A 55715-nucleotide genomic window follows, 5' to 3' on the forward strand; every position below is an offset into this window, starting at 1 on the left:
CGGGGGGGGGGGGGGGGGGGGCGGGGGGGGCGACCCGCCCCGGATCCTGGGCCGGCCGATCGAGCTCGACGCCCTGGCCAAGGACGGCCGGCTGATCCCGGTCGAGCTGACCATCTGGCGCGCCGACGGGCAGTACGGCACCGGGGTGGAGGCCGGCGGAGGCGAGTTCTACGCCTTCATCCGGGACACCACCGAACGCGCTCGCGCCGCCCGTCAGGCGGCCGCGATCGCCGCGGCCCAGCTGGCCATCGCCGACGTGGAGCTTTCGCCGCAGAAGGTGATGCAGGAGATCTGTGCCCGCGCCCAGGCCCTGACCGGCGCCGAGGCGGCCTGTGTCCAGACCGTCGACGGCGACGACCTGGTGTACCGGGTCGGCAGCGGGGCCGCCCGGGAGCACGAGGGGCTGCGCCTGCCGATCGCCCTGAGCCTGTCCGGCCTGGCCTTCACCACCAGCCAGGCGCTGCTGAGCACCGACACCCACACCGATCCCCGGGCGCACGCCGACACGGTGCTGCGCACCGGCGCCCGCTCGGTGGTGGCGGTCCCGCTGCAGCGCGGGGGTGAGGTGCACGGGGTGGTGAACGTGTACAGCCGCCGTCCGCACGCCTTCGGCGAGCCCGACTGCGTCACCCTCAACCTGCTGGCCGCCCCGTTCGGGGCGGCCCTGGCCAACGCCTGGCACCTGGAGACGACCACCAGCCAGGCCGCCACCGACGTGGTCACCGGTCTGTGGAACCGCGCGTACGCCCTGCGGCAGGTCGATGCCGCCCTGCTGCGCCACGGTCACCGCGCCGAGGGCTACGTGGCCGCCGTGTTCATCGACCTCGACCGCTTCAAACCGGTCAACGACACCCACGGCCACGACGCCGGTGACCAGGTCCTGCGCGATGTGGGCGAGCGCCTGCGGCTGGCGGTGCGCCGCACCGACCTGTGCGCCCGCTACGGCGGGGACGAGTTCCTGGTGCTCTGCCCGAGCCTGCCCGAGGTGAACGACGTGCGTGCCCTGGCCGAGCGTCTGATCGAGCTGGTGGCCGGTGTCTACCACCTGGACAACGGGGCGGACGTGACGATCGGAGCCAGCCTGGGCATCGCCGTGGCCGGCGTGCACACCACCTCGGCCACCCTGCTGCAGGCCGCCGACGAGGCCATGTACGAGGCCAAGCGCACAGGCGGGAACGCCCACGTGATCCGGGTCCTGGACGCGGCCGGCCCGGTTTGAGGACGTCGGTGGGCACCTTCGCCGGGACGCGCACGTTGGTTCGGAGGGACGTGCAGAGAGAGACTGTCCGAGAGAACTGTGGAGAGGGAGGACCGATGCCGGTGCGAGGGACGAGGCTCGCCGGGCGTCTCCTGGAGGGCGCGGTCGACCACCTGCACGAGCGGGCCCCCGACGTGTCCGAGCGGGTCTACCGCACCGTGGCCGGGCCCCTGCTGCTGGCCGATCCGGACGCCGCCGCCCGGGCGGCCGAGAACCGGCTGGACGGTACCCGCCAGAGGGTCACCGAGATGGCGGCCAAGGGCTCGCTGCCCGCCGCCGGGGTGCGGCGGGTGCGGCGCGACCTGGCCCGCACCCGGGCCGACGTCGAGTGCATCGCGCCCCGGCTGCCGGTCGTGCAGGCCCGGCACCTGACCCAGCGCTCAGGCGCCTACACCGACGTGCTGCAGAAGCTCTCGGACCGCTCGCAGCGCTCCGACCCCGCCTGGAACGTCTTCGTCCTGGTCGGGGCCCTGAGCGCCTGGATCGGCCTGCTCCTGTGGCTGACCAGCCCGGTGGTCGCCGGCCTGGTCGGCCTGGCCGGAGGGCTGAGCACGGCCGTGGTGCTCACCGGCGCCCACGCCCGCAAGGTGGGCCGGGAGCGGATCGGCGCGATCGCCCAGGCCCTGGCCCAGGCCGACGCCGGGGTGGCCCCGCTGCCGGTCGCCCGGCTCGACCGCGACCACCGGGCGCTGTCCGCGCGGGCCCGCACCTCCGGGCGGCTCGACGCGCGAGGGCTGGCCGCCCTCGGGTCGATCGACGCGCACCTGGACGATCTGCTGGTGCGGCTGATGGAGGGCGAACTGCAGGGCGAGGGCCTGCACCTGGTGCAGGCCACCGTCGAGCGCTACCTGCCGGACACCCTCGAGCCGTTCCTGGCCCTGCCCGACGGGCAGACCCTGGTGCGGGAGCGCCCGGCCGCCCAGGAGGTGGCCGACCAGCTCCAGACGATCGAGGCCGGGCTGGCCGAGCTCGTGCGGCGCCCGAAACGCAACACCCACGAGCAGCAGCTGCTGCTGCAGGGCGAGTTCCTGCGCTCGAAGTTCGGTTCCGAGCAGGGTCAGCAGCAGGAGTAGCCGGCAGGTCAGATCTTGAGGGCGTGCAGTTCGGCCACGGCCCGGGCCACCTCACCGCTGTGGTCGCCGCAGATCCGGATCTCGACCAGACCGCTGGCCGAGCCCGGCTCGGGCACCATCAGCAGCAGTTCCTCCCGGGCCCGCACCGGGTCGTGCTGCATCCGGTCCTCCAGGCCGCCGATCGGGCCGGTCAGGTGGGCGGCCGAGGCCACGATCACCCGGTGTCGGGGGAAGACCCGCAGCAGCCGGGAGGTGTCGTGCACGTCGGGCTGCACCACCAGGCGGTGCGGGAACGAGATGATCGCCAGGTCGTGTCGTTCCGGGCAGGCGTAGACCGCCGCGTGGTCGGCCCCGCGGCCGGTGCCCTGGCTGGTCCCGACCAGCAGGCACTGCCAGTTCTCGGCCCCGGTGAGCTGCTGCAGGGCCTGCAGGGAGTCCCGCAGGATCAGGTCCAGGCTCTTACGGGCGGATTCGTTCGGCATCAGTGGTCCTCGGGGCGGCAGCGGGCATCTGCTGCCTATGTCGGCCGGAGGCCCGCGGACATGTAGACATCGGCCCGGCGTGATTCAGGCCTGGGCGAGCCGCAGGTCGTTCTCCACCGCGGGATCGAGGAGATTCAGGGTGGCGATCAGGGCCGGCCGGGTGGAGAGCCGCTCCGCGCAGACCGTCTCGTCGTAGTGGCAGCCCTCGGCCGCCCCGGGCCGGAACCCGCTCATCCAGATCTGCCCGGCCCGGTGTTCGCGCGGCTGGTCGACGCCGAACCAGCGTGGAGCCGGATCAACCTGCCGGGGATGCACGGCCCGGTAGACGTCGGTCAGGCCCATCCGGCCCCACGACCAGTAGAAGTCGCACTCCCACGGGGCCAGTTCGGCGCAGCGGGGATCCTCGCCGGGCTCGACCAGGAACAGGTCACCGGCCACGATCAGCGGTCGCTCACCGGCGGCGGCCAGCACCCGGGGCAGCCAGACGCGGCCGGCGTGCCGGAAGTCGCGCTTGTCGCGCAGGCGCCGGGAACGCCCGCCCCGCCCCGGCACGTGCACCCCGGCCAGGACCAGATCGGTTTCGGCCGAGGACGATTCGAGGCGGGTGGCGAGGCAGCGGTGCGGTTGCTCGCGGGGCGGGGGGACGTCGAGCCGGGACGGACGGTGGTGACGGGCCGCCACCACCACGTGCTCGTCACGGTCGGACGCCGACGCGGCCGAGAGGGGGGAGGCCAGGACGTGCAGGCCCTCCTCGGTCAGGGCCTGGAGCAGTTCCCCGTCGGGTGCGTCCACCCCGGTGAGCACCATCAGGTCGTACGGCGACGCGGCCAGCCACTCGGCCTGCCGACGGGCGTGCTTCTGCCGGGCTCCCTCGACGTTCCAGGTGAGCAGGCGCACCGGAGCCCCGGATGCGGATGTGTCGGCCAATCTCGTCCCCCTTCGCAGCAGCGACCCACGAGCGAATTGGCATTTCCCCAAACACTAGCGCTATAACCGTGGCCATGCCGGAAAATCCTGAATCGCTCAGCGTGGCGGCCCTGACCGCCGGGGTGCCAGGCCCTCGGGTGCTGTGGCTGCACGACACCGACCGCTGGTACCTGGGCGACTTCCTGCGCCACGCGGCCTGGCTGGGCTGGCTCGGCGCCCACCTTCCCGGCGCCTCGATGGACCTGGCCAGTCATCCGGCCTACCTGCCGCTCTACCGGGACGACCGGTTCGACGCCCACCTCGATGTGGGTGACCTCGACCCGGCCGCGCTGCAGGGGTACGACCTGGTGGTGGTGCCGTCGTCGTTCCCGCCGGCCGACCGGCCCGATCCCGGGGTGCGGCGGCTGCTGCACACCTGGGACACGGGATGGGCCCTCCACGCCCGGGGCCGCCGCATCGCGGGCGGGACCAAGAATGTCCTCAACTACTTCCGGGCCGCCCACCCCCACGCGCTCGTCGCGCCGGAGAAGGGCGGCGAGTGGGACTGTGAAGGAACCCCTTTCCGGTTCACCCGTCAGGAGCGTCTGCGGGCCGCCGCGGTGCTGTCCGAGCTGGTGCCCGGCGACCGGCCGGTCCTGATCTACAACCCCAGCGCCTCCAACCCCTTCACCCGGCAGACCGACGTCCTCAAGGAGGTCGAGAACTGCCTCGGGCCGCGCCAGCACGCCGCCGTGCTGCGTCAGATCGTCCAGGCGCTGCCCGGTCACGACGTCCTGGTGGCAGCGCCGGTCAAGCCGGGCGACCAGGCCAACGCCGAGAACCTGCTGGCGGTGGCCGCGGCCACGCCGGGGGTGCACTGCCTCCTCGACCTGCCGCAGCTGCCCGAGGGCGGCCGGTGGCAGGAGTCCGACCCCACCACCCTGCGCGGGTTCGCGGCCCTGATGGCCGGATCCCGGATCTGCGGAAGCGTGGGGGTCGGAACCGGTTCCAACGCACATCTGGCCGCCTTGACCGGCACCTGGAGCCTGTCGTTCGAGCGGGCCGCCGACGAGGCGATCCTGGACAACTGGTCGCGACCGGAGACCTTCCAGATGGGCTCGTTCCGCTGGCGCAACCCCTCACCGCTGACCGCGATCCACCTGATGCGCTGGGACCGGCTGGGCGAGGCCGAGTTCGCCCGGGCCGCGCAGGCCGCCCTCACCCACCACCAGGCCTGGCACCTGTCCCGGGACCAGGCCTTCTCGGCGCTCGACCTGACCCCCTCGGCCTGGCTCCACCACACCGACTTCCGCGACGAGATGGCCTACCTACGGCACCTTTCGGCCAGCCGCGGGACCGACGGTGAACACCTGGTGCGCCAGCTGTACCGCGACTCCAACCTGCACAAGCTGGCCCGCCGCACCCAGGTGCTCACCGGCCGGGCCGGTGTGGCGTGAGCGCGGAGGTGGTGCGGCGCAGCCTGGCCGAACTGGGGCTGCGGCCGCGCGGCACCGGAGAGTTCTTGCCGGCCGGGCCGGGGCACCGTCGTCGCACTCTCCACCACGCGCCGGTGACCGATGCGAGCAACGAGCCCGCCGACGTCGTCCTCAAATACGTGCTGTCCCCGACCCCGGCCGAGGAGCAGAACCTGGCCTGGGAGCACCAGGCCACCGTGGCTATGCACGCCATCGCGGTCGAGTACTACGAAAGCGGGCGGATCCCTTACATTCCCGTTCCCGAACCACTGGCCGCGCAGCCGCTGCGTCTGCAGATGGACAACGGCAGCAGCGCAATGGTCGCGGTGCGCAGGTTCGTCCACACCGGGCCCCAGCCCTTCACTACGCGCTCGCTGGGCCGGCTCATCGCCGTCCTGCATCAGCTCGGAACCGACGAAAAAGCGCTTGGAATGCTCACTCTGCGTCCGGCCAATGTTCTGGGCGGAATCGAGGCGGGGTGGTTCGCCCGAACTCTCTCCGCGCCGGGCCATCCGTTCCGCGACCGGCCCGACGTGGTGAGAAAGCTCCTGCGGGAGTTGCCCAACCGGATGAATCGCGCGCTCGAGGCCGACCCCCGCCCACTGCTGATCCATCGTGATCTGCACCCACTGAACTGTGTGGCCGGAACCGGGGGAGTGCTCGCCCTCGACTGGGCCGAGGCCGGATGGGGCACCCGCAGCGACGACTTCGCCTGGCTGCACCTGGCCGTGACCCGCTACGGCGCACCGCCGCGGGTGCTGAACCAGGCTCTGGCCGGCTACCAGGAGATCGATCCCGGTGCTGTGCCCGGCCTCGACCAGGTACGGGCGGCGGGAGAGGTCAAAGAGCTGGTCTGTCTGGCCTTCTCGCTGGCGAATGCCGGTCTCGGCCCGGACCACCGGGCCCAGGCCGAGCGCGAGCTGGCCGTTCTCGAGGATCCCGGGGCCGAGCCCCCGGGCTGGCAGGCGCTGTTCAATCCGGCGATCTTCTCCCACCCGTTGTTCCGGCCGGTCCGGCTGCCCTCGGTGATCTCCCTGCGCGAGCCGTCCGCAATCCCGGCCGAACAAGGCGGGAACGAACATATTGCCCAAAACGGACCCGGTGAGGTTATGGTGCACCCGTGACACCCTGACGGTCATGGCTCGGGAGGTTCGATGGACATCCGCAGAGGCGCAGCCACCGTGGTCGCGGCGACGCTGCTCAGCGTCGCGACCCTGACCGGCGCCCAGCCGGCCCGGGCGGCCGAGACTCCCGAGGGCGTCACGCACGCCGAGAACCCGCGGGTGCCGGAGGGCGCGGTGTGGACGGAGGAGTACTTCCCGTCCGCCGACCGCAGCGGCGTCGAGCTGCACGCCGACGTGCTGCGACCCGCGCATCTGCCCGCCCACGCCAGAACGCCGGTGATCCTGGCGGTCGGGCCCTACTTCAGCCATGCCGGTCAGTCCGGCCCCGAGAACTGGGCCCAGACCGGCCCGTCCAACCGTTTCGAGGACTTCACCACCGGCACCGGTCTTTTCGCCCGGGGCTACACCTACGTCATGGTCGACCTGCGCGGTTTCGGTGGCAGCACCGGCTGCCTGGACTGGATGGGCAAGGGCGAGCAGGCCGATGTGAAGGCCGCGGTGCGGTGGGCGGCCGGGCAGCCCTGGTCCACCGGCAAGGTGGGTATGTACGGCAAGTCGTACGACGCGGTGACCGGTCTGGCCGGCAACAACCTGCGGCTGCCCGCGCTGAGGGCGGTGGTGGCCCAGGAGCCGTTGTGGAACATGTACCCCTACCTGTTCAGCAACGGGGTGCCCCGGCCCAACGTCACCGGCACCCCCAACGCCTACAACGGAATCGCCACGATGGCGCCGCTTCCCGACGACAGTGCGCGCTACCAGGCCAACGCGGCCTACGAGAAGAGCCACCCCGAGTGCCTGTCCGACAACATCACCAACAACAACGAGCCCGATCCGGACTCGAAGTACTGGCGTGAGCGCAATCTCGCGGTCCAGGCCGCGGGCTCGAGCACCCCGCTGTTCGTCACCCAGGGGTTCATCGAGAACAACACCAAACCCGAGCAGATGGAGCAGTACCTGGACAACCACCGCGGCGTCGAGCGAGGCTGGCTGGGGCAGTGGGAACATGTGCGGGGCAACGAGACGAACCAGCAGGGCCAACTGCTGATGGGCCGGGCCGGCTTCTTCGACGAGGTCATGCGCTTCTACGACCAGTACCTCAGGGGCGACCGGCCGCAGGTGAAAGACCCCGCCTACGCCGTCGAGGACAACACCGGCGCCTGGCGTGCACAGGCCACCTGGCCCACGCCCACGGCCACGGTGAAGGCAGACCTGGCCAACGGCGAGTACCTCGACGACGGTGCCAACACCAACCCGGCCGCCCGCTCCGCCCCTGCTCCTGAGCAGTGGGACATGGAACACGCCGCCGATCCGGCCCCCACCACCGACGAGGGCGCAAAGTTGAAGGCCGAGGCGGTGAATCGCTTCTTCACCTGGTCGAAGCCGGTTCCGGCCCGGGTGCGGGTCACCGCCACCCCGCAGATCACCCTGCGCGCCGGCGCCACCGGCAACGTGCTGGTGCAGCTGTGGGACGTGGCTCCCGACGGCACCGCGGTGATGTTCGACGAGAACGTGGCCCTGATCGAGAAGGCCGGCAAGGTCTCGTTCGACCTGAAGTCCACCGACCGGACCCTCGAGGCCGGCCACCAGCTCGGCGTCCAGATCGGCACGATCGGCAGCGGCAACTGGCGAGACACCCCAAGCGGCAACACGATTCAGGTGTCCAAGGCCCGCCTGACCCTGGCCCTGCAGAACCCCGCGGCCGACCGGCCCACCCAGGGCGACCGCTCACCGTTCCTCGACACCTACCTCAAGCAGTACACCCGCAAGCTCACCGGCGTCGGCCCGGGCACTTTCTCGCTGGGCCTGCGCGGTCGGGGCTGAGCCTGAAAGTGCTGTCAGCTCGAGCGGTAGGCGTCGCGACGGTGCCGAATGCGCACCACCTGAACCTCGACGACCGCTTCGGCGATCCGGTAGATGACGCGGAAAGAGCCTCGGCGAGCCGAGCGCAGGCCGTGTAGGTCGTTGACCAGCGGTTTGCCGACGCGTTGGGGATTCTGGGTCAGAGGGCCTTCGATGAACTCGAGAACCGCGGGCAGGACCTTGTCCGGAAGCTTGGCCAGGTCCCGCTGAGCCGACGCGGCCAGGATGACCCGATAGGTCACAGGCCGAGCTCTCTGCGCACCTCGGCGATGGTACGGGTGTCGCCGGCCTCGATGTCGGCAAGCCCTTCCCGGATGGCGGCCACCTCGTCGGGGTCGCTCAAGATCTCGAGAGTCTCTTCCAGGGCTTCCAGGTCGTCGATCGACATCAGAACAGCGTCCACCTCGCCGTTGCGGGTGATCCGGTACCGGGCGTGGGTCGCCTTGACGTTGTCCAGGAGTTCGCGGAAGTTGGCGCGAGCCTGCGCCATGGACACCTGGACATCGTCGATCTCGCCGGCCATGTACATGAGCATGTACATCTCCTTCTCGGTGGTCAAGGCCCGTTCGGGGGAGGTGGTCCAGGCCAAGACTACAACGGAAAAGCCGATGCGGATCCGGATAATCGGATGAAGAGCAAGAATGCCGACCAAACGAAAGGACGTCGGTGGGCACCCAAGGTGCTCACCGACGTCCTCAGTTCGCAACGGCTCCTACAGCTTTGAAGCCGCAGCCTGGTCGAGCAGCCACAGCGTGCGCTCGGTGCCGCGCACGGCTCCGGCGGGCAGGTCGACCTCGCCCAGGGCGCCGGCGACGGCCTCCGCCTTCCCCTCGCCTCCGGCGAGCAACCACACCTGACGCGCAGCCGAAATGGCCCCCAGGGTGAGCGAAATGCGCACCGGCGGCGGCTTCGGCGACTCGCGCACCGCGATGGCCGTACCCGACGTCACCGCGTACCCCGGGTGCCCGGGGAACAGGGAGGCGACGTGACCGTCCGGACCGACGCCGAGCATCAGCACGTCGAAGGCCGGGACCACTTCATCGCCAGGCGCGGCCTCGGCCAGCTCAGCGGCGTACGCGGCCGCCGCAGCGTCCACGTCATCGCCGAACGAGCCGTCCGACGGGGCCATCACGTGGACCCGCTCGGGCTCCAGAGGCAGCGCGTCGAGCAGGTACTCGCGGGCCTGCGTCTCGTTGCGCTCCGGGTCGCCGGCGGGCAGGAAACGCTCGTCTCCCCACCACAGGTCCACCCGGCTCCAGTCGACCGCGTCGCGGGCGGGGGAGGCGGCGACGGCCTTCAGCAGGGCACCGCCGTTCGACCCGCCGGGGAGCACGACGTGAGCCTGGCCACGGGCGGCCTGGGCATCCACCACGACGGTGATCAGCCGGGCGGCCGCGGCGGCGGCCAGCTGCTGACCGTCGGCCAGGACGATCTTCTCGGGGGTGCTCATGCGCCGACCACCGCCCCGACCTTGGGCAGGCCCTTGGTCAGGACGTCGGAGAACAGTTCGTCGGGGTCCAGCCGCCGCAGCTCCTCGGTCAGCGCGTCCACGTCGGTACGCCGGTGCAGCGCCACCCGCCGCACGGGCTGACCCGGCTGCGTCATCGTCGCCACCGTGCCGTCCTCCCGCACGATCGAGACCTCGCCCGAGGCCCGGACCAGGTGCACGCCGACCATGCCGGTGCCGGGCTCGGTGTGCTCCACCCGCACCGGGCAGTCCAGCGCGAAGGCCAGCCAGGCGGCCATCAGCTCGACGCTCGGCTTGTCCGACGCGCCGCGCACCACGGCCTCGGTGACCTCCTCGAACGGAGGCTGGTCGAGGGCGGCCGCCAGGAGCGCGCGCCAGCGGGTCAGCCGGCTCCAGGACAGGTCGGTGGTGCCGGGGGCGACCACCTTGGACAGCTGCTGCAGCGCCGCGGCGGGGTCGGCGGCCTTGGCCGTGTCCACGATCCGGCGGGTGGCCATCGTGCCGATCCGCTCGCTCGTCGGGTCGGCCGGGGGCTCGCCGGCCCACCAGACCACGACCGGCGCGTCCGGCAGCAGCAGCGGCGTGACCAGCGCGGAACCGTGCTCGGCGAGCTCACCGAACAGGCGCAGCACGATCACCTCGCTGGCCCCGGCGTCACCGCCGACCCGGATCTGCGAGTCCAGCCGCGACTCGCCCTCGGTCGAGCCGCGGACGATCACCAGGACCCGGGAGGGGTGCTCGCGGCTGGCGTCGTTGGCGGTGCCGATCGCGTCGTTCGCGCCGGCCTCGTCGGTGACCAGGATCAGCGTGAGCACCCGGCCGAGGGCGACCGCGCCGCTCTCGCCGCGCGCCTCGACCAGCCGCTTGCTGACCTCGTTGGTGGTGGTGTTGGGCAGATCGACGATCACGGGACCCTCCAGCTACGTCCGTCGCGCGCGAGCATGTCGTGGGCCGAGGTCGGGCCCCACTGGCCGGGGTAGTACGCCTCCGGCTGCTTGGCGCTGCTCTCCCAGTGCTTGGTGAACGGGTCGAGGATCTTCCAGGAGAGCTCGACCTCCTCGTGCCGCGGGAACAGCGGCGGGTCGCCGAGCAGGACGTCGAGGATCAGCCGCTCGTAGGCCTCGGGGGAGGACTCGGTGAACGACTCGCCGTAGCTGAAGTCCATGTTCACGTCGCGCACCTCCATCGCCGTCCCGGGCACCTTGGAACCGAAGCGGATGGTCACGCCCTCGTCCGGCTGGACCCGGATGACGATGGCGTTCTGACCCAGCTCACCGGTGGCGGTGTTGTCGAAGGGCAGGAACGGCGCCCGCTTGAACACCACCGCGATCTCGGTGACGCGGCGGCCCAGGCGCTTGCCGGCCCGCAGGTAGAACGGCACCCCGGCCCAGCGGCGGGTGTCGATGTCCAGGCGCAGCGCGGCGAAGGTCTCGGTGATCGAGTCCGGTGCGATGCCGTCCTCCTCGAGGAACCCGGCCACCGCCTCGTTGCCCTGGTAGCCGGCCGAGTACTGGCCGCGGGCGGCCGCGGTGTCCAGGTCGGCGGGCACCCGCACGGCCGAGAGCACCTTCTCCTTCTCGGCCCGCAGGTCCTTGGCGTCGAAGGAGATCGGCTCCTCCATCGCGGTCAGCGCGAGCAGCTGGAGCAGGTGGTTCTGGATCACGTCGCGGGCCGCGCCGATGCCGTCGTAGTAGCCGGCCCGGCCGCCGATGCCGATGTCCTCGGCCATGGTGATCTGCACGTGGTCGACGTAGTGGGAGTTCCAGATCGGCTCCCACAGCTGGTTGGCGAAGCGCAGCGCCAGCAGGTTCTGCACCGTCTCCTTGCCCAGGTAGTGGTCGATCCGGAAGACCGAGTCGGCCGGGAACACCGACTCCACCACCTGGTTCAGCTCCCGCGCGGACTGCAGGTCGTGGCCGAACGGCTTCTCGATCACCACGCGGCGCCAGGAGTCACCGTCCTGCTCCGACAGTCCGGCCCGCGCGAGCTGCTTGGTCACCACCGGGAACGCGCTCGGCGGGATCGACAGGTAGAAGGCGTGGTTGCCGGCCGTGCCGCGGCTGGAGTCGAGCTCGCGCAACACCTCGGCGAGCCGGTCGAACGCGGCGTCGTCGTCGAAGTTGCCGGTGACGAAGCGCAGGCCCTCGGCCAGCTGGTCCCACACCTCGGTGCGGAACGGCGTACGCGCGTAGCGGCTGACCGACGAGCGCACCTGCTCGGCGAACTCGGCGTCCGACCACTCCCGGCGGCCGTAGCCGACCAGGGAGAAGCCCGGCGGCAGCAGGCCGCGGTTGGCCAGGTCATAGATGGCCGGCATCAGCTTCTTGCGGGCCAGGTCGCCGGTGACCCCGAACATCACCAGGCTGGAGGGCCCGGCGATCCTGGGGAGCCTGCGGTCACGGTCGTCGCGCAGCGGGTTCTCGCTGGCAGTCACCCGGGTCGGGCTCACCGATCTTCCTCTCAGAGCTTCCAAAAAATGTTTGAGGACGTCCGTGGGCCTGTTTGCTGCCCGTCCGGCCGGTGGTGGTTGGTCACCGGACCGGGCCCTCTAGATCAGGCAATTCCAGCAGAGCCGGCGGCATTCCCGTCAAGTGCACGCGAAGGGTGGGCCTGCTCGTCAGATGAACGGCAGACCCACCCTCCGTCGGGTTGGTGCGGTACTACCGGCTGAGCACCTGGATCAGCTTGGCCAGGCCGGCCTCACGGTCGGCCAGGTGCAGGCGCAGCACCGGGCGGTCGTGCTCGGCCAGCACCGTGGCGTCGCCGGCGGCCTGCGCCGAGATCAGCTGCCCGAAGGTGAACGGCCGGTCCGGGATCTCCAGGTCCTGCGCGCTGTCCGCGGTGATCTGGAGGTAGACCCCGACCGGGGCGCCACCCTTGTGGAACTGCCCGGTCGAGTGCAGGAACCGCGGCCCCCACCCGAAGGTGACGGGGCGGCCCGTGCGCTTGGCCAGCGCGTCCCGCACCCCGGCCAGCTCGCCCTCGGCGAGCCGGTCGAGGTAGGCCATGACGGCCAGGTAGCCGCGGCCCGGCAGTTCGCCGAGCAGCGCGTCCACGGCCGCCTCGACCGTGGTGGCGCCCTTGAGCAGACCGGCGGTGGCGCGGATCTCGATGCCGCCGTCGACCACGTCGGCCGGCACCGGCGCGGGGGTGGCGTCCAGGAGGCCGCGCGCGGCCACCTTCGCGCTCTCCACGTCGGGCTGGTCGAACGGGTTGATCCCGACCAGGCGCCCGGCCACCGCGGTGGCGTACTCCCAGAGCAGGAACTGCGCACCCAGCGGGCCGTCCACGGTGACCGCGGCGGCCACGGAGCCCTCCGCCGCAGCGGCGGTGGCGTCCGAGCCGATCGGCACCAGCCGCACCACGACGGTGTCGTCGCCGGGGGCGGTGACGTCCGGGGCGGTGGGGGAGGCGACGACCGGCAGCAGGCCGGTGCCCTCCTTACCGGTCGACTCGGCGATCAGCTGCTCGGCCCAGTCGCCGAAACCGTCGATCCCCGAGCCGTGGTCGGCAAAGATGATCTTGTCGCGGAAGCCTCCGCCGGGGGCGGGGGAGCCACCGATCGCCGCGCCGAGCACCAGGGCCGGGTTGGCCTCGGTGTCCTCGGCCAGCTGGTCGGCCACGCCGGCCGCCTCGTCGAGCAGGGCGCCGATGTCGGCCCCGGCCAGACCCGAGGGCACCAGACCGAACGCGGTCAGCGCCGAGTAGCGCCCACCGATCGTCGGGTCGGCCTGGAAGATCGCCCGGTAACCGGCCTCCTGGGAGGCCTTCTCCAGCGGCGAGCCCGGGTCGGTGACGACCACGATGCGGGTCTTCGCGTCGATCCCGGCCGCGGTGAAGGCGGCCTCGAAGACCCGGCGCTGGCTGTCGGTCTCGACCGTGCCGCCGGACTTGCTGGAGACCACGATGACCGTGCGCTCCAGCTCGACCAGGGCCGAGCGGACCTGCGCGGGATCGGTGGTGTCGAGCACCACCAGGTCCACGCCGGCCGTCTTGGTGATCACCTCGGGCGCCAGCGACGAGCCGCCCATGCCGCACAGCACGACCCGGTCGACACCCTCGGCGGCCAGTTCGGCCCGCAGGGTCTCGATCGGCTCGACCAGCGGCCGCGAGGAGTCGGCCAGACCGACCCAGCCCAGTCGCACCGAGGCCTCGGAGACCGCGGCCTCACCCCACAGCGTGGGGTCCTTCTGCGCGATCCGGGAGGCCACCTGGTCGGCGACCAGGGTGGGCAGGTGCTTCTCCAGCGCCTTCAGCGTGTCGGCACCGGCCGGCGTGACGACCACGTCGGCCGCCACGTCGTCGGCCGGCCACACCGATTCGTCAGAGGCCTCGCTCATGCCCGGGCCTTGGCGCGCTCGAGCTCGTCGGTGACGGTGCCGAGCAGCTCGGCCCAGCTCTTCTCGAACTTGTCCAGGCCCTCGACCTCGAGCAGGTTCACCACGTCGTTGTAGTCGACGCCGACGCCGGCCAGGGCGTTCATCGTCTCGGTGGCGGCGGCGTAGGAACCGGTGATCGAGTCACCCTTGATCACGCCGTGGTCGAAGGTGGCCTCGAGGGTGGCGCCCGGCATGGTGTTGACGGTGTCCTTCGCGACCAGCTCGGTCACGTAGAGGGTGTCCGGGAGCTTCGGGTCCTTGACGCCGGTGGAGGCCCACAGCGCGCGCTGCGGGTGGGCGCCGGCCGCGGCCAGCTCGGCCCAGCGGGCGGTCGCGATGGACTCCTCGTAGACCTGGTAGGCGAGCTGCGCGTTGGCGACGCCGGCCTTGCTCTTGAGCGCGAGGGCCTCGTCGGTGCCGATCGCGGTCAGGCGCTTGTCGATCTCGGTGTCCACGCGGGAGACGAAGAACGAGGCGACGGAACGGATCGTGGACAGGTCGATGCCCTTGGCCTTGGCCTGCTCCAGGCCGGCCAGGTAGGCGTCGATGACCGCGCGGTAGCGCTCGAGCGAGAAGATCAGCGTGACGTTGACGCTGATCCCCTCGGCGATCACGGCGGTGATCGCGGGCAGGCCCTCGAGGCTGGCCGGGATCTTGATCATCGCGTTCTTGCGGTCGACGGTCGCCCACAGCTTCTTGGCCGAGTCGATCGTGCCGTCGGTGTCGCGGGCCAGCCGCGGGTCGACCTCGATCGAGACCCGGCCGTCCTGGCCGTCGGTCGCGTCGTACAGCGGCTTGAACACGTCGCACGCGGAACGCACGTCGTCGGTGGTGATCTCGAAGACCGCCAGGTCGACGTCCGCGTTCTTGGCGGCCAGACCGTCCACCTGGGACTGGTAGCGGTCACCCTTGGCCAGGGCGTTGGCGAAGATCGTCGGGTTGGTGGTGACCCCGAGGATGTTGCGCTCGTCGATCAGCTTCTGCAGGTCGCCGCTCTCCAGGAGTTCCCGGGAGAGGTCGTCCAGCCAGACCGAGACGCCGTGGGCGGCAAGGTCCTGTACGGGGTTGGTCATTGAGATGTGCCTCCTGTTGCGGGTGCCGTGCGGCGGCCGCACGGCTCATCGTCGGACCGGGCCGGCCGCCTGTGACAACCTCGGCACAGGCGGCGGACCGGGTGGTGCTGGAACTGCTGGTACCGGCTGTTACTCGGTGCCGCGCAGGCTCTCCTTGGCGGCCTCGTACACCGCGTCCGCGGTCACGCCGTACTCCTTGAAGATGCGCTTGTAGTCGGCGGAGGCGCCGTAGGTCTCGACCGAGACGCTGCGGCCGGCGTCGCCGACGATCTCGCGCCAGCCCAGGGACAGGCCGGCCTCCACCGAGACGCGGGCCTTCACGGTGTGCGGGAAGACGCTGGCCTTGTAGTTGGCGTCCTGCTCGTTGAACCACTCGAAGCAGGGCAACGACACGACCCGGGTCGGGATTCCCTCGGCCTGCAGGCGCTCCCGCGCCTCGACCGCGAGCTGGACCTCGGAACCGGTGCCGACCAGGATCACCTTCGGGTCGCCGCCGTCGGCCTCGGCCAGGACGTAGCCACCCCGGGCCACACCCTCGGCGCCGTTGAAGCCGGGGGCCTCACGGTCGAAGGTGGGCAGGTTCTGGCGCGAGAGGATCAGGCCGACCGGGCCGGAGTTGCGCTCCAGGTTGGTGCGCCACGCCCAGGCCGTCTCGTTGGCGTCGGCCGGGCGCACGATCGACAGGTTCGGGATCGCCCGCAGCGCGGCCAGGTGCTCGACCGGCTGGTGCGTCGGGCCGTCCTCGCCCAGACCGATGGAGTCGTGGGTCCAGACGTAGGTGACCGGGATGTTCATCAGCGACGTGAGCCGGACGGCGCCGCGCATGTAGTCGCTGAACTGCAGGAACGTACCGCCGTAGGGGCGGGTGTTCCCGTGCAGGCGGATCCCGGCCAGGATCGAGCCCATCGCGTGCTCGCGGATACCGAAGTGCAGCGTGCGGCCGTAGGGGTTACCGGTCCACGTGTCGGTCGAGCGGTGCGACGGGACGAACGACGGCTCGCCCTTCATCGTGGTGTTGTTGGACTCGGCCAGGTCGGCCGAGCCGCCCCACAGCTCGGGCAGCACCGGGGCCAGGGCGTCGAGGACGGCGCCGGAGGCCTTACGGGTGGAGACGTCCTTGCCGGCCGGGAAGGTCGGGATGGCCTTCTCCCAGCCCTCGGGCAGCCGGCCCGCGGAGAGGCGCTCGTGCAGGGCGGCCTGCTCGGGGTTCGCGGCCTCCCAGGCCTTGAAGCCCTCCAGCCAGGCGGTCTTCGCCGCGGCGCCGCGGGTGACCGCGCCCCGGACGTGCTCGAAGACCTCGGGCTCGACGTAGAAGTCCTGGTCGGCCGGGAAGCCGAGCAGCTCCTTGGTGGCCTTGATCTCGTCCAGGCCGAGCGCGGAACCGTGCGAGGCACCGGTGCCCTGCTTGGTCGGGGCGGGCCAGGCGATGATCGTGCGCAGCAGGATGATCGACGGCTTGGAGGTCTCGGCCTTGGCCGCCTCGAGCGCGTCGTGCAGGGCCTGCACGTCCTCGACGTACTCGCCGGTGACGGTCCAGTCGACCTTCTGGACGTGCCAGTTGTACGCCTCGTAGCGCTTGGCGACGTCCTCGGTGAAGGCGATGTCGGTGTCGTCCTCGATGGAGATGTGGTTCTGGTCGTAGATCACGACCAGGTTGCCCAGCTCCTGGTGACCGGCGATCGAGGAGGCCTCGGCGGTGACGCCCTCCTGGAGGTCACCGTCGGAGGCGATCACGTAGATGTTGTGGTCGAACGGGCTGGCGCCCGGCGCGGCCTCGGGGTCGAACAGGCCACGCTCACGACGGGCGGCCATCGCCATGCCGACCGCGGAGGCCAGACCCTGGCCCAGCGGGCCGGTGGTGATCTCGACGCCGGCCGTGTGGCCGTACTCCGGGTGACCGGGGGTCAGCGAGCCCCAGGTGCGCAGGGCCTTCAGGTCTTCCAGCTCCAGGCCGTAGCCGGCCAGGAACAGCTGGACGTACTGGGTGATGCTGGAGTGCCCGGCGGACAGGACGAAGCGGTCCCGGCCGACCCAGTTCGGGTCCTGCGGGTCGTGCCGCATGACCTTCTGGTAGAGCATGTAGGCGGCGGGAGCGAGGCTCATGGCCGTACCCGGGTGCCCGTTGCCGACCTTCTGCACCGCGTCCGCGGCGAGCAGGCGCACGGTGTCGACCGCGCGCTTGTCCAGGTCGGTCCACTCGAAGGTGGCGCTAGTTGCCGCGGTGTCTGTCACGACGATCTGGATCCTTCCCTTACATGGTTTTCTCAAGATCGAGCCTAGTCCGCCGTACGGGGTACGTCGGTTCCAGGCGCGCGTGAACTCTGTCAGGCCGACGAGGGCCGCTGATGTCCGGACAGACCAAACGCGGGGTGAGTGCGGTCACGGCCTTCCGGAACACTTCCGGATCCGACTTCGGAACACATCCGGCCCGGCTGAACTGGGACAACGCATGATCCCCGAATCCGCCCAGGTTCAGGGCTGGGGTTACCGCGCGGTTCTGCCGACCTTTGAACAGCGTTACGGGGTGCCGCCGCATTCCGGCCCTGGGGCCCCGCGTAGAGTGACGCCGACCGAACTTGAACATCGAGGGAACTGTGACTGCTGTCGAACCTCGCCCGGCGCCGCCCTCGGGACTGACGGCGCCGCCCAGGCATGTCCCGACCGTGCCCGCGCTGAGGGCCGCCTTCCCGGAACTGGAGGGGGAGAGCGAGCTCTTCCTGGTCCAGGCCCGGCGCTCGCGCAAGCTGCGCCGGACGGTGATGGCGTACATCGCGCTGACCAAGCCCCGGATCATCGAGCTGCTGCTGGTCACCACGGTGCCCGCGATGATGCTGGCCGAGCGCGGCGTGCCCTCGCTCTGGCTGGTCCTGGCCACCCTCTTCGGTGGGTCGCTGGCCGCGGGCAGTGCCAACGCGCTGAACATGTACATCGACCGCGACATCGACGCGGAGATGAAGCGCACGGTCAAGCGCCCGCTGGTGACCGGTGAGGTCAGCCCGCGCGGGGCGCTCACCTTCGGCCTGGCGCTCGGCGCGATCTCCGTGGCCGTGCTGGCCGTGCTGGTCAATCCGCTCTCGGCGGTGCTGGCGCTGGCCGCGATCCTGCTCTACGTGGTCGGCTACACGATGATCCTCAAGCGCCGCACCCCGCAGAACATCGTCTGGGGCGGGGTGGCCGGCTGCCTGCCCACCCTGATCGGCTGGTCGGCCGTCACCAACAGCCTCAGCTGGGCGCCGTTCGTGCTGTTCGGCATCGTGTTCCTCTGGACACCGCCGCACTACTGGCCGCTGTCGATGAAGTACAAGGACGACTACGCCAACGCCGGGGTCCCGATGCTGCCGGTGGTCGCCGACCCGAAGGTCGTGGGCAAGCAGATCGTGGCCTACTCCTGGGCCATGGTGCTCTGGTCGTTCCTGCTGATCCCGGCGGCCGACACCGGCTGGGTGTACCCGGTGGGGGCGGTCCTGTCCGGCGGGTACTTCCTCTACGAGGCCCACCAGCTGAACGGCCGCGCGCAGCGGGAAGAGCGTGAGCTCAAGCCGATGCGCCTGTTCCACGGCTCGATCACCTATCTCACGGTGATCTTCCTCGCAGTCGCGATCGACCCGCTGCTGCGTTTCTGAACCACCGCTCGAAAAGGGGCCCGAGGACGTCCTCAGGCCCCTTTTCGTTTTGTCCCGCACTTGAAGGGGAGCACCCTCCGTTTCGGGTGCGATGCTGGCGGTCATGGACTTCGGACTTCAGGTACCCAACTTCACCTGGGAAGGCGGGCCGGCGCAGCTGGGCCGCACGTTCGGCCGGATCGCGCGGGACGCGGACCAGGCCGGGCTGTCCAGCTTCTGGGTGATGGACCACTTCTTCCAGATCTTCGGCGACCCCGAGCAGGAGATGCTCGAGGGCTACACCGCCCTGGCCTACGCCGCGGCGCTGACCGAGCGGATCACCCTCGGCACCATGGTCACCGGGGTGACGTACCGCCACCCCGGTCTGCTGATCAAGACCGTCACCACGCTCGACGTGCTCTCCGGCGGCCGGGCCTGGCTGGGGATCGGCGCGGCCTGGAACGACGAGGAACACCGGGGCCTCGGCGTTCCCTACCCGCCTACCGCCGAGCGGTTCGAGCGCCTGGAAGAAACTCTTCAGATCGGCCGGCAGATGTGGGCGGGTGACCAGAGTCCCTTCGAGGGGAAGCACTATCAGCTGGAACGCCCGATCAACTCGCCGCAGTCGCTGAGCCGCCCGCACCCGCGCATCCTGGTCGGGGGCAGTGGCGAGAAGAAGACACTGCGCCTGGTGGCCCAGTACGCCGACGCCTGCAATCTCTTCGACGCCGGCCCGGAGGTCCTGGCCCGCAAGATCGAAGTGCTCAAGGGCCACTGCGAGGACGTCGGGCGCGACTATGCGGACCTTCACAAGTCGGTGCTGAGCACCTTGTTCCTCAGCCGCGACGGAGCGGGCGACAGCGAGACGCCGGCCCAGGCGGTCGAGCGGCTGGCCCGGCTCGGCGAACTGGGGGTCGACGAGGTCATGGTGAACTCGCGGGTGGTCGCCGAACCCGGCATCTTCGACCTCTTCGCCGAAGTCGCTGAGGAACTGGGCCGAGTGGTCCCGCAGGGACGCTGAGTTCCCGGGCGCTGCTCCGGGCGGGTGAACACGCCCGCCGCGGCGCAGATCCGGTCACCCTCAGTGCTTGATTGCTCAATGACCGTGCCGACGGGACGGTCATGAAAGACACGGCGAGCCCTGCGGCCCGACAGATCAGGCTCGCCGTCCCGCTCCTGGTGTACCTGGCGCTGGCCCTGCTGGCGGTGTTCACGCCCCTGCAGCCGTACCTGTGGCTGATCGGGGCCTGGCTGGCGGTGGCCGCCACGGTGCTGGGGGTCAGACGGTACCGGCCGGCCGAGCGGATCAGCTGGTTCCTGGTGGCGGGGTTGCTGGCCAGCTGGGGCGGGTGGGGTCTGATCAGCGCAGTAGCCCCGGACGCGATGGGGTTGGCCTCGGCCGTCGGGCTGTTCGGCCAGGTGTGCTGTGCCGGGCTGGTTCTGCGGTTGCTGTGGATCCGGCGTTCGGCGAACCGGACGGACGTGAAGAAGGCGCGTTCCGGCTGGTTCCCCGGTGCGGTCGAGGAGTTCAGCCGCCCCTACGACCGGTTCCTGCGTTTTGCCGACGTGCTGCTGCTCGCCGGGGTCTGCGGGCTGATCGTGGCTCAGGTGCTGACCACCGCCCGGCACCAGCCCACCGGTGTCTCCGCCGTCACCGCGATCCTGCCGGCCGGCAAGGTCGTGCTGGCCGGGGTGCTCGTGCACCTGCTGGTCAGCCGCGACCGGCTGCCCCGGGCCACCGTGCTGGGGGTGACCGCCGCGCTCCTGAGCGTGGTGCAGGACCTGGTGCTCGGCAGCGGCACGGAGGCCCCGTTCCAGCAGTACGTGGGCGAACTGGCCACCCTGGCGGTGCTCTGGATCTTCGTCTGGATCCCGCTGGAACCCTCGATGACCAAGGTGTTCGCACCGGCCGAGGGCAAGCTGCGTTCGGAGTCCTCCCGTCTGCTCTCACTGATGCCGGTGATCACCGTCCCGGTCCTGCTCTACGTGATCGGCCGCGACGACGCCGGCCGGCTGCCGAGCCTGGTCTACGTCCTGGCCGCCGTCCTGGCCGGGGCGGTCGCCCTGGCCCGGGCCGCGGCCGCGGTCCTGGACAACGAGCGGCTGGCCGTGCGCGACTGGTACACCGGCCTGCTGAACCGCCGGGGCCTGGCGCTGGCCTTCCGCGCCACGGCTCCCCAGGTCCGCGAGCCGTGGCTGATGACGCTGATCGACGTGGACGACTTCAAGCAGGTCAACGACACGTTCGGGCACCACGCCGGGGACGAGCTGCTGGTCCAGGTGGCCCGCCGGCTCCGCCAGAGCGTCGGCGCCGAGGCGGTCATCAGCCGCACCGGTGGCGACGAGTTCGTGCTGCTCCTGCCGCCCGGGCACGCCTCGGTAGAGACCACCGTGAGCCAGGTGTTCTCGGCCCCGTTCACCGTGGCCGGGCACAGCATGCCGGTGCGGGCCAGCGCCGGGGTGACCCGGTTCGACGGGGGCGCCGACGAGGCCGAGGTGTTCACCGAGGTCGACATCGCGCTGTACGCGGCCAAGGCGGCCGGCAAGAACGCGGTCCTGCCCTACGACCCGAAGCACCGCGAGCAGGTGCTCGGCCGGCAGAAACTGATCGACGACCTGCGCCGCACCCTGGACGGCGACACCTCGGCGGGCACCTTCGAGGTGGACTACCAGCCGCTGGTCGAGCTGGGCACCGGGCTGATCACCGGGTGCGAGGCGCTGATCCGCTGGCGTCACCGCCGGCGCGGGCTGGTCCGCCCCGACGAGTTCTTCGCCCTGGCCGAGACCTCCGGGATGGCCGGTGACCTGGACCGCTGGGTGCTCCTGGAGGCGCTGCACCAGGTGGCGGCCTGGGAGGCCGAGGGGATCGGCTCGATCTACGTCAGCGTGAACCTGGGACGTACCAGCATGCTCGACCCGCAGCTGGCCGACGTCACCCTGGAGAGCCTGCGCCACACCGGGGTGCGGCCGCAGCAGCTGCACCTGGAGATCACCGAGCACGACGAGCTGCCGCCCGAGGCCGGCGCCCTCACCCTGGCCCTGCTCACCGAGGCCGGGGTCCGGGTCAGCCTGGACGACTTCGGGATCGGCTACACGTCGCTGAACTACCTGCACCGCTACCCGGTGCGCCAGCTCAAGCTGGACCGCTCGATCACCAGCAACCTGCAGACCTCGCCCTCCTCCCCGTTGCTCGAGGGGATCGTCGCGCTGGCCCGGTCGCTGCAGGTCGACGTGGTGGCCGAGGGGATCGAGACCGAGCCGCAGCGCGAGCGGCTGGCCGACCTGGGCATCGCCTACGGCCAGGGTTACCACCTGTGCCGGCCGCAGCCGGCCGCGGCGATGACCGCCCTGCTGCGTGAGGCCGGCCCGGCCAAGCGCATCGCCTTCCCGCGCGAGCCCGTGGCCGTTGACCTGCCCGCCTGACGCCTGACTGATGGCCCGTGGTCAGACGCGTTCGGGCACCCGGGCCGGCAGCACGGTGGCCAGGAAGCGATGGGGCGTGTTCTGATACTGACGGCGCAGGTGGTAGCCGTGTTCGCTGTTGTCCAGGCCCACCGTGAGGTACTTCGCCAGGGGTGAGGCGGAGCTGGTGCCGCCGTGCACCTTGGCGAACCAGAACTCGCTGCCCGGGTGCAGGTGGTCCTTGCGCAGGGCATCCACGATCTCGGCCATCGGGAAGTGCCCGGCCTCGTCGGTGAAGGCCTCGCCGACCTCCGCCGGGAAGTCGTCCTCGCAGGTCAGGAAGCCGGCCGAGGAACCGAAGATGTTCCGGATGTCCTGCTCGGCGGTACCCGCGTACGTGGTGTCGTCGCTGGCGTAGAACGACATCTTGCCGGTCATGGTGCCTCCCGGGTTCGGCTGCTTCAGGGAGTTCTCGGCACCTGCCGACGCCGGGCTGACCCGTTCCCGCCGCAATCCGTCGAACTGCGGACTTGAGGCGCGCGGACCGGACGTGCCTTGCCAGGCCCGCACCCCGCGTCCACTGTTGTAAGTGAGTACTCACTCACTACTTCAGGAGACAGTCATGATCTTCCACACCATCCGGTTCTCGATCCGCCTCGGTGTCACGCCCGAGCAGGTCGAGGAGGCGCTGGCCAGCCTGCGGCGCCAGGGAGCCGGCATCGCCGCGGTGAAGTCGTACGTCGTCGGCCCCCACGTGGGCGAGGGCTTCGACTACGGCGCCACCTTCGTGATCGAAGACCTGGCCGGGTACGAGGAGTACATGCTCTCCCCGCTGCACCGGCACACCGACGAGATCGGCCTGCCCCTGGTCGACGACATGGTCTCGTTCGACATCCTCGACGACCCGGACCCGGAGGCCGGGGCGAAGATCACCAGGATTCACCAGGACCGCTTCGCCAACGACCCGGGCCTGACCGAGCTCATCCAGAACCTGGGCTCGTACTCCGCAGGTACGCACAGCCACCAGGGGTGAAGCGGATGACCGTCACTGTTGAGGAGACCGCTCCGGCGGGCACCGTGTCGGCGGTGCTCGGGCTGCTCGTCGGTCTGGCGATCAGTGGATCCTCCGCTGTCGCGGTGGTTCTGCCGGCGGCCGCAGCAGACCCGGGCCTGGATATGTCAGGAGCAGTCTCGGCCTGGGTGCTGAGCGGCTACGCCCTGATGCTGGCGGTGTTCACCCCGGTCTTCGGGCGGCTGGCTGATCTGCTCGGCCTACGTCGGCCGATCGTGGCCGGGGTCAGCGTGATGGCCCTGGGCGCCGCCGGATCCGCGCTGGCCGCTAACGGCTCGCTGTTGATCGCGGCCCGGCTGGTGCAGGGCGTCGGCGCAGCGTCGGTCACCGTGCTGGGAGCGGCTCTGATCAGCCGGCTCTTCGACGGACCCGCCCGGGCCACCGTGCTCGGGCGGGTCGCCGGCCTCGGCGCTGCGATCAGTGCGCTCGCGCCGCTGCTGGCCGGTCTGCTGGAGGGCGCCGTGGGCTGGCGCCCGGTCGTTGCCCTGCCCGCGATCGCCCTGTTCCTGCTGCCTCTGCTGCTGCGCCTCACCCCGGCTGAGCGTGGGGTGCCCGGACGGTTCGACCTGCCCGGCGCCACCTACCTGATCGCCACCGCCGCCGGCGCGATCCTGCTGATCCAGGCCCCTTCGAACGGCGCTGCGGTCGGCTTCGCCGGTGGGCTGGCACTCGTGCTCGGGCTCCCGTTGCTGGTTCGGCATGTCCGGGCCGGCGGGCAGTTCCTTCCCCGAGCGGTGGTCACCAGCCGCGCAGTGATCCTGGGCGCCACTGCGGCCGCCGGCATCCCCGCGGCCTGGTTCGCCCTGCTCGTGGCCGTGCCGGGCAGCCTGGCCGACCAGAACTGGAGTGCCCGGCAGATCGGGTTCGCCCTGCTGCCCGCCGCTCTCGCCGCTCTGACCGCGATCTGGACCTCGCGGCCGGTGATCGCCCGCCTGGGCACCGATCTCACCCTGCTGAGCGCCGCGGGCCTCGCCGCCGTTGCGCTCGGCATTGCGGCCCTGGGGGAGTGGTCCTCGTCTCCCGCGCTGCTCATGCTCTCCGTGGCCCTGGTCGCCCTGGCCTTCGGTCACGGACAGCCCGCGATGATGGCCCATGTCGGCGCCGTCACCCCGGGCGAACTTCGAGGAGCAGCGCTAGGAATCGCCACCCTCGTTTTCCTCACCGGCGGCAGCCTCGGATCTGCGCTCGCCGGTGGGCTGGACGGGGTAGCGGCCGACTGGCTCACCCCTGCGCTCACCGCTCTGTTGCCGGTGGGTGGGGTGATGGCCGCGCTCGTTCTCCGGCGCTCAGAGCTGGGCCCGGCCCAGCCAGGCCACCGCTAGCTGGGTGATGTCCCCCGACTAGCTCTCCAGGCCGTGTCTTCTCAACAGCCGGGTGCCCACGTCGCGATAGGACGAGGGGTCGACCGGGAGCAGCCACTGACGCGCCTTGGTGAGCGGACCGACGTCCAAAAGCAGGTCACTCAGCACTTCGTCGATGTTGTGCATGGAGAAGGGGATGACGCTGGTGCCGCGGGCGTGCTTGCCGGCGCTGAACTGCTCCATCCAGCGCAGGTGCTCGCCCACCTGGGCCCGCATCTCCTCGGCCGGAGGCAGGTCGAGCCCGCCGAGCAGGTGGGCGGCGATCCAGGCGGCAGCCATCTCCGCGCCGAGCGGGCTGAAGAACGATGAGTTGTAGCCGGCGAAGGTCAGGCGGGGTACGTCGGGGGGCAGGATGTGCCGGTAGAGCACGAAGTTGCCACGGTCGTCCTGCAGCCGGGCGATCAGGTCGGGGGAGAAGAAGGGCACCTGCTGGTCGAAACCGGTTCCGCAGAGCACCAGGTCGGCCGGGACCGTCCGCCCCGACCCGAGCCGCGCGTGCGGACGTCCGTCGACTGCGCACAACTCGCTGACCGTTTCGTCGCGGTGCACCCGCAGGGTGCCGTCGGCGACCCGTTCGAAGAACTCCTCGGTGACCAGACTCACCGTGCTGCGGGCGATCTGGTCGAAACTGCCGTCCGGGACCAGGCCCAGGCGCTGCAGGTCGAGCTGTCGCACCACGGCGTTCTGCACCGTGCCCAGCATCACCTGGGTACCGCCGGAACCCGGCCCGTGCAGCAGCTTCTCGAACCGGGTGGGCCTCAGGTAGGGGAACAGGCCCTCGCCCATCCGGGTCAGCAGCAGGTACTTGTAGTTGAGGACGCCGCCGAGCCGGCGCGGCATCTTCCACAGAAGGCGCCGCGCCACGACCGCGGTGCTGCGGGCGACCCCGCTGACCGCCACCGCCACGTCGCACGCGGACTTCCCGTAGCCGACCACCACCACGTCCCGGTCGCGGGCCTGCTCCAGCTCCACGAATTCCGATGTGGCGCAGACCCTCCCGCCCGCAGCCTCGAACTCGGTGCGCCCGGGGTAGACCGGTACGGCGGGCCGGGAGAAGATGCCGTTGGCCACCACCAGGTGGTCGAAGGTGTGGGTCTCCCGGGTGGGGCCGGTGACCAGGGTCCAGCCGTGCTCACCCAGCTCGGCCGAGACCACCTCGGTGTCCAGCCGCAGCACCGGCCCGAGCCCGAACACGGCGACATAACTGTCCAGATAGCGCTGTACCTGTTCACCCGAAGGCCATTCCGGGTAGTGCGGCGGCATCGGAAGTTCCGAGAAGGCGTAGGTGCGTTTGTCGTTCTGCGTGCGCAGCCCCGGATACCGCCGGGTCCGGCTCCACACCCCGCCCACGTCCGGCGCCCGGTCGAACACGGTGACCTGGAATCCGCAGCGCAGCAGCATCCGCGCAGTACCCAGTCCGGCGTAGCCGGCCCCCACAACGGCAACCTTCATCGTGACCCCCTCATCACGGTCCAACTGTTGTGCAGACCGTATGCGACCGGAGTCCGGAGAACGCCTGGTTTCAGCAATCCCACCGATGGGCGCGTCAAGATCGCGGTGTACCGTCGGGCCATGCGTCTACCTACTGCAGCGGTCACCGCCGGCTCTCTCATCGGTGGGTGGCAGGTGGCCCGCCGTACCGGCATCCGGCCGCTGGGTGGAGCCGTGCTCGCGGTGGGCGGGGTGCTGGCCGGCCGGGAGTGGGCCCGCAACACCGATGCCGTCACCACCGGCGCGCTGGTCGCCACCTACGTCGGTGCCTTCGGGCTGTCCCACCCGCTGGCCAAGAAGATCGGTGCCTGGCCCTCGGTGCTCGCCGTCTCGGCGGCCACGGCGGCGGTTTCGTACGCTGCCTCGGACCGGCGGGCCGGCCGCTGACCAGCCCCTCACTGATCGTGGTGGACGGCACCGGAATGCTCTGCGTGCGTCTGCTGATCAAGCTGCGCGGGGTGGTGGCCGGGGCCGAGCCGGGCACGCAGGTGCGGGTGCTGACCACCGACCCGGCGGCCCCGATCGACCTGCCGTCCTGGTGCCATCTGACCGGGCACGAGTACCTGGGGCTGGTCGCCGAGCACCCCGACCACGCGGAGCACGCCCTACGGGTGTCGGCCGGGGCCCGCAGCACCCGCCCCGACCGGCCCTGGCACCTGGAACGCTGAGTCCAGGTCTTTTCCGTGAGCATTCGGTGGCGATTCGTGGGCCATCAGCATTCCTGAGCACGCGGGGAACGTCCGGGTAGTCGTTTACCTCCGTTCGGGTGAATGACGACTCGGCGAATTCGACACGCACCGCCGGCCCGAATTACTTCTTCGGCCTTTCCCGTTCTATGCTCTGAGGCATGGCGCAGAGAACGGTCGTGGAATTCACCGACGACATCAACGGAAAGCCCGCGGCGGAGACGGTCACCTTCGCTCTCGACGGTAAGACGTACGAGATCGACGTCACCGAGAAGAACGCGGCCAAATTGCGTCAGGCTTTCGAGCCCTACACCAACAGCGCGCGCCGGCTGACCAAGTCCGGGCGCACCATCCGCAAGGTCAGCGCCGGGGCCGACACCGCGGCCGTGCGGGCCTGGGCGGCCAGCAACGGCATCGAGGTCTCCTCCCGCGGGCGCATCTCGTCCACCGTGCTCGAGCAGTACCACGCCGCCGGCAACTGACCGGCCCCTGATCGGCAACTGATCAACCCGGTGGTGTGGGGAGATGTGCCCGGACTAGGGTCCGGGCATGCATCCCGCTCTCGACCGGCTGTTCTCCTGCTCCGGCCGCACCGCCCTGATCACCGGCTCCAGCTCGGGCATCGGGCTGAGCATGGCCGAGGCGATCGGGCGGGCCGGGGCCCGGGTGATCCTGGTGGCGCGCCAGGCGGAGCTGCTGGCCCAGAACGCCGAACGACTGCGCGCCGACGGTGTGCAGGCCGGGTGGATCGCCGCCGACCTGTCCGACCGGGCGCAGGTCCAGCGGGTCGCCGAGCAGGCCGCGGCCGAGCACGGTGACATCGACATCCTGCTCCACTCCGCCGGTCTCAACCTGCGGCCGCCCCTGGGCGAGCTCGGCGTCGAGGACTACGACCGGATGATGGCGGTCAACGTGCACGCGGCCTTCCTGCTCGGCCAGGCCTTCGGTCCGGCGATGGCCGAGCGGGGCTGGGGCCGCATCATCAACATCGCGTCGCAGCAGGCCGTGCGCGCCTTCGGCAACAGCGGCGGCTACGGGGTGACCAAAGCCGCGGTCACCGGCCTCACCCGCTCCCAGGCCGAGGCCTGGTCCTCACGGGGCGTCTGCTGCAACGCCGTCGGCCCCGGGTTCGTGCGTACCCCGCTCACCGCAGAGGCTTTCGCGATTCCCGGCCGCGCCGAGGCGCTGGCCGCCCGCACGCAGATCGGCCGCAACGGCGAACTGGACGACTACGCGGGGGTCGCGGTGTGGCTCGCCTCCGACGCCTCGGCCTACGTCACCGGCCAGACGATCTTTGTGGACGGCGGGTTCTCGGTCGCCTGAGGCGCTTTCCTGCCCGTGGCCGACCTCAGCGCGCAGATCGGCCCGCCTGCCCCGGTCACCTGGTCACCTGGTCAAGGGCTCGGGTGTGGGTGCATCAGTGCCTGTGGGCCTGCCCCTGGCTCGTGGGAATGACCTACGCCGCGGGTCGGCTCGCTGTTGGATTGACCTGGGGCGGGCGCGAATTCCATCTGCTTGCTCTCAGCCGTCTTGGGGTTTGCACAAGCAGCTTTGGCCAGCTGTCACCTCTCCACAATGAACCAGCCTGCCTGTAGGGCGTGGGCGCGTCCTCGGCAAACCCGTTGTCTTGCGAGGCCAGACATCCCCGGGTCTGTTGTCCTGCCGGCCGGTGATGCCCGGTGAACACCGGCCGGGACTCGCCGGTGCCGCCCCAGGTGAGCCGGCGCGGGGCCGGGCCCTGCGGATCGACCGGGACCTCCCACACAGCGAACTGGTGAAGCCCGTGCGCTTGGGTCGAGCACGGAGACCGTGACGACCAGGCGGTCGCCGTCGGGCTGCCGGCCGCCCCAGCCCGTTGCGCTAGAGAACCGGCCGGTTGCTCGCCAGCGGCACCCCTCCGGTCGTACCGCAGTCGTCCTTGCCGGCCGAGCCCGACGGCCGGGCCGGACCTGGTCAACTCGGTCCGGTCGACTCGGTCCGGCCGACTCGGTCGACCTGGGTGCCTGGCCCAGCCCGGTGGTCCGGAGGACGAGCTCGCTGCTCGCTAACGGCTTCCCGTCCAGTTCATCTCGTGGCCGTCCTGTCCGGCCGAGCCCGACGGCCGAGCCGGACCTGGTCCTCGCAATCGGGTCCACAGCTACCGCAGCCACCACAACCGGGCCCGCAGCCACCGAGCCTGCAACCCGCCAGCATCGCAGCAGCCCCCTGACTGGTCACGGGTGGCCCGACCGACTCAGTCCGGTCGGCCCGGCCCAGCCCGTTGGTCTGGAGGACGAGCTTGCTGCTCGCGTGGTTACCGGCACCTTCGCCGCCCGCCCGGGCACCCTGCGCTTCGCCGAGTTGCTGGTGGCGTCGTTGGTCGAGGGTGGGCTCGACGAGCGCGAGGCGGCTTGGAACGGGGGGCGAGCACTCGTAGGTCTACCCGGCCCGGCAGTCCGCCGAAATGGCCGGTGGGGATCTGGATTCCTTCTCCTAAGAGCGCCCTACCCGGTCCATCTCGCGGTCGGCCTGTCCGGCCGAGTCGGCCCCGGGCATTGCGGTCGGCCCGGCTCAGCCCGACCGGCTCGGCCTGGCGCCTGGTCCGACTCATCGCTCGGTAGAACCAGCCACCTGCTTGCTGACGGCGTCCCGTCCGGTGCATTCCCATGGTCGTCCTGTCTGGCCGAGCCCAACGGCCGAGCCGGACCTGGTCGACGCGGACCGCCCGACCGAACTAGGCCCGACCGAACGTGGCCTGATCGAACGTGGCCTGATCGAACGTGGCCTGATCGAACGTGGCCCGATCGAACGTGGCCCGATCGAACGTGGCCCGATCGAACGAGGCCCGACTGAACTCGGGCCCGACTGAACTCGGGCCCGACTGAACTCGGCGTGATCGTCACCCTGCTGCTCGTCCTAGCCCGGATCGTCCCGGTGGTCTTCCCGTCTGGTCGTTCCAACCCGACCCTGGCCCCTCCACCGGAGGCGCAGGCACCCGGGTGACCTGGCCAACATCCCCATTCGGCGGGTTGGCGCGGCCCCTACCTGGTCACTATCTTCTGGATAGTAGCTATCCGACAGCAAGCCAGGAGGTTCATCGTGTCCAAGGTCGTCATCTTCGGGGTCACCGGTTACGCGGGCGGCAAGATCGCTGCCGAGCTGGTCTCGCGGGGCCACGAGGTGGTCGGTGTCGCCCGGCACGCCAAGGAGGTCGGGGCCGGGGTCGAGCTGCTGACCGGGTCCATCCACGACGAGGCGTTCGTCGCGGACGTGACCAAGGGGGCCGACCAGATCGTGGTGGCCCTGCGGGCGCTGCCCGGCGAGGAGGGCCAGCCCGAGTTGGCTGCCGCCCTGCCCCTGCTCACCAAGGTGTCACTCGACCAGGGCGCGCGCCTGAGCTTCGTGGGGGGCGCCGGCTCCCTGTTCGTGACCGAGGGTGGGCCCGCGCTGATCGACACCCCCGAGTTCCCCGACGCGTACAAGGGTGAGGCCGGCAGCCACCGGGCGATCCTCGAGGCGCTGCGCGAGAGCCCGGCCGAGCTGGACTGGTTCTACGTCAGCCCCGCCCCGGCCTTCGGGTCGTGGAACCCCGGTGAGCGCACGGGCACGTTCCGGAAGGGGGGCGACGTGTTGCTCGAAGGGGCAGAGACGATTTCGGGTGACGACTACGCGATCGCCTATGTTGACGAGATCGAGGCGGGGGCACACCGGCGTCAGCGCATCGGTGTGGCCTACTGAGCCGGAGCATGGACGCGTGAACAGGAGAGACGCCGATGGGCAACGAGGACATCGAGTGGGATCCGTACGACCCGAACTGCCCGAGCCGGCAGCTGGTCGACCGGATCGGTGACCGCTGGACGGTTCTGATCATCGGCGTCCTCTCCGACGGCCCGGCGCGGTACCGCGACCTGGCCGACCGGGTGGCCGGGATCTCGCCGAAGATGCTTTCGCAGACGCTGAAGGCGCTCGAACGTGACGGTCTGGTCGTGCGTCAGGCGTTCGCCGAGGTACCGCCGCGGGTGGTGTATGAGCTCACCGAGGCGGGCCAGACGCTGCGGCCGGTGCTGCTGGAACTGGAACGCTGGGCGCGCAGCCACATGCCGGGGGTTCTGGAGGCGCGCGAGCGCTACGACGCGGCAGCGGCCCGCTGAGGCGGTTCAACCCGCCCGCCCCGGGCTGATTCTGGCCTGGAAGCGGGCGAAACGCGGTCGTCGGCCGCCAGGAATCGGGCCAGATCTCAATCCGGCTCAAGTACTGTACCCGTTCTCGATCTTGTTCGGTCGGCTCGGGACGCGGGGCTGAGTGAGTCCGCTCACGTGCGGGCCGAATGCACTGTGTAAATCGCCGATCCGGATGCGTCTGCGGCCCGGTCGGGAGTTGTCAGTTGCGGCAAGAACTTCCACGACCGGGCCGGAGAGCGTCCCGGCGACTCTCGGTAGATCTCTCCGTCCAGCTCAAAGTGACACAGGTCACTACCTCCCGGTTGCCAAATCCTCCCAGGTCCGGAAGATAAGAGGCACGAGGTCCTGACGCTGTGTCGCCAGGCTCTACTGGAGGTTCAAAGTGAATGCACTGAGCCCGCTGTTGTCCCGTGACGATCTCTTCGAGAGCGAGTTCGAGGAGGATCAGGTCTTCGAGGAGTCCGAGCCGGTCATCGCAGTGACCCGCGACCCGGAGACCGGCTACGTGTCCGTCGTTCTCAACGAACGTGCGAGCCGGGCCCTCACCGCCGTCATGAACTGCATCGACGACGACTGCCTGAGCGAGAAGTACGACTACTCGTGGGACGCGGAGCAGGTACTGGCGCGGCTGCGCGCAGCCTTGTAGCTACAAATCTTTTCAGGCGCGCATCAGCACCTGGTGGCCCGGACCCGGTCGAAGACCGCTGGTCCGGGCCTTTTTCATGACTGATCAAGTTCGGGTCAGGCGCTGAGCAGGGCCCGTAGGCCGGCCCGCAGTTCGGCGGCGAACAGTTCCGGCTGCTCCCAGGCCCCGAAGTGCCCGCCGTGCAATGGCTCACCCCAGTGCACCAGATGCGGAAAGCGGTGCTCGACCCACCGCCGCGACGGCCGGGGCACCTCGCGCGGGAAGACGGTCGCGGCGGTGGGCACCGTGAGCGGCCCGATCGCGTCGGGATCGGTGAACCAGGAGCCCACCTCGGCGATGCTCTCGGCGTAGAGGCGGGCCGAGGACGCGCCGGTGCGGGTGAACCAGTACAGGCTCAGGTTGTCCAGAATCTGCCGCCGGCTCAGCGCTTCGGTGCCGTCTGTCCAGGTCAGAAGCTTCTCGCCGATCCAGGCGGCCAGTGCGGCGGGGGAGTCGGTGAGGGCGTAGCCGATGCTCTGCGGTCGGGTGCGGTGCACCTCGGAGTAGGCCGACGCGTCGCGGGAGCGTTCGGCGAGTTCGGCCAGTGCTGCGGCTTCGGCCGGGGTGGGTTGCTGTCCGGGCGCAGGAGCGGCCAGCGGCGGTATCAGGTGCAGGCCCAGAAGCCGCTGCGGATGCTGGAGGCCGATGCACGTGCTGATGCTCGTGCCCCAGTCGCTGCCGGCTGCCACGAAACGTGTGTAATGCAACGATGTCATGAGCTGGACCCAGGCCCGGGCGATGCGCCGGACACCCCACCCGGGCTCGGTCGGCTGATCGCTGAACCCGTAGCCGGGAAGCGAGGGGACCACGACGTGGAAGGCCGGATCCCCGAGCGTCAAAGGAGCCAGGACGTCCTCGAATTCGAGGAAAGATCCGGGCCAGCCGTGCGTCAGGATCAGCGGGGTTGCATCCGCACGGGGCGAACGCACGTGCAGCGCATGGATGTTCAGGCCGTCGATCCGGGCCGTGATCTGCGGGATCTCGTTGAGCCGGGCCTGCGTGGCGGGCCAGTCGTAGCCGTGCGCCCAGTCTTCACACAGGTCCTGCACCAGTTCCAGCGGCAGGCCCTGCGAGAAGTCGCGGGTGGTACCCGGGGTCGGCCAGCGGGTCTGTTTCAGGCGATGGCGCAAATCGTGGACGTCCGCGGCGGGGATGTCGATCCGGAACGGTCGCATCGGTCCATGGTGGCGGTCAGGGCGTACGCATGTGAACCAGCCAGGGCCAGGGTTCGGCCGCGGCCGGGCCGGGGGCCCCGCCGTCGTCACCCGGCCTGCGGTCCGGCCACAGCGCCAGCAGGGTCATCCCGATCACACTGGCCAGGGTGCCGGCGACCAGGTCGTAGCGGGCCTCGCCCAGCCAGACGGCCGGGTAGCCGATCCAGGGCACGCGCAGCCGGGCCACTCCGAGCACGTTGCCGGCCGGCACCGCGGCCGTGTCGGCGGTGGGGTTGGCATCGCCCTGGGTGGTGAACGAGCCGTCTTCGTTCACCGCCGCGATGCGGTGCGAGATGACGCGTTCCGGGTCGACCGGGTCGCGGAACAGCACGACCATGCCGGGGCGCAGCTCCGAGGGCGCGACCTCGCCGGAGACCAGGACGTCACCGACCTGGACCTGGGGGCTCATCGAACCGCTGACCACCGCGTGGGTGGACCAGCCGAGCAGCAGGGGCAGCGCGCCCCACACCATCAGGCCACCGGCGAGGGCCAGGGCCAGGATGGAGACGACCTGGCCGGTGCCGACCAGGCCGCTCCCGAGACGCCGGCCGCTCATCACGCGTTACTGGTAGCGGTCCAGACCAGGTTCACGGTCGCGCTCAGGCCCTGCGCGGAGTTGGTGGACTGCACCTCGGAGACGAAACGGAACCGCTTCTTGGCCCCGGTGGTCGCCGCCGCCCAGTTCACGCCGGTGCCGACGCCGGAGGACATGTTCGCGACCTTGTTGGCCAGGGTGGTCTGCGCGGCCTGCACGTCGGCGGTCTTGGTCACCGCCGAGGCGCCCTTGCAGTCCCCGGTCAGCGGGATCTCTTCGATCGCGAAGTTCAGGTACGTGGCGAGCGGGTGCGCGGCGACCGTGTCGCTGTTGGGATACCGGGCGGCCAGGGTCACGGTGGAGGCCGCGGTACCGGTGTACTCGACCGTGATGCACTCGGTCTCGGGGTTGCCCGGCGACATCCCGGTGAGGTTGAACAGGACGGCGCCGGGGCGGTCGCTGGTCAGCGAGACCGTGCCGGTGGCGAAGCTGTTGCCGGCGTTCTGGGTAGCGCCGCTGAACGCTGCGTTGGACGTGTGCCACACCAGGAGGCCGCTGACCAGCAGGCCGGAGGTGATGGCGGCCGGTACGGCGATACGCCTACGGGTTGCTGCGCGCATGGGAACCTTCCCGTTCAGGCCGGAGGGACCTTTCAGGTCCCGCCCAGCTAGCTACTGTCCCGCCTCTCGTCGTCAGCTGTCGCACAGGCATTACCCAACGTGTTCGACCGCCCGGCCGCGCCACCCGTCCGGCCTAGTGGCTGTCCGGCCGGCAGCCGCCTGTGAGCGCCGAAACCTCCCAGAGCGAGGCACTCACGGACGAGTCGGGTCGGCGGCTACGCCGATCGGGTAGGGTGATGCGCAGCGTCGCGTGCCGGTGGCAGTCCGTGTCAGGCATGGAGGCGCCGGATCAGAAGGAGTACGGCGATGTTCGCGTCGTTCCCTTCGTCCGCCCGTGTCTGAGGGCGGCGAATCAGTGGTCGAGAGCAAAGAACAAGGCAGAGAAGAGACCAGGCTCGTCGCCTGGGGTCAGGAACTGCTGCGGGTGCATGCCCGGCTGCGTGAGGCCCTGGAGATCTCCCGCACCGCCGGCGCCGAGGGAGCCCGGGATCTGCTGCTGTACTGCCACGGGTTCTGTGCAGCGCTGGACACGCATCACCGCGGGGAGGACAGGACACTGTTCCCGGCCATCGCCCAGGCCCGTCCCGACCTGCGCGAGACCCTGCGCAAGCTGGAGCAGGACCACTCGATGATCGCCCACCTGCTGGGCGGACTGCAGGCGGCGGTGGATCGCCGGGCCGGGCCGCAGGAGCTGGCCCGGCACCTGGAAGGAGTGGGAGCAGCCATGGAGAGCCACTTCCGCTTCGAGGAGCGAGCCCTGCGACAGGTGCTGACCGGGCTGGACCTCCAGGCCGACCCGGCCGACGTGCTCGGGCCGCTGTGAGTTCGGTTCGTTGCGAGTTCGGGCCGTTGTGCCCTCGGCCGAGGACCTTCGGCCTCCGAGTAGGGTCGGTGGCGTAGGTGAACGTAAGCAGGGTGACCAGTTGAGAGTGAGTGCGCAATGACCCAGGAGAACCTCTGGCTGCGGCGGCTCGCCGAGGATCCGGGTCATTCCCAGTGGTACATCGAGCGTTTCCGCAAGATGGCCGCTCAGGGTGCCGACCTGGACGGCGAGGCGCGGATGATCGACGCGATGGCCGGGCGGGGCTCCCGCATTCTCGACGCCGGGTGCGGCCCGGGCCGGCTGGGTGGGTACCTGTTCCGGCAGGGGCACCAGGTGGTCGGGGTCGATCTCGACCCGGCCCTGATCGCCGCCGCCGAGGTGGACCACCCCGGGCCGCTCTGGCTCACCGGCGACCTGTCCACGCTGGAGCTGACCGAGCCCGACGGGACGCCCCGGCGGTTCGACGTGATCGTCTGCGCGGGCAACGTGATGACGTTCTGTGCCCCCGACACCCGCGGCGAGATCCTGCGCCGCTTCCGGCTGCACCTGGCCGAGCGCGGCCGGGTGGTGATCGGTTTCGGGGCCGGCCGGGGCTACGAGGTGGACGACTTCCTGAGCGACGCGGTGCAGGCCGGCCTGAACGCCGACGTGCTGCTGAGCACCTGGGACCTGCGGCCGTTCTCGCCGGAGGACGACTTCATCGTGGCCGTCTTCTCGGCGACCTGACGCTTTCCGCAGTCGCAACGGCCAGGCGCTGCACCGCCTCGTCGATGCGGCTGTCGCGCAGGTTGCCGAAACCCAGCACCAGACCGGGGTCGTCGAGCGGGCGGATGCGGTAGCGCTCGGCGCTGACCAGGCCGAGTTCCCGGCGTGCGCCGCGGCGCACCAGTTCGGCGGCGTCGGTGCCCGGGGGCAGCCGCAGGGGCAGGTGCAGCCCGGCGGCCAGGCCGGTGACCTGGGTCTGGGGCAGGTGCTGGGCCAGGGCGTCCACGAACAGCTCGCGCCGGCGCCGGTAGCGCAGCCGCTGGGCCCGCAGATGCCGCTCGTACCAGCCCCGTTCGATCATCACGGCGAGCGCCTCGACGGTGATGGGCGAAGGGCTGACGATGCGGTCCAGGTCGAGTCCGAGCAGGGCCATGATCAGCGGCTGCGGCATGATCAGCCAGCCCAGTTCGATGGCCGGGGAGAGGGCCTTGGACAGCGAGCCGAGCAGAACGACGCGGTCGGGGGCCAGGCCCTGCAGGCTGGCCACCGGTCGTGCGTCGTAACGGAAGTCGGCGTCGTAGTCGTCCTCGATGATCAGGCCGTCCACCCGGCGGGCCCAGTCGATCAGCTCGAGTCGTCGCGCTGCGGAAAGGGCCACACCGACGGGGAACTGGTGGGCCGGGGTGACCAGGGCCAGGCGGACGTCACGGTGTTCGGACAGCCGGCCGACCACGAGTCCGTGCTGGTCGACGGGGATCGGGACGGGGGTGATCCCGCCTCGGCGGGCCACGGCGCGAAGGCCTGCCCAGGAAGGGTCTTCGACGGCGATACGGGTGTGGCCCAGTTTCGCCAGCAGTGCGGTCAGCCAGCCCATCCCGGCGGTGGAGCCGGTGGTGAGGCTGAGCTGGGAGGGGTCTTCCTGCACCTGGCGGGTGCGGCGCAGGAAGTCGGTCAGGGTGGTGCGGGCGGCACTGGTGGAGATCAGGGCGCGGCCGGCCAGCAGATCGTTCGGCAGGTCGAGAACGGCTTGGCGGTAGGCCTCGGCCCAGCGGGAGCGGGGGAAGGCGGCCAGGTCGGGCACACCGGGGGTCAGGTCGAAGCGCGGCCGGGGAGGGGGTGCGAGCTGGTGGGCGGCACCGGTCGGGAAGCCGGTCGCGGTGCCGCGCACGCGGGTGGCGGAGCCGGTGGTGGCGATCAGGTATCCCTCGGTCACCAGCTGGCCGTAGGCCTCCGTGACCACCCAGCGAGAACATCCGATTTCGGACGCCAGTGAGCGGCTGGGTGGGAGGGCGGAGTCGGGTGCCAGTCGGCCGGTCTGGATGCCCTCGCGCAACGCCGCGCACAGGCGCCGGGTGAGCGAGCCCGGCCCGTCCGGGAGGTTGAGCGAGACGGCTCCTACGGTGAACATCAGCCCGATGCTAACCATGTCGGGTTCCGGATCGGCCGGGATTGGTCCGGATTCTGTAAGCTGGATTGGACCGGGATCCCCGACCAATTCCGGCCTAGCTTTATCGGCATGAACGCGACACCGCAGACCAGGACGCTGCGCAGCGGCACCAACACCCTCGAGGTGAGCGCCGTGTGCTTCGGCATCATGAACCTGGGCGTCCAGCTCGGCAAGAACGAGTCGTACGCCCTGCTGGACCGTTACTTCGAGGCCGGGGGCCGGTTCTTCGACACGGCCAACAACTACGGCAGCTGGACCGAGGACACTCTGGGGACGCAGGCCGGTGACAGCGAGCGGATGCTCGGCAGCTGGCTGGCCGACCGGGGAGTGGCCGACGAGGTGGTGGTGGCCACCAAGAGCGGGGCGGGAAAGCTGGAGCAGGACCGGCCGTTGCGGGGTGACGGGCCGACCAACTTCGAGGGGCTCTCCGAGAAGACGGTGCGCACCGAGCTGGCCGGCAGCCTGGAACGCCTGGGACTTTCGAAGGTGGGCGTCTACTACGGGCACGTGGACGACCGGCGGCTGCCGGTCACCGAGATCGCCGACACCTTCTCGGCCCTGGTCGAGGAAGGCCTGGTGACCATTCCTGGTCTTTCCAACACAGCCACCTGGAGGCTCGCTGTCGCCCGCGAGCACAGCCGCCGCGCCGGGCGTCCTGAATTCGGGGTCTGGCAGCAGGAACACTCGATCTACTGGCCCAGGCCGGGGCTCTCGACGATGACGGTGGTCGACACGGAGGGGATCGACTACGCCGCGCAGGAGCCCGACCTGACCATCGCGACCTACTCACCGAACCAGCGTGGGCAGCTGGTGCGCCCCTGGCTGGCGACCTTGCCGCCGTACGACCACCCGGGCAGCGTGGAGCGGCTGCGTCTGGTGCACCGGATCGCCCACGAACTCGGGGTCACCGCCAACCAGGTCGCCCTGGCCTGGCACATCGCCGGCCCGGTGAGCCAGATGGATCGACCGGCGGGCAGCGACCGCGCCTCCCTCGAGGAGTTGCCGCCGCGGCGGGCGGCGATGCTGCCGGTGATCGGGGCCAGCTCGGTCGAGCAGTTGGAGGAATCGCTGGGAGCCCTGGCGGTGACGCTCTCGGACGAGCACCGCGCGGCCCTGGACGCCGCCTGAAAACCGACTGCTACGAGCCTGCTACAGGGGGGCTCAGCCGAGACGCTGGACGGTGAAGGCCAGCATGAAGCCGAGCGTGGCGATGAATCCGGTGTAGAGGTGGGTGCGTTCGAACGCCTCGGGAATCATCGTGTCGGCCACCATCGCGAGGATGGCCCCGGCGGCGACCGCGGTGATCGTCGCGATGGTGGCCGGCGAGGCGTCCTGCAGCAGAACCGATCCCAGCAGCCCGGCCAGACCGCTGGCCACGGCGATACCGCCCCAGACCCCGAACACGTAGCGGGCGCTGCGTCCGCTCTGCTTCATCCCGGCGGCGCTGGAGAGGCCTTCGGGCAGGTTGGAGATGAAGATCGCCACCAGGACGGCGATCCCGACGCCCTCGCCGCTGAGCAGGGACAGGCCCAGGACGACGGATTCGGGGATGCCGTCCAGCAGGGCGCCGATCGCGATCGCGGCCCCGCTGCCCTGATGCTGGCTCTCGGAGGGTTGCTGAGCGCCTGAGCGTTTGCGGTGGCGCGCGCCGTACTGGTTGAGGGCAACGTTCGCGGCCACGTAGACGGCGGCGCCGCCCAGGAAGCCCAGCACCGTGGGCGGCAGCCCGCCGGTGGTCTCGGCCTCGTCGACCAGGTCGAAGGCCAGGGCCGAGATCAGCACGCCGGCGCCGAAGGCCATCACCCCGGCCACGACCCGCTGGGGCACGTTCAGGAACCAGGAGACGGAGGCGCCCAGAACCAGGGCGCTGCCGGCCAGAAGGCCCCAGAATCCGGCCTCTAACCAGATCGGCACCTGATGCTCCTTCGTCCCGTAGGTAGTGCCTGCGCTACTACCGTAGGGGGGATGCCTGGAAGGGCCACTGGGCAGTAGGAGGCAATGACCGGCGGCCGGCCGGCCGACAGGCTTGAAGCATGACGACGAACACCACGACCAAAGCACTCGTGCTCACCGCGGCCGCCGTCCTCGCCGGATCAGGCGCGGTGGCCACCGCAGCCACCTCGTCCGCGCACTCCGGCCCGGGCGACCCGGTGATCCGCGACGTCGCCCGGCACGTCCTGGACAGCGGCGCCCCGGGCTACATGACCCGCATCGACAACGGCCGCCGGGTCGCGCTGAGCGCCGACGGGGTGGCCGACCGGGAGACCGGACGTGAGCTCAGGGCCACGGACCAGTTCGAGATCGGCAGCAACACCAAGACTTTCATGTCCGCGCTCACCCTGCAGCTGGTCGACCGGGGTCAGGTCGACCTGGACGCACCGATCGAGCAGTACCTGCCCGGGGTGGTGCCGAACGGCCGGAACATCACGGTGCGGATGCTGCTCAACCACACCAGCGGCCTGTTCAGCTACACCGCCGACGAGAAGTTCGCCGAGGGCCTGACCAGCGACCCGCAGCGGGTCTGGACCGAGGACGAGCTGCTGAAGGTGGCCTTCGCGCACGAGCCGGACTTCGCCCCGGGCACCGCCTGGAACTACTCCAACACCAACTACACGCTGATCGGGATCCTGCTGCAGGAAGTCACCGGCAAGAGCCTGCCCGACCTGGTGCAGCAGCGTATTGCCCGCCCGCTGGGCCTGAAGAACACCTACTTCCCGCAGCCGCGGGCCACCGACACCGGTCCGGGCTACGCCCACGGCTACGCGGTCAGCTTCGCCAGTGGCAAGCCCAGCTACGCCGACACGTCCACCTGGCCGATCGGCGGCTGGGGCGGCGCGGCCGGGGCGATCATCTCTGACCAGCGCGACCTGTCGCGGTTCTTCTCCGGGCTGCTGAAGGGGAAGCTTTTCTCGGACCAGCAACTCAACGAGATGAAGGAGACCGTCGAGCTGCCCGCGGAGTTCCCGATCAGGGGCGGCTACGGCCTCGGCCTGTTCCACATCGACTCGGCCTGCGGGCCGGTCTGGGGGCACGGCGGTGACACCAACGGTCACCACAGCACGGCCGTGGCCACCGAGGACGGCCGGCGCACGGCGGTCAGCGACACCACCGCCGGCCCGAGCGACCTGAGCAGCAACCCGGGCGCCGAGCGCTTCGCCCAGGTCGCCTTCGCCGCCCAGGACGTGACCACCTGCAAGATGCTCGGCAAGCCGGTGCCGCAGACGGTGCTGGACGCCCTGCACGGCAGGACGCCGGTGGCGGCCCGGTAGGTCTGCCTCTCAGGGGTGGCTCCGGCGGCGGTTCAGGTGGAACGCGACCGCCAGAGCCACCCCGAGGGCGCAGATCACCACGGCGTGAACCGGGTGCAGATCCTTGGTCAGGCTTCCCGGCCGGTCGGGACCGATCGCCCACAGCAGCAGGGCCGCCGCGTACGAGGTGCTCAGGGCGGCGGCCCAGGGCCGCAGGCGGCGAAGGCCCGGATTGCGCCAGACGCCGGCGGTGGCGATGCCCAGCGGCACGATCGCCAGCATCGCGAATCCCCCGGCCACCATCACCGGGACCGCCCAGGCCGAGACGATCACGGCGCGCGGCGTGGGCCGGACGCGGGCCGGGGAGGGCTGGGTCGGCGAAAGCGTGTTGGCAGTCATGACATTCTCCTTCGTGACCGGTAGTTGCTCTAGTTAGAGGCTATAACTCATCGATCGTTTCTGGCAATAGCAACGGTGATAGCCTGTAACTGAAGCGGCGACGAGGAGAGGCGAGAACCATGGGGGTTCCCGGCCCACGGGAGCGGTACCGGGCTCAGGTGCAGGCCGAGGTGAAGGAACGGGCCTGGGAGCAGATCGCCCGGACCGGGGTGGCGGCCCTGTCGCTCAAGGCGATCGCCCAGCAGATGGGGATGAGCGGCCCCGCCCTTTACCGGTACTTCGCCGGCCGGGACGAACTGGTCACCGAGCTGATCCGGGACGGCTACCGCAGCCTGGCCGACACTGTTCGCGAGGCTTGTGAAGAGCAGCCCGAGGCGACACACGTGGCCCGGGCCGTCCGGCAGTGGGCCCTGGCCGATCCACACCGCTACTTCCTGCTCTACGGCACGCCGGTACCCGGGTACCAGGCGCCGGAAGACACCACGGCCGTGGCCGGCGAGATCATGGCGGTACTGGTCCAGGTGTTCCAGGGCACGCCGGGGCGCGACGGTGCTCTGGAAGAGAATCTGGACCAGCACCGCCACTGGGCCCCCTCGGAATCGGTGCCCACCAACGTCCTCCATCGGGCTCTTTCGTTCTGGACCCGCGTGCACGGGGTGCTCTCGCTGGAACTGGCCGGGCACTTCACCGGTATGGGGTTCGACCCCGCCCTGCTGTTCGACGCCGAGGTGGAGAGCCTGCTGCGCGGGTGAGGAGCCGGTGAACCGGTTTGTTGATCCGCCCCGGCCCGTGTTCAACTTCCAGGCGGACCACAGACGGCTGCGAGAAAGGCAAGACCCGGCGATGACTTCGGTGCAGGACGGCGTGCCGGGTGCCCAGCTCACCCACCCCCTCGACAACCCGGCGTGGGCCTCGCTGGCCGGGCCCCACTCGTCCTTCGCCGTGCAGCCGCTGGGGGAGCGGGCCCGGCGCTATCAGCCGGACATCTCCCCGTTCAACGCCCTGCGTGACCCCAGGGATCCGCAGGCCTGGCAGGAGCTGGCCGCTCTGGCCGCGCCCGACCGCACGGTGTTCGTCTGTGAAATTCCCGAACTGCCCGAGTTCCTGCCGCCCGGCTGGGAAGTGGTCCAGCCGTTCTACGGCGTCCAGATGGTGGCCACCGGCGCCCTGATCGCCACCCCCGATCCGGAGGCGGTACGGCTGGGCCCCGCAGACGTGGACGACATGCTGGCCCTGGTGGCCCGCAGCGAGCCGGGCCCGTTCGAGCGGCGCACCGTCGAACTGGGCAACTACTACGGCCTGCGGCGCGAGGGCCGGCTGGTGGCGATGGCGGGAGAGCGGATGAACCCGCCCGGCTACCGCGAGATCAGCGCCGTCACCACCGACCCGGACTACCGCAGGCGTGGTTTCGCGGCCCGGCTGGTGCGCACCGTCGCCCACGGCATCGTCGAACGCGGTGAGACGCCGCTGCTGCACGCCGATTCGACGAACGCGGGGGCGGTGCGGCTGTACGAGTCGCTCGGCTTCGCGATCCGCCGGCGGCCCACGTTCTTCGTCCTGCGAGTGCCGGAACCGGCCTGACATGGCCCTCCACCGCATCGCCGTGCTGGTGCTCGAGGGCGCCAAACCCCTCGATGTGGGCATACCCGCGCAGGTTTTCGCCAACCGCCCGACCATGCCCTACGAGGTGCGGGTGTGCGGTGCGGCTCCCGGGCTGGTGACCGGGGGTGACGGTCTGTCGTACCACGTGGCCGAGGGTCTGGAGGCGCTCGGCCACGCCGACACCGTCTTCATCCCCGGCTATCGTGATCCGGCGAACACCGAGCCACCGGCGTCCGTCGTGGGGGCCCTGCTGCAGGCCCGGGAGCGGGGCGCGCGCCTGGCTGCGATCTCCACCGGCGCCTTCGCCCTGGCCGCGACCGGGTTGCTCGACGGGCGGCGGGCCACCACGCACTGGCACTACACCCGGGCGCTGGCGCAGAAACACCCCCTGATCCGGGTGGACGAGAACGTGCTGTTCGTGGACGAGGGGCAGGTGCTCACCTCGGCCGGCGCCGCCTCGGGCATCGACCTGTGCCTGCACCTGGTGCGCACCGATCACGGCGTGGCGTTGTCGAACGAGGTGGCCCGGCGGGTGGTGGCGGCGCCGTTCCGCAGCGGCGGTCAGGCGCAGTACGTGCCCCGGGTGGTGCCCGAGGTGGTGGGTGAGTTGTTCGCCCCCACGCGCCAGTGGGCCCTGGAGAATCTCGGCGAACCAATAACTTTGGACGATCTGGCTCGCCATGCGGGGGTCTCGGTGCGTACGTTCTCGCGTCGGTTCGCGGAAAGCACCGGGCACACCCCCATGCGCTGGGTGCTGCGGGCCCGGATCGATGTGGCCCGCGAACTGCTGGAGCGCTCCGACCTGGGGGTCGAGGAGATCGCCGGACGGGTCGGGCTGGGTACGGGGGCCAACCTGCGGCTGCACTTCCAGCGGATTCTCGGCACCTCGCCCACCGAGTACCGGCACACGTTCTCGGCCTGAGCTCCTGAACCCTGAACCCCTGAGTCCTGATTCCGCTGGCCGGATCCTTGCGGTCAATGGCGATCTTGCTGGCCAGATGTTTGCGCATGCTGGCTTTCAGGCCACTGTTGGGATGCCGGCGCGGCGCTCAGGATGGAGGGCGAAACGAGAGGGGGAGCGATGACCCGCATCGCCGTCAACGGATTCGGCCGCATCGGCCGCAACACCCTGCGCGCCCTGCTCGAGCGGGACAGCAAGCTCGAGGTGGTCGCGGTGAACGACCTGTCCGCGCCGCAGACCAACGCGCACCTGCTGAAGTACGACAGCGCCCTGGGCCGGCTCGACCGCCCGGTCGCCCTGGAGGGCGATGAGCTGGTGGTCGGCGACCGCCGGATCCGGGTGCTGGCCGAGCGTGATCCCGCCGAACTGCCCTGGGCCGAGCTCGGTGTCGACATCGTGCTGGAGTCCACCGGGCGCTTCACCAAGGCCGAGGCGGCCCGCGCCCACCTCACCGCCGGTGCCCGGAAGGTGCTGGTGAGCGCGCCTTCCGACGGGGCCGACGTCACCCTGGCCTTCGGGGTGAACACCGAGGTGTACGACGCGGACCGGCACGTGATCGTCTCGAACGCCTCGTGCACCACCAACGCCCTCGCCCCGCTGGCCGCGGTGCTGGACGAACTGGCCGGGATCGAGCACGGTTTCATGACCACGGTGCACGCCTACACGCAGGAGCAGAACCTGCAGGACGGCCCGCACCGCGACCTGCGCCGGGCCCGGGCCGCCGGGGTCAACATCGTGCCCACCACCACGGGTGCGGCCAAGGCGATCGGGAAGGTGCTGCCCCGCCTGGACGGCCGGCTCTCGGGCGACTCGATCCGGGTGCCGGTGCCGGTGGGCTCGCTGGTCGAGCTGAACACGAGCGTGTCGCGCGAGGTCTCGCGGGAAGAGGTGCTGAACGCCTACCAGGCCGCGGCCAAGGGGCGGCTCGAGGGAATCCTCGAGTACGCCGACGAGCCGCTGGTCTCCAGCGACATCACCGGCCGCAGCGCCTCGGCGATCTTCGACTCGGCGCTGACCCGCGTCGACGGCAAGCACGTCAAGGTGGTGGCCTGGTACGACAACGAGTGGGGCTTCTCCCACCGGGTGGTCGACACGCTGGAACTGATGGCCGGGTAACCCTCGAGCTGTGGGGGCGGCGGGCAGGCTGTTGGCGCGGCGAGCCCGCCGCCCTCACGTACTCCTATTCGGAGACCAGGGCGTCCAGGTGTGCCGAGTGTTCGAACGAGAGGACCCGTCCGTTCTGCAGAGCCACCACCTGCCAGCGATTCTCGAGCCGGCGCAGCACGTACAGCTGCATGGTGATCCGGGTCGGCAGGGGCTCGGTCTCGCCCGCCATCAGCAGGCCGGCCCGGTGGTGCAGAAAAACCGTGCCGGGGGAGACCTCTTCGGCGAACAGCACCGTGCTGTCGACCAGGCGTGACCCCTTGAGCACGGTGTCGAACAGCGGCACCTGGCCCTGGATCAGGGCTTCGCGGCCCTGGACGATCGTTCCCTCGAACTCCACCAGACGGGCGTCGTCAGTGAAATCAGCGAAGAAGCCGGCCGCGTCCCCGCGATTCCAGGCCTCGCACATCCGGGCGGGAACGGCTGCGGCGGTCTCGACGGACTGGTCCAACGTAAGTACTCCGATGCTTGTGCGGTGAGATGTTGCTGCGCACAAACAGCTTCGGGGCGGGCGGCAGTGGTCGGCCATGGACATACGTGCAGTCCCGATTGCCGATCAGTGCATCGTCGGCGGGTTCTGCCGGTGCTCGGTGGGCGTGCAGCCGTAGGTAGCCCGGAAGAGCCGGCTGAAGTGCGCCCCGTCGGTGAAGCCCCAGCGCGCTGCCACGGCGGCCACACTCAGGTGCCGGCAGCCGGTCAGATCGGTGCGGCAGCGCTCGAGCCGGTTGTGCCGGATCAGGGCGGCCACGGTGAGCGGTTCGGGGCGGAAGAGCTGGTGCAGACGACGCACCGAGATGTGGTGCGCGGCCGCCACCGATCTCGGATCGAGGCCCGGGGCAGACAGATTCGCCTTGATGTAGGCACGGATCCGGCCGCGCAACGCCTCGTCCGGCGACAGCCGGGGCAGCCGGGACGACAGCAGGGCGCTGACGAGCTCGGTCAGGGCGGTACCCGAGCGGTTCGCCTCCTCCTCGGCGAACGTGCCGATCGACCGGACGGCAGTGCGCACCAGCGCGGTGAGCAACGCTCCGGAGCCCGCCGAGCCGTCGATCCGATGTCCCGAGAGCCGGCTCAGGTCCTCGCTGTCCAGACCCAGCAGATGCCGGGGCACGAGCAGGGTCAGGTACCGGGTGTCGGTGGTCACCACTTCGAGAGGGGCGGCGGGGTCGACCACCGCCAGGTCACCGGCGCCCAGCTCGGCCACGCGCCCGGCCTGCTGCAGACGTGTGCGGCCCCGCCGGGTGAGGTAGATCTGGCACAACCCTTGGTCGGCCTCGCGCACTCGCTCCTCGTCGCGGAAGCACTCACCGCCGGGGGTGGCCAGCTCGGCCAGTCGTACTGCCCCCAGCCGTCCGGTGACCACCCGGGCCCGGAAGTCCTCGGTGACGGCGTCCCGGGCCAGCATGGGCGGCAGGTCGGCCGCCGACAGGTGCTGCGTCCACTCCTCGACGTCGGTGATCACGCCCCAACGGTAACCGCGGTGGCGCCGGACGGTTCCGTACGTAGGGTGAGCTGCATGTCTGTCCTGAACGAGCACTTCACCCTGAGCAACGGTGTCCGGATCGACAAGATCGGTTTCGGCACCTGGCAGATCCCGGACGGCCAGGAGGCCTACGACGCGGTCAGCTACGCCCTGAAGAACGGCTACCGGCACATCGACACGGCCCGCGCCTACGGCAACGAGGAGAGCGTGGGCCGCGCGGTGCGCGACAGCGGCATCCCGCGTGACGAAATCTTCGTCACCACCAAGCTTCCGGCCGACATCAAGGACTACGACCGGGCCCGGGCCAGCTTCGAGGAGTCCAGTTCGCTGCTCGGCATCGGGCACGTCGACCTCTATCTGATCCACTGGCCCTCGCCGCAGCCCGGCCAGGACCACGCCGAGGGCAACCAGGCGGTGTGGCGGGCGATGGAGGAGTTCACCGAGGCCGGGCGGATCCGCTCGATCGGCGTCTCCAACTTCAGCATCGCCGACCTGGAGTCGCTGAACCGGACGGCCCGGATCCGCCCGATGGTCAACCAGATCCGCTGGCACGCCGGCTACACCCAGGACGAGCTCACCGCCTACTGCAAGGCCAACGACATCCTGGTGGAGGGCTACTCGCCGCTGGCCACCGGGAAGATCCTGAAGCACCCCGAGCTGGAGAAGATCGCCGCCAAGTACGACCGGTCGGTGGCCCAGGTGAGCCTGCGCTACCTGCTCGAGAAGGACATCCTGCCGCTGCCCAAGTCGGTCACGCCCGAGCGGATCAGCCAGAACACCGACCTCGACTTCACCCTCTCCGCCGAGGACGTCGCGTTCCTGGACGGGCTGGAGGACGACCGCTCCTGATGCGGTCGGGCCGGGTCTCCCCAGGTAGGGGAGCCCGGCCTACTCCACCCGTAGGCCGGGCAGGGTGCGCTGTAGCCGACGCGGAGCCCACCAGGCCCGATCGCCGAGCAGGCGCATCACGGCGGGCACGATCAGGCAGCGGATCACCAGGGCGTCGAGCAGGACCGCGGTGGCCATGCCCAGGCCCATCATCTGCAGCATCCGGCTGGGGCTGAGCACGAACGCGCCGAACACCACGATCATGATGGCGGCCGCGGCGGTGATCACGCTGCCGGTGCCGGCCAGGCCCTCGCGCACCGCGGTGGTGGCGTCGCCGGTGCGGGTCCACTCCTCGTGCATCCGCGAGACCAGGAACACCTCGTAGTCCATCGACAGCCCGAACACGATGGCGAAGATCATCACCGGCACGAACGCCTCGATCGGCCCGGGCTCGGCCCACAGCCGGCCGTGCTGGAAGACCAGGACCATCACCCCCAGCGCGGCGCCGATCGACAGCAGGTTCAGCACCGCGGCCTTGACCGCGATCGCCACCGACCGGAACACCATCAGCAGCAGCAGGGCCGAGAGCCCGACGACCGAACCGACGAACAACGGGAATCGTTCGCCCACGGCGGTGGAGAAGTCGACCGTGGCCGCGGTGGGACCGCCGACCAGGACGCCCTCGGGCAGGTCGGCCCGCAACTGCCCGACCAGGTCGGCCGTGCGCCCGTCCTGCGGGGAGCCCGCCGGGAAGGCGAGACTGGTCATGAGAAAACCGTTTTCGGACGCCTGTGGCGGCGTGGCCTCGGCCACTGCGGGATGCGAACTGAGGACGTCGAACGCGGCTTGCGCGCTCGCCTCGTCGCCGTCGGGGGTCACCACCACCAACGGGCCGTTCGCACCCGGCCCGAAGGCCCGGGTGACCAGCTCGTACGCCTCCCGGGTGGTGCTGCCGGCCGGGTCGTTGCCCTCGTCGGCGAAGCCCAGGCGCAGGTCCAGGGCGGGGGCGCTGAGGGCCAGCAGGGCGATCACGGCCACCAGCAGGGCCGGCACCGGGCGGCGCTGCACCAGGCCCGCCCAAGCGCGCCAGCGCCGGCCGGGCTCCCGGCCACGGCGCCGGGCACGCTCGGCGTGCTTGTGCACGCTGCGCTCGATGCGGCGGCCGAAGATGTGCAGCAGCGCGGGCAACAGGGTCAGGGAGGCCAGCATGGTCATCAGCACGGTGAGGGTCACCCCGAGCGCGACCCCCTCGAGCGCGCCCAGACCCAGCGTGTACAGACCGAGCAGGGCGATCACCACGGTGGCGCCGGCGAACAGCACCGATCGGCCGGCGGTGTCCAGGGCGGTGCGGGTGGCCGTCTCGCGATCGGCGCCGTGCAGCAGTTCGGAACGGTAGCGGGCGAAGACCAGCAGCGCGTAGTCGATCCCGACGCCGAGGCCGACCAGCATCAGCACCGGTGGGGTGTAGTCGGGAATGGTCGTCACATGGGAGAGCAGGGCCACCGCGGCGAACGTGGTGCCGACCGCGAAGAGCGCGGTGATCAGCGGCAGGGCGGCGGCCAGCAGGGAGCCGAACAGGAACACCAGGATGATCAGGGCGGCCAGGACGCCGGCGCCCTCTCCGCCGCCGCCCTCCTGCTCCTGGATCTCGCGCACGGCCTCGCCAGAGGCCTCGACCCGCAGGTCGTCGCTGCCGTGCTCGAGTGCGGTGTCGAGGATCTCGCGCTTGTCGTCGAACGGGATCAGCCCGGCCGCGTCGTCCAGCAGCACGGTGGCCAGGGCCACGGTGCCGTCGTCGGAGACCGTGCCGGCCCGCGGGTCGGGCGGCTGGACGGCGGCCACGTGCGGCAATTCGCGCAGGTCGGCCAGTAGCGGGTCGATCAGGGACGTCTGGGTGGCGATCCCGTCCTCGGCCTGGAGAACCACGGTGATGCTGTCGCCGCGCTGCTGCGGGCTGTGCTCGGCGTAGGCGTCGAGCAGTTCCTGGGACTCGGTGCCGGGCAACGAGAAGTCGTTGTTGTAGTCGGTGCCGGCCGCTGCGGAGCCGACGGTGACCGACGCCAGGATCAGCGCCCACAACCCGATGGCCCACCAGTGGTGGCGCTGCGACCAGCCGGCCAGCCGGGTCAGGCGGGTGGTGCGGGGTTGCTGCGGGCGGGGTGGTGCCTCGCTCGGTTCGGTGGCGGTCATGCCGGGCCCCCATACGTAGACTGTCTACACGTAGTGCCAATGTAGAGGCGCTTATGTAGCCTGTCTACATGAAGGCTGACGCGGTCCGGGGACATCTCGACGCGCTGATCCTGGCCGCGCTCGAGCACCGGCCCCTGCACGGTTACGCGATCATCGAGGCGCTGGCCGCCCGCAGCGGCGGTGAACTCGACCTGCCCACCGGCACCGTCTACCCGGCGCTGCGCCGGCTCGAGGCAGCCGGCTACCTGGAAAGTGTCTGGTCGGAGGAGTCGGGCCGAAAGCGCCGTACCTACACGCTTTCCCGGGCCGGGCACAAGCGCCTGGAGGGCGCCCGGCAGGAGTGGACGCTGTTCTCCCGGGTGGTCGGTCAGGCCCTGGGGCCGGCATGAGTTCAGGGAGATCCCGGATGACATCCGTCCCGGCGCTCAGGCACCCTCGAGACGTGAGTTACCTGGGGGAACTCGAGGCCGCCCTGACCGGTCCGCGCCGGCTGAAGCGCGACCTGCTGCAGGAGGCGGCCGACCACCTGGAAGACGCCACCGAGGCCCTGATCGAGGCCGGGCACAGCCCGGCCTCGGCCCGGCGCCGGGCCGAGGCCGACTTCGGCCCGATCGCCGAGGTGGCCGACGCCTACGCCGAGACCCTGGCCGTGGCCTCCTCCCGGCGCACCGCCGGCCTGCTGCTCTTCGTCCTGTCGTTCCAGCCGTTCCTCTGGGACAGCGGCGTCAACCTGGGCCGGATGTTCGACAAGGCGGTCCCCGACACCTGGTGGTACGCGATGCTCGACGTCGGCATCGAGGTCGGGGGCGGGATCTCGCTGTCCGGCGCCGCGCTGGCCCTGGTGGTCACCGGCGTGGGCAACCGCTGGTTCCCGGTCGGGCGCCGCGAGGCCCGCCTCACCGCCCTGTTCACCGTGCTGGCCAGCCTGTTCGTGCCGCTCACGGCCTGGTCGATGATGGCCGGCAGCCACACCCCGCCGGTGCTGTGGGCACTGTCGCTGGTGCTGATGGTCCTGCCGCTGGCCGCCGTCGCGGCCAGCGCCCTGCACACTCTCGCGGTCGCCGGCACCCCGGCACCCGCCTCGAGCCCGGCCTCCTGAGGTCAGTCCTCGGGGATCACCCGGTCGAACATCTGCGGCCGCGGCACGCTCGGGTCGGGACCGTTGCGCACGCCCCGGTCCAGAGCATCGATGGAGGCCAGCTCCTCGGCGCTGAGCTCGAAGTCGAACACGGCGAAGTTCTCGGCGATCCGCGTGGGGTTCACCGACTTGGGGATGGCCGAGCGGCCCTGCTGCAGGTGCCAGCGCAGCATCACCTGGGCGGGGGTACGGCCGTGCCGCTCACCGATCTCGACCAGCGTCTTGTCCTGCATCACGTTCACCCGCTCCTCACCCCAGCCGGGGTAGAAGGTGATCCCGCCGATCGGCGACCAGGCCTGGGTCAGGATGCCCAGCCGGGCGTGCAGTTGCTGCAGTTCGGGCTGCACGAAGTAGGGGTGCAGTTCGACCTGGTTCACCGCAGGCACCACGTCGGTGGCGGCGAGCAGGTCGTCCAGGTGCAGGGGCTCGAAGTTGCTCACCCCGATCGCCCGCACCTTCTCCTCGGCCAGCAGCTTCTCCAGGGCGCGGTAGGCGTCCAGGGTCTTGTCGAACCGGTCGGTGGCGGGCTGGTGCAGGATCAGCAGGTCGATCCGGTCGAGGCCGAGCTTGCCGGTGGCCTTGTCGAAGGCGTGCAGGGTGGAGTCGAAGCCGTAGTCGCTGACCCAGATCTTGGTCTCCACGAAGACCTCCGAGCGCTCCACGCCGGAAGCCCGCAGGCCCTCGCCGACCTGACGTTCGTTCCCGTAGGCGGCGGCCGTGTCGATGTGCCGGTAGCCGGTCTCCAGGGCGACCCGGACGGCCTCGGCAGTCTCTTCGGGAGAGCTCTGGTACACGCCCAGGCCGATCTCGGGCAGGGTCACACCGTTGTTCAGAGTGAGCATGCGTTCACGCTAGACCCGGTGCGGCCTGCCCGAGAGGCTGAGCTGTTACCCCTCTGAGAGGGAATAACCGCCGGTCAGAGCCGGAAGGGGTTCCAGCCGTGGGCGGCCATCAGGTACCAGGCGGTGGCTCCGGTGTGCAGGCTGGCGTAGTAGAGGTCGCCGAAACCGGTGTCCAGACCGTCGGAGGAGGCCGCCGGGACGCCCCGGCCGTCTCCGTGCTCGGTGGTCTCCTGCGCCGTGCGGATGTTGTCCAGCAGCTGCTGCGCCTCGCCCCGGCGGCCGCGCAGCTTCTGCACCAGCGCGGTCTGGCCGGTGCCCTCCAGCCACACCTTGCTGACATCGGTGCTGCTGTAGCTGACTCCCTCGACCCCGGCGTCCCTGGCTCTCAGGTTCTTCAGGGCCCAGTCGACCGACCGCTCGTACCGGCGCTCCAGCGTGGCCAGGTAGGCCCAGGTCTGGGTGTCCAGCGGGATCGGGTTGCGGTTGGTGGTGACGCCGTCCGGGTCGGTCCCGGTCCACACGTGCCCGCCCGCCCGGTCCTGCATGGCCCGCACGAAGCCGAACGCCAGCTCGGCCCGGGAGCGCCAGAGCGGCCGGCCGGTGAGCCGGGCCAGCATGGTGAAGAAGGCCCCGACGTCGATGTTGTGCTCGGTGGCCTTGAACGTGTTCGCCACGTCCTCGCCGTTGCGGCCACCGGTGTAGCCGTAGGGCGCCCGCTCGGTGTCCAGCGTCTTGTCCTGGATCCAGTCGGCCTCCAGCAGAGCGCCTTCCAGGAAGCGGCGTCGGCCGGTGCGGGCGTACAACTGGGCGAAGGCCATCCCGACCCAGGCCTGGTTGCCGGTGAACGCGGCCGGGGAGCCGATGTCCAGCGAACCGTTCAGCACCGCGAACGAGTCCGGCTGGTAGGAGGCGCGGGTGCGCCCGTCACCGATCGGGTCGTGCTCCTGGGCGTAGAGCAGGGTGTCGCCCAGGATCACGGCGCGGCGCAGGTCGTCGGCCCGGCCGCCGGCCAGCCAGGCCAGGATCACCAGGGCGTCGTCGTAGGCGAACGAGGACACGAAGTCCCACGTCGGGGTCTGGAAGAAGCCACCGGTGTAGCTGCGCGGCACGCGCAGCGCGGACCCTGACCCGAACTCGTCGAACTTGGCGGCGAGAAACGCGTGGGCCTTGCCCACCGACGTCTTCAAACCGGTGTCGGCCGAGGCGGTGGCCGGGTACAGCAGGCTGAGTCCGAGCGTGGCCCCGCCGAGAATGGCCGTTCGGCGCGAGGTCTGACTCACGTGATGTTCTCCACCAGAGACGCGATGTGGGCGGCGCGTTCCTCGCGGCTGGAGGGCCGGCCGGGCACCCCCGGACGCTTCTGCCACGGCTTGGGGCCGTCGGCCGGCCGGTACTCCACGCCCAGCGCGTCCAATCGGGTGAGGTGGTGCTCCAGACGGCGGCTGAAGTCGTCGAAGTCGCGCTCGGCCGGGCCCCACAGGGCTTCGGCAACCGCGCACAGGCGGGGGTAGGCGAAGAAGTCCACGGTGCGAGGGCTGTCCATGTGCTCGGTCCAGATGTTCGCCTGCCCGCCGAGCACGTGCCGGGCCTCTTCGGGGCTCAGTTGCGGGGGCACCGGCTCGAAGGCGTAGACATCCTGCAGGGTCAGGGGAATGGCGACCGGGATCGGCTCGTCCGGCGAATCGGACTGCCGGTAGTCGAGATACACCACGTCGTCGGGGCAGGAGACCACGTCGTGCCCGCGCCTGGCCGCCGACACCGCTCCGGCCATACCGCGCCAGGAGGCCACCGTGGCGCCCGGCGCCAGTTCACCCTCGAGGATCTCGTCCCAGCCGAAGAGCCGGCGGCCCTTGGCCGTGAGGTGGTCGTCCAGTCGCCGGATGAACCACGTCTGCAGGTCGGCCTCGCGGGTGATACCCAGTTCCTTCATCCGCTCCTGGGTGCGCGGGTCGCTCTCCCACTGCTCGCGCGGGCACTCGTCACCACCGACCCCGATGTACCTCGACGGGAAGAGGTCCACCACCTCGTCGAACACGTTCAGGAAGAACTGGACGGTCGACTCCTCCAGGTTCAGCACGTTGGCATCGATGCCCCAGCGGGTCCACACGTCCAAAGGCTTCTTGTGGACGCCCAGCTCGGGGTAGGCGGCCAGGGCCGCCTGAACGTGCCCAGGAGTTTCGATCTCCGGGACGACGGTGACGAACCGCTCGGCCGCGTACGCGACGATCTCGCGCACGTCGTCCTGGGTGTAGAAACCGCCGTGCGGGCGCCCGTCCTCGGGTGCGTCCGGACCGGCGCCGACCTGGCTCGAAGGTCGCCAGGCGCCCACCTCGGTGAGCTTCGGGTAGCGCTTGATCTCGATCCGCCAGCCCTGGTCCTCGGTCAGGTGCCAGTGCAGGGTGTTCAGGCGGTGCACCGCCATCAGGTCGATGAACCGCAGCACGTCGTGCTTGGGCAGGAAGTGCCGTGCCACGTCGAGCATCACACCCCGCCAGCCGAAACGCGGCGCATCGGTGAGCGTTACCGCCTTGATCGCCCAGCGCTGGCCCGCGACCAGGCCCTTGCGGTACACCGCCGGTGGCAGCAGCTGCAGGAACGACTGGCAGCCGTAGAAGACCCCGGCCGGTGCCCCGCCGCTGATCACCGCCCCCTGCTCGGTGACCTCCAGCCGGTAGGCCTCCTCGCCCAGGTCCGGGTCGAGCCGCAGAACCACGGTGCCTGAGGACGATTCGCGCAACGCGAGTCCGGTGGCCGGGCGCAGGGCCTGCTGGAACCAGGCCAGCACGCCCCCCAGTTCCTCGGGGGCACTCAGCGTGGTGGCCCGGTCGAGGACGAGTTCACCCTCGGCGTCGACGGTTTCGAGCGGGCGGGGGATCAGCATGGTTCAGCCCTTCACAGCGCCGGCGGACATCCCGGCCACGAGGTTGCGCTGGATGATGAGGAAGAAGATGACGACGGGCAGCGAGAACAGCACCGATGCGGCCATCTGGCCGCCGTAGTCGGTGCCGATCAGCGGGTTGATGAACGAGGCCAGCCAGACCGGAAGGGTGTACTGGGCCTCGTCCTGCATGAAGGTGTAGGCGACCAGGTAGTCGTTCCAGGCCGCGATGAACGCGAAGATGCTGGTCGCGATCACCCCGGGGGCGACCAGCGGGAACAGAACACTGAACAGGATCCGCCAGGTGCCGGCCCCGTCGCAGCGGGCGGCCTCCTCGATCTCCACCGGGATGGCCACGAAGAAACCGCGCATCACCCAGATCGAGAACGGCAGCGAGGTGGCCAGGTAGGCCAGGATCAGGCCCCAGTAGGTGCCGAGCAGACCGGCCTCGTTGAACAGCACGAACATCGGGATCAGCAGGGCGGTCACCGGGAGCATCTGGATGGCCAGGATGACCACCAGGATCGCCCGGCGCCCGGCGAAACGGAACCGGGACAGCGCCGCCGCGGCGAAGATGCCCACGGCGATCGACAGGACCACCGTGGCCGCCACCACGATCACGCTGTTGCGCAGGTTGATCAGGAAGTTCTCCTGCGTCAGGGCGGTGACGAAGTTGTCCAGCGTGGGGTGCGCGGGCAGGAACTGCGGGGTGGTGGTGGTCAGGTCGCGCGGGGGCTTGAACGAGCTGTTGATCATCCAGTAGACCGGGAAGATCCAGACCAGGCAGAAGATCGCGGCGAGAACGTTGGGGATCCGCCCACGCTTACGGGCCGGACGGTTCACAGGTCTTCTCCCGACTTGAGCAGGCTTCGGATGTACAGCGCGGTGAGGCCGAGCAGGATGGCCGTGGTGATCACCGAGATCGCCGCGCCCTCACCGACCTGGAAGCCGACGAACGCGGTCTTGTAGGTGAACACGCCCAGGGTGGAGGTGGAGTCACCCGGTCCGCCGGCCGAGAACAGCCAGATCTGGTTGAAGACGTTGTAGTCCCAGATCACCGACAGGATGGTGACCAGCAGCAGGGTGGGCCGCAGGAACTGCAGGGTGATCATCCGGTAGACGGTGAACTCGCTCGCCCCGTCCAGCCGGGCCGCCTCCTGGTACTCCGGGGGCACCTGCTGCTCGGCCGCGTTCAGGGTCAGCGCGATGAACGGCACGGCCTGCCAGACCACCAGCATCCAGATCGCCAGGTAGGCCAGGGTCGGGTCGTCGGCCCAGTTCAGGTCGGTGGTGTCGCCGAAGATCCGCAACTGCGCCAGGATCCAGTTGACCACGCCGTAACCGGGCTGGAAGAGCCAGTTCCAGACCAGGGTGGAGGCCACGTTCGGCATCGCCCAGGCGGTGATCAGGACCACCGTGGTGGTGTAGCGCCAGAACAGGTTCACCCGGGTGAGCAGGTGCGAGACGCCCATCCCGATCAGCATGCTGCCGATCACCAGGGCGGCGGTGAACAGGACGGTGCGCAGCAGGGACTTCCAGAAGTCGCTGCTGGAGAGCAGGTTCGTGTAGTTCTCGAGGCCGGCGTAGGTGAACTCGCCGGTGAACAGCGTCCTCTGGTTGTAGTCGGTGAAGGACGTGTAGACCAGGTAGACGATCGGGGCGATGGTGACCAGCACGATCACCAGGCCCGCCGGGGTCAGCAACCACAGCGGGGTGAAGTCGGGGCGGCGCCCCCGCGCACGGGGCGCGGGGGCGTCGGCGGTACGGGGACTGCTGGGGTTGCTCGGCGGTGCCGGGGTCTTGACGCTCATCACAGGGTGTCGGCGATGTGGGCGTCGAGTTCCTTGGCGGCCTCCTCGGGCGTCTTGGACCCGGAGGCGATGGACGAGAACATCTCGTTGATGCTCTTGTCACCCTCGATGGTGGCCCACTGCGCCGCGGCCGGGGTGGCCTTGGAGTTCAGGGCCGCGTCGTAGAAGCCCTTGAGCTGCTCGGACAGGGTGGGCTGGGCGGCCTCGATGGCCTCGGTGCTGTTGGGGATCCAGCCGTCGTTGCCGTACACGTACTTGTCCTGGAACTCC

General features: G+C 70.4%; 55 protein-coding genes and 1 pseudogene (1 of these 56 running past the window's edge). 28 read left to right on the forward strand and 28 right to left on the reverse strand.

Annotation, left to right across the window (positions count from 1 at the left end; all coding sequences use genetic code 11):
• Both LWF15_RS24455 and LWF15_RS24460 read left to right on the forward strand, forming a co-directional pair.
• Positions 1 to 1219, forward strand: a 1219-nt coding sequence (locus LWF15_RS24455; RefSeq protein WP_232813259.1) for a GGDEF domain-containing protein, incomplete at its 5' end; no start/stop codon positions are given.
• A gap of 95 nt (positions 1220 to 1314) precedes the next feature.
• The gene (locus LWF15_RS24460) at positions 1315 to 2331 is read left to right on the forward strand and encodes a hypothetical protein (RefSeq protein ID WP_232813260.1); all 1017 of its coding nucleotides are present in this window, start codon (positions 1315 to 1317) and stop codon (positions 2329 to 2331) included.
• Between the two features lie 8 nt (positions 2332 to 2339).
• Here LWF15_RS24460 and LWF15_RS24465 read toward each other — a convergent pair whose 3' ends face one another.
• On the reverse strand, positions 2340 to 2813 hold the full coding sequence (locus LWF15_RS24465) for a hypothetical protein (RefSeq protein WP_232813261.1): 474 nt from the start codon (positions 2811 to 2813) through the stop codon (positions 2340 to 2342).
• Positions 2814 to 2897: 84 nt separating this feature from the next.
• Positions 2898 to 3740, reverse strand: coding sequence for an endonuclease/exonuclease/phosphatase family protein (locus tag LWF15_RS24470; protein ID WP_232813262.1), 843 nt, complete (start codon positions 3738 to 3740; stop codon positions 2898 to 2900).
• A 74-nt stretch (positions 3741 to 3814) separates the two neighbouring features.
• On the opposite strand from LWF15_RS24470, the gene LWF15_RS24475 reads away from it, so the two are divergent.
• Genes LWF15_RS24475 through LWF15_RS24485 form a run of 3 tightly spaced genes read left to right on the forward strand, consistent with a single transcriptional unit; the run spans position 3815 to position 8139 of the window.
• Positions 3815 to 5176 carry a glycosyltransferase family 9 protein gene (locus LWF15_RS24475; protein WP_232813263.1) on the forward strand — a complete coding sequence of 454 codons (1362 nt, stop codon included), beginning with the start codon at positions 3815 to 3817 and terminating at the stop codon, positions 5174 to 5176.
• Positions 5173 to 6318 carry a phosphotransferase family protein gene (locus tag LWF15_RS24480; protein WP_232813264.1) on the forward strand — a complete coding sequence of 382 codons (1146 nt, stop codon included), beginning with the start codon at positions 5173 to 5175 and terminating at the stop codon, positions 6316 to 6318. Before LWF15_RS24475 ends, LWF15_RS24480 begins: the two co-directional genes overlap by 4 nt.
• A 30-nt stretch (positions 6319 to 6348) precedes the next feature.
• A complete protein-coding gene (locus LWF15_RS24485) occupies positions 6349 to 8139 on the forward strand; it encodes a CocE/NonD family hydrolase (RefSeq protein WP_232813265.1) in 1791 nt (596 codons plus the stop codon).
• A gap of 14 nt (positions 8140 to 8153) precedes the next feature.
• On the opposite strand, the gene LWF15_RS24490 is transcribed toward LWF15_RS24485, so the two are convergent.
• The 8 genes from LWF15_RS24490 to tkt form a co-directional block, all read right to left on the reverse strand.
• Positions 8154 to 8420: a type II toxin-antitoxin system RelE family toxin gene (locus LWF15_RS24490; RefSeq protein WP_232813266.1), complete on the reverse strand. Its 267-nt coding sequence runs from the start codon at positions 8418 to 8420 to the stop codon at positions 8154 to 8156.
• Positions 8417 to 8767, reverse strand: coding sequence for a type II toxin-antitoxin system Phd/YefM family antitoxin (locus tag LWF15_RS24495; protein WP_232813267.1), 351 nt, complete (start codon positions 8765 to 8767; stop codon positions 8417 to 8419). The genes LWF15_RS24490 and LWF15_RS24495 overlap by 4 nt, the downstream gene beginning before the upstream one ends.
• Before the next feature lie 123 nt (positions 8768 to 8890).
• A complete protein-coding gene (gene pgl / locus LWF15_RS24500; protein ID WP_232813268.1) occupies positions 8891 to 9628 on the reverse strand; it encodes a 6-phosphogluconolactonase in 738 nt (245 codons plus the stop codon).
• On the reverse strand, positions 9625 to 10554 hold the full coding sequence (locus LWF15_RS24505; protein ID WP_232813269.1) for a glucose-6-phosphate dehydrogenase assembly protein OpcA: 930 nt from the start codon (positions 10552 to 10554) through the stop codon (positions 9625 to 9627). The genes pgl and LWF15_RS24505 overlap by 4 nt, the downstream gene beginning before the upstream one ends.
• Positions 10551 to 12095 carry a glucose-6-phosphate dehydrogenase gene (gene zwf / locus LWF15_RS24510; RefSeq protein WP_285626818.1) on the reverse strand — a complete coding sequence of 515 codons (1545 nt, stop codon included), beginning with the start codon at positions 12093 to 12095 and terminating at the stop codon, positions 10551 to 10553. Before zwf ends, LWF15_RS24505 begins: the two co-directional genes overlap by 4 nt.
• A 211-nt stretch (positions 12096 to 12306) precedes the next feature.
• Positions 12307 to 13986, reverse strand: coding sequence for a hypothetical protein (locus LWF15_RS24515; protein WP_232813270.1), 1680 nt, complete (start codon positions 13984 to 13986; stop codon positions 12307 to 12309).
• Positions 13983 to 15098: a transaldolase gene (gene tal, locus LWF15_RS24520; RefSeq protein WP_232813271.1), complete on the reverse strand. Its 1116-nt coding sequence runs from the start codon at positions 15096 to 15098 to the stop codon at positions 13983 to 13985. Before tal ends, LWF15_RS24515 begins: the two co-directional genes overlap by 4 nt.
• Before the next feature lie 129 nt (positions 15099 to 15227).
• Positions 15228 to 17336 (reverse strand): transketolase, encoded by a 2109-nt coding sequence (gene tkt / locus LWF15_RS24525; RefSeq protein ID WP_408623960.1) that lies wholly within the window; start codon positions 17334 to 17336, stop codon positions 15228 to 15230.
• A gap of 356 nt (positions 17337 to 17692) precedes the next feature.
• On the opposite strand from tkt, the gene LWF15_RS24530 reads away from it, so the two are divergent.
• The 3 genes from LWF15_RS24530 (at position 17693) to LWF15_RS24540 (ending at position 22123) form a co-directional block, all read left to right on the forward strand.
• Positions 17693 to 18721: a heme o synthase gene (locus LWF15_RS24530; RefSeq protein ID WP_408623926.1), complete on the forward strand. Its 1029-nt coding sequence runs from the start codon at positions 17693 to 17695 to the stop codon at positions 18719 to 18721.
• Between the two features lie 103 nt (positions 18722 to 18824).
• Positions 18825 to 19721, forward strand: a complete 897-nt coding sequence (locus LWF15_RS24535; RefSeq protein ID WP_232813274.1) for an LLM class F420-dependent oxidoreductase — start codon at positions 18825 to 18827, stop codon at positions 19719 to 19721.
• A 101-nt stretch (positions 19722 to 19822) separates the two neighbouring features.
• Positions 19823 to 22123 carry a putative bifunctional diguanylate cyclase/phosphodiesterase gene (locus tag LWF15_RS24540; protein ID WP_232813275.1) on the forward strand — a complete coding sequence of 767 codons (2301 nt, stop codon included), beginning with the start codon at positions 19823 to 19825 and terminating at the stop codon, positions 22121 to 22123.
• Positions 22124 to 22144: 21 nt separating this feature from the next.
• Here the strand turns inward: LWF15_RS24540 and LWF15_RS24545 are convergent, their stop codons facing one another.
• Positions 22145 to 22540, reverse strand: coding sequence for a hypothetical protein (locus LWF15_RS24545; protein ID WP_232813276.1), 396 nt, complete (start codon positions 22538 to 22540; stop codon positions 22145 to 22147).
• Between the two features lie 184 nt (positions 22541 to 22724).
• On the opposite strand from LWF15_RS24545, the gene LWF15_RS24550 reads away from it, so the two are divergent.
• Complete coding sequence (locus LWF15_RS24550; protein WP_232813277.1) at positions 22725 to 23135, forward strand: Dabb family protein; 411 nt, start codon at positions 22725 to 22727, stop codon at positions 23133 to 23135.
• Between the two features lie 5 nt (positions 23136 to 23140).
• Entirely contained in the window at positions 23141 to 24496 is a 1356-nt protein-coding gene (locus tag LWF15_RS24555; RefSeq protein WP_232813278.1) for an MFS transporter, read from the forward strand.
• A gap of 18 nt (positions 24497 to 24514) precedes the next feature.
• Here LWF15_RS24555 and LWF15_RS24560 read toward each other — a convergent pair whose 3' ends face one another.
• Positions 24515 to 25987, reverse strand: a complete 1473-nt coding sequence (locus LWF15_RS24560; protein WP_232813279.1) for a flavin-containing monooxygenase — start codon at positions 25985 to 25987, stop codon at positions 24515 to 24517.
• A gap of 120 nt (positions 25988 to 26107) precedes the next feature.
• On the opposite strand from LWF15_RS24560, the gene LWF15_RS24565 reads away from it, so the two are divergent.
• The 4 genes from LWF15_RS24565 to LWF15_RS24580 all read left to right on the forward strand — a co-directional run bounded on the left by LWF15_RS24565 (position 26108) and on the right by LWF15_RS24580 (position 28035).
• Positions 26108 to 26413 carry a hypothetical protein gene (locus LWF15_RS24565; RefSeq protein WP_232813280.1) on the forward strand — a complete coding sequence of 102 codons (306 nt, stop codon included), beginning with the start codon at positions 26108 to 26110 and terminating at the stop codon, positions 26411 to 26413.
• A gap of 20 nt (positions 26414 to 26433) precedes the next feature.
• On the forward strand, positions 26434 to 26694 hold the full coding sequence (locus LWF15_RS24570) for a sulfurtransferase TusA family protein (protein ID WP_232813281.1): 261 nt from the start codon (positions 26434 to 26436) through the stop codon (positions 26692 to 26694).
• A gap of 179 nt (positions 26695 to 26873) precedes the next feature.
• Positions 26874 to 27194: a histone-like nucleoid-structuring protein Lsr2 gene (locus LWF15_RS24575; RefSeq protein WP_232813282.1), complete on the forward strand. Its 321-nt coding sequence runs from the start codon at positions 26874 to 26876 to the stop codon at positions 27192 to 27194.
• A gap of 67 nt (positions 27195 to 27261) precedes the next feature.
• Positions 27262 to 28035, forward strand: coding sequence for an SDR family NAD(P)-dependent oxidoreductase (locus tag LWF15_RS24580; RefSeq protein WP_232813283.1), 774 nt, complete (start codon positions 27262 to 27264; stop codon positions 28033 to 28035).
• Positions 28036 to 29425: 1390 nt separating this feature from the next.
• On the opposite strand, the pseudogene LWF15_RS38225 reads toward LWF15_RS24580, so the two are convergent.
• Positions 29426 to 29536 (reverse strand): annotated as a pseudogene (locus LWF15_RS38225) (pentapeptide repeat-containing protein); the annotation flags it as partial.
• A gap of 254 nt (positions 29537 to 29790) precedes the next feature.
• Between LWF15_RS38225 and LWF15_RS24585 the strand changes: the two are divergent.
• The 3 genes from LWF15_RS24585 (at position 29791) to LWF15_RS24595 (ending at position 31518) form a co-directional block, all read left to right on the forward strand.
• Positions 29791 to 30429: an NAD(P)-dependent oxidoreductase gene (locus LWF15_RS24585; protein ID WP_232813284.1), complete on the forward strand. Its 639-nt coding sequence runs from the start codon at positions 29791 to 29793 to the stop codon at positions 30427 to 30429.
• 35 nt (positions 30430 to 30464) lie between these two features.
• Positions 30465 to 30842, forward strand: a complete 378-nt coding sequence (locus LWF15_RS24590; RefSeq protein WP_232813285.1) for a winged helix-turn-helix transcriptional regulator — start codon at positions 30465 to 30467, stop codon at positions 30840 to 30842.
• Positions 30843 to 31254: 412 nt separating this feature from the next.
• On the forward strand, positions 31255 to 31518 hold the full coding sequence (locus LWF15_RS24595; RefSeq protein ID WP_232813286.1) for a hypothetical protein: 264 nt from the start codon (positions 31255 to 31257) through the stop codon (positions 31516 to 31518).
• 95 nt (positions 31519 to 31613) lie between these two features.
• On the opposite strand, the gene LWF15_RS24600 is transcribed toward LWF15_RS24595, so the two are convergent.
• From LWF15_RS24600 to LWF15_RS24610, 3 genes are read right to left on the reverse strand one after another with little or no spacing between them, the layout of a single operon-like run.
• Positions 31614 to 32732, reverse strand: a complete 1119-nt coding sequence (locus LWF15_RS24600) for an epoxide hydrolase family protein (RefSeq protein WP_232813287.1) — start codon at positions 32730 to 32732, stop codon at positions 31614 to 31616.
• Positions 32733 to 32748: 16 nt separating this feature from the next.
• Positions 32749 to 33327, reverse strand: a complete 579-nt coding sequence (locus LWF15_RS24605; protein WP_232813288.1) for a signal peptidase I — start codon at positions 33325 to 33327, stop codon at positions 32749 to 32751.
• Entirely contained in the window at positions 33327 to 33926 is a 600-nt protein-coding gene (locus tag LWF15_RS24610; protein ID WP_232813289.1) for a hypothetical protein, read from the reverse strand. Before LWF15_RS24610 ends, LWF15_RS24605 begins: the two co-directional genes overlap by 1 nt.
• Before the next feature lie 334 nt (positions 33927 to 34260).
• On the opposite strand from LWF15_RS24610, the gene LWF15_RS24615 reads away from it, so the two are divergent.
• A complete protein-coding gene (locus tag LWF15_RS24615) occupies positions 34261 to 34749 on the forward strand; it encodes a hemerythrin domain-containing protein (RefSeq protein ID WP_232813290.1) in 489 nt (162 codons plus the stop codon).
• 117 nt (positions 34750 to 34866) lie between these two features.
• Complete coding sequence (locus LWF15_RS24620) at positions 34867 to 35475, forward strand: class I SAM-dependent methyltransferase (RefSeq protein ID WP_232813291.1); 609 nt, start codon at positions 34867 to 34869, stop codon at positions 35473 to 35475.
• Here the strand turns inward: LWF15_RS24620 and pdxR are convergent.
• Entirely contained in the window at positions 35447 to 36862 is a 1416-nt protein-coding gene (pdxR, locus tag LWF15_RS24625; RefSeq protein ID WP_269810760.1) for a MocR-like pyridoxine biosynthesis transcription factor PdxR, read from the reverse strand. The two genes, LWF15_RS24620 and pdxR, sit on opposite strands and share 29 nt — an antisense overlap.
• 108 nt (positions 36863 to 36970) lie before the next feature.
• Here pdxR and LWF15_RS24635 point away from each other — a divergent pair, with 108 nt between their 5' ends.
• Complete coding sequence (locus tag LWF15_RS24635) at positions 36971 to 38029, forward strand: aldo/keto reductase (protein ID WP_232813292.1); 1059 nt, start codon at positions 36971 to 36973, stop codon at positions 38027 to 38029.
• Between the two features lie 33 nt (positions 38030 to 38062).
• On the opposite strand, the gene LWF15_RS24640 is transcribed toward LWF15_RS24635, so the two are convergent.
• Entirely contained in the window at positions 38063 to 38815 is a 753-nt protein-coding gene (locus LWF15_RS24640) for a ZIP family metal transporter (protein WP_232813293.1), read from the reverse strand.
• A 119-nt stretch (positions 38816 to 38934) separates the two neighbouring features.
• On the opposite strand from LWF15_RS24640, the gene LWF15_RS24645 reads away from it, so the two are divergent.
• Entirely contained in the window at positions 38935 to 40170 is a 1236-nt protein-coding gene (locus tag LWF15_RS24645; RefSeq protein ID WP_232813294.1) for a serine hydrolase domain-containing protein, read from the forward strand.
• Between the two features lie 9 nt (positions 40171 to 40179).
• On the opposite strand, the gene LWF15_RS24650 is transcribed toward LWF15_RS24645, so the two are convergent.
• Positions 40180 to 40548, reverse strand: a complete 369-nt coding sequence (locus LWF15_RS24650) for a hypothetical protein (RefSeq protein WP_232813295.1) — start codon at positions 40546 to 40548, stop codon at positions 40180 to 40182.
• Between the two features lie 119 nt (positions 40549 to 40667).
• Here LWF15_RS24650 and LWF15_RS24655 point away from each other — a divergent pair, with 119 nt between their 5' ends.
• The 4 genes from LWF15_RS24655 (at position 40668) to gap (ending at position 44227) form a co-directional block, all read left to right on the forward strand.
• The gene (locus LWF15_RS24655; RefSeq protein WP_232813296.1) at positions 40668 to 41300 is read left to right on the forward strand and encodes a TetR/AcrR family transcriptional regulator; all 633 of its coding nucleotides are present in this window, start codon (positions 40668 to 40670) and stop codon (positions 41298 to 41300) included.
• A gap of 91 nt (positions 41301 to 41391) precedes the next feature.
• Positions 41392 to 42129 (forward strand): GNAT family N-acetyltransferase, encoded by a 738-nt coding sequence (locus LWF15_RS24660; RefSeq protein WP_232813297.1) that lies wholly within the window; start codon positions 41392 to 41394, stop codon positions 42127 to 42129.
• Between the two features lies 1 nt (position 42130).
• Positions 42131 to 43072 (forward strand): GlxA family transcriptional regulator, encoded by a 942-nt coding sequence (locus LWF15_RS24665; protein WP_232813298.1) that lies wholly within the window; start codon positions 42131 to 42133, stop codon positions 43070 to 43072.
• A 159-nt stretch (positions 43073 to 43231) separates the two neighbouring features.
• A complete protein-coding gene (gene gap, locus LWF15_RS24670) occupies positions 43232 to 44227 on the forward strand; it encodes a type I glyceraldehyde-3-phosphate dehydrogenase (RefSeq protein WP_232813299.1) in 996 nt (331 codons plus the stop codon).
• A gap of 64 nt (positions 44228 to 44291) precedes the next feature.
• Here gap and LWF15_RS24675 read toward each other — a convergent pair whose 3' ends face one another.
• Positions 44292 to 44726, reverse strand: coding sequence for an SgcJ/EcaC family oxidoreductase (locus LWF15_RS24675; RefSeq protein ID WP_232813300.1), 435 nt, complete (start codon positions 44724 to 44726; stop codon positions 44292 to 44294).
• Positions 44727 to 44831: 105 nt separating this feature from the next.
• Positions 44832 to 45737: a helix-turn-helix domain-containing protein gene (locus tag LWF15_RS24680; protein ID WP_232813301.1), complete on the reverse strand. Its 906-nt coding sequence runs from the start codon at positions 45735 to 45737 to the stop codon at positions 44832 to 44834.
• A 54-nt stretch (positions 45738 to 45791) separates the two neighbouring features.
• Here LWF15_RS24680 and LWF15_RS24685 point away from each other — a divergent pair, with 54 nt between their 5' ends.
• Positions 45792 to 46607, forward strand: a complete 816-nt coding sequence (locus tag LWF15_RS24685; RefSeq protein ID WP_232813302.1) for an aldo/keto reductase — start codon at positions 45792 to 45794, stop codon at positions 46605 to 46607.
• Positions 46608 to 46646: 39 nt separating this feature from the next.
• Here LWF15_RS24685 and LWF15_RS24690 read toward each other — a convergent pair whose 3' ends face one another.
• On the reverse strand, positions 46647 to 48776 hold the full coding sequence (locus LWF15_RS24690; RefSeq protein WP_232813303.1) for an MMPL family transporter: 2130 nt from the start codon (positions 48774 to 48776) through the stop codon (positions 46647 to 46649).
• Between the two features lie 68 nt (positions 48777 to 48844).
• On the opposite strand from LWF15_RS24690, the gene LWF15_RS24695 reads away from it, so the two are divergent.
• Positions 48845 to 49165: a PadR family transcriptional regulator gene (locus LWF15_RS24695; protein ID WP_232813304.1), complete on the forward strand. Its 321-nt coding sequence runs from the start codon at positions 48845 to 48847 to the stop codon at positions 49163 to 49165.
• 53 nt (positions 49166 to 49218) lie between these two features.
• Positions 49219 to 49875, forward strand: a complete 657-nt coding sequence (locus tag LWF15_RS24700) for a permease prefix domain 1-containing protein (protein ID WP_232813305.1) — start codon at positions 49219 to 49221, stop codon at positions 49873 to 49875.
• A 2-nt stretch (positions 49876 to 49877) separates the two neighbouring features.
• Here the strand turns inward: LWF15_RS24700 and LWF15_RS24705 are convergent, their stop codons facing one another.
• The 6 genes from LWF15_RS24705 to LWF15_RS24730 all read right to left on the reverse strand — a co-directional run.
• Complete coding sequence (locus tag LWF15_RS24705) at positions 49878 to 50756, reverse strand: aldo/keto reductase (protein WP_232813306.1); 879 nt, start codon at positions 50754 to 50756, stop codon at positions 49878 to 49880.
• 74 nt (positions 50757 to 50830) lie between these two features.
• The gene (locus LWF15_RS24710) at positions 50831 to 52036 is read right to left on the reverse strand and encodes a hypothetical protein (RefSeq protein WP_232813307.1); all 1206 of its coding nucleotides are present in this window, start codon (positions 52034 to 52036) and stop codon (positions 50831 to 50833) included.
• Positions 52033 to 53637 (reverse strand): beta-N-acetylhexosaminidase, encoded by a 1605-nt coding sequence (locus LWF15_RS24715; RefSeq protein ID WP_232813308.1) that lies wholly within the window; start codon positions 53635 to 53637, stop codon positions 52033 to 52035. The genes LWF15_RS24710 and LWF15_RS24715 overlap by 4 nt, the downstream gene beginning before the upstream one ends.
• A gap of 3 nt (positions 53638 to 53640) precedes the next feature.
• A complete protein-coding gene (locus tag LWF15_RS24720; protein ID WP_232813309.1) occupies positions 53641 to 54477 on the reverse strand; it encodes a carbohydrate ABC transporter permease in 837 nt (278 codons plus the stop codon).
• Positions 54474 to 55445, reverse strand: a complete 972-nt coding sequence (locus LWF15_RS24725; RefSeq protein WP_232813310.1) for a carbohydrate ABC transporter permease — start codon at positions 55443 to 55445, stop codon at positions 54474 to 54476. Before LWF15_RS24725 ends, LWF15_RS24720 begins: the two co-directional genes overlap by 4 nt.
• Positions 55445 to 55715 carry the 3' end of an extracellular solute-binding protein gene (locus LWF15_RS24730; RefSeq protein WP_232813311.1) on the reverse strand. The gene runs 1064 nt beyond the window's last position, so only the last 271 of its 1335 coding nucleotides appear in the window; its start codon lies beyond the right edge, outside the window; the stop codon is at positions 55445 to 55447. Before LWF15_RS24730 ends, LWF15_RS24725 begins: the two co-directional genes overlap by 1 nt.

It is taken from the genome of Kineosporia rhizophila, from assembly GCF_021277265.1.
GTDB lineage: Bacteria > Actinomycetota > Actinomycetes > Actinomycetales > Kineosporiaceae > Kineosporia > Kineosporia rhizophila.

Coding starts and splice junctions, on each gene's coding strand:
- LWF15_RS24475 (WP_232813263.1), top strand. CDS start 3,815: ATGCCGGAAAATCCTGAATCGCTCAGCGTGGCGGCCCTGACCGCCGGG.
- gap (WP_232813299.1), top strand. CDS start 43,232: ATGACCCGCATCGCCGTCAACGGATTCGGCCGCATCGGCCGCAACACC.
- LWF15_RS24620 (WP_232813291.1), top strand. CDS start 34,867: ATGACCCAGGAGAACCTCTGGCTGCGGCGGCTCGCCGAGGATCCGGGT.
- LWF15_RS24610 (WP_232813289.1), bottom strand. CDS start 33,926: ATGCGCGCAGCAACCCGTAGGCGTATCGCCGTACCGGCCGCCATCACC.
- LWF15_RS24545 (WP_232813276.1), bottom strand. CDS start 22,540: ATGACCGGCAAGATGTCGTTCTACGCCAGCGACGACACCACGTACGCG.
- LWF15_RS24535 (WP_232813274.1), top strand. CDS start 18,825: ATGGACTTCGGACTTCAGGTACCCAACTTCACCTGGGAAGGCGGGCCG.
- tal (WP_232813271.1), bottom strand. CDS start 15,098: ATGACCAACCCCGTACAGGACCTTGCCGCCCACGGCGTCTCGGTCTGG.
- LWF15_RS24460 (WP_232813260.1), top strand. CDS start 1,315: ATGCCGGTGCGAGGGACGAGGCTCGCCGGGCGTCTCCTGGAGGGCGCG.
- LWF15_RS24485 (WP_232813265.1), top strand. CDS start 6,349: ATGGACATCCGCAGAGGCGCAGCCACCGTGGTCGCGGCGACGCTGCTC.
- LWF15_RS24605 (WP_232813288.1), bottom strand. CDS start 33,327: ATGAGCGGCCGGCGTCTCGGGAGCGGCCTGGTCGGCACCGGCCAGGTC.
- LWF15_RS24465 (WP_232813261.1), bottom strand. CDS start 2,813: ATGCCGAACGAATCCGCCCGTAAGAGCCTGGACCTGATCCTGCGGGAC.
- LWF15_RS24695 (WP_232813304.1), top strand. CDS start 48,845: ATGAAGGCTGACGCGGTCCGGGGACATCTCGACGCGCTGATCCTGGCC.
- LWF15_RS24705 (WP_232813306.1), bottom strand. CDS start 50,756: ATGCTCACTCTGAACAACGGTGTGACCCTGCCCGAGATCGGCCTGGGC.
- LWF15_RS24655 (WP_232813296.1), top strand. CDS start 40,668: ATGGGGGTTCCCGGCCCACGGGAGCGGTACCGGGCTCAGGTGCAGGCC.
- LWF15_RS24715 (WP_232813308.1), bottom strand. CDS start 53,637: ATGCTGATCCCCCGCCCGCTCGAAACCGTCGACGCCGAGGGTGAACTC.
- LWF15_RS24725 (WP_232813310.1), bottom strand. CDS start 55,445: ATGAGCGTCAAGACCCCGGCACCGCCGAGCAACCCCAGCAGTCCCCGT.
- LWF15_RS24515 (WP_232813270.1), bottom strand. CDS start 13,986: ATGAGCGAGGCCTCTGACGAATCGGTGTGGCCGGCCGACGACGTGGCG.
- LWF15_RS24685 (WP_232813302.1), top strand. CDS start 45,792: ATGTCTGTCCTGAACGAGCACTTCACCCTGAGCAACGGTGTCCGGATC.
- LWF15_RS24650 (WP_232813295.1), bottom strand. CDS start 40,548: ATGACTGCCAACACGCTTTCGCCGACCCAGCCCTCCCCGGCCCGCGTC.
- LWF15_RS24565 (WP_232813280.1), top strand. CDS start 26,108: ATGCGTCTACCTACTGCAGCGGTCACCGCCGGCTCTCTCATCGGTGGG.
- LWF15_RS24550 (WP_232813277.1), top strand. CDS start 22,725: ATGATCTTCCACACCATCCGGTTCTCGATCCGCCTCGGTGTCACGCCC.
- LWF15_RS24690 (WP_232813303.1), bottom strand. CDS start 48,776: ATGACCGCCACCGAACCGAGCGAGGCACCACCCCGCCCGCAGCAACCC.
- LWF15_RS24540 (WP_232813275.1), top strand. CDS start 19,823: ATGAAAGACACGGCGAGCCCTGCGGCCCGACAGATCAGGCTCGCCGTC.
- LWF15_RS24635 (WP_232813292.1), top strand. CDS start 36,971: ATGAACGCGACACCGCAGACCAGGACGCTGCGCAGCGGCACCAACACC.
- pdxR (WP_269810760.1), bottom strand. CDS start 36,862: ATGTTCACCGTAGGAGCCGTCTCGCTCAACCTCCCGGACGGGCCGGGC.
- LWF15_RS24600 (WP_232813287.1), bottom strand. CDS start 32,732: ATGCGACCGTTCCGGATCGACATCCCCGCCGCGGACGTCCACGATTTG.
- LWF15_RS24580 (WP_232813283.1), top strand. CDS start 27,262: ATGCATCCCGCTCTCGACCGGCTGTTCTCCTGCTCCGGCCGCACCGCC.
- LWF15_RS24590 (WP_232813285.1), top strand. CDS start 30,465: ATGGGCAACGAGGACATCGAGTGGGATCCGTACGACCCGAACTGCCCG.
- LWF15_RS24645 (WP_232813294.1), top strand. CDS start 38,935: ATGACGACGAACACCACGACCAAAGCACTCGTGCTCACCGCGGCCGCC.
- LWF15_RS24660 (WP_232813297.1), top strand. CDS start 41,392: ATGACTTCGGTGCAGGACGGCGTGCCGGGTGCCCAGCTCACCCACCCC.
- LWF15_RS24575 (WP_232813282.1), top strand. CDS start 26,874: ATGGCGCAGAGAACGGTCGTGGAATTCACCGACGACATCAACGGAAAG.
- pgl (WP_232813268.1), bottom strand. CDS start 9,628: ATGAGCACCCCCGAGAAGATCGTCCTGGCCGACGGTCAGCAGCTGGCC.
- LWF15_RS24560 (WP_232813279.1), bottom strand. CDS start 25,987: ATGAAGGTTGCCGTTGTGGGGGCCGGCTACGCCGGACTGGGTACTGCG.
- LWF15_RS24665 (WP_232813298.1), top strand. CDS start 42,131: ATGGCCCTCCACCGCATCGCCGTGCTGGTGCTCGAGGGCGCCAAACCC.
- LWF15_RS24555 (WP_232813278.1), top strand. CDS start 23,141: ATGACCGTCACTGTTGAGGAGACCGCTCCGGCGGGCACCGTGTCGGCG.